61 protein-coding genes (2 of these 61 running past the window's edge) are annotated in these 56,808 nt (G+C 63.9%); 21 read left to right on the top strand and 40 right to left on the bottom strand.

Annotated elements, in window-relative coordinates; genetic code table 11:
- Positions 1-806 carry the final stretch of an ABC transporter ATP-binding protein gene (locus ORS3428_RS06325; protein ID WP_071095586.1) on the top strand. It extends 1,078 nt beyond the left edge of the window, so only the last 806 of its 1,884 coding nucleotides appear in the window; its start codon lies off the left edge, out of view; the stop codon is at positions 804-806.
- Positions 807-815: 9 nt separating this feature from the next.
- Complete coding sequence (locus tag ORS3428_RS06320) at positions 816-1,127, top strand: DUF6665 family protein (protein ID WP_071095584.1); 312 nt, start codon at positions 816-818, stop codon at positions 1,125-1,127.
- Between the two features lie 88 nt (positions 1,128-1,215).
- Here ORS3428_RS06320 and ORS3428_RS06315 read toward each other — a convergent pair whose 3' ends face one another.
- Complete coding sequence (locus ORS3428_RS06315) at positions 1,216-2,463, bottom strand: hydantoinase/carbamoylase family amidase (RefSeq protein ID WP_201788293.1); 1,248 nt, start codon at positions 2,461-2,463, stop codon at positions 1,216-1,218.
- A gap of 473 nt (positions 2,464-2,936) precedes the next feature.
- Here ORS3428_RS06315 and petA point away from each other — a divergent pair, with 473 nt between their 5' ends.
- The 5 genes from petA to ORS3428_RS06290 all read left to right on the top strand — a co-directional run bounded on the left by petA (position 2,937) and on the right by ORS3428_RS06290 (position 7,347).
- Positions 2,937-3,497 carry a ubiquinol-cytochrome c reductase iron-sulfur subunit gene (gene petA, locus ORS3428_RS06310; protein ID WP_071095582.1) on the top strand — a complete coding sequence of 187 codons (561 nt, stop codon included), beginning with the start codon at positions 2,937-2,939 and terminating at the stop codon, positions 3,495-3,497.
- A gap of 16 nt (positions 3,498-3,513) precedes the next feature.
- On the top strand, positions 3,514-4,815 hold the full coding sequence (locus tag ORS3428_RS06305) for a cytochrome b (protein ID WP_071095580.1): 1,302 nt from the start codon (positions 3,514-3,516) through the stop codon (positions 4,813-4,815).
- A 19-nt stretch (positions 4,816-4,834) separates the two neighbouring features.
- Entirely contained in the window at positions 4,835-5,689 is an 855-nt protein-coding gene (locus ORS3428_RS06300) for a cytochrome c1 (protein ID WP_071095578.1), read from the top strand.
- Between the two features lie 139 nt (positions 5,690-5,828).
- A complete protein-coding gene (locus ORS3428_RS06295; RefSeq protein ID WP_071095576.1) occupies positions 5,829-6,524 on the top strand; it encodes an acid phosphatase in 696 nt (231 codons plus the stop codon).
- A 277-nt stretch (positions 6,525-6,801) separates the two neighbouring features.
- Complete coding sequence (locus ORS3428_RS06290; RefSeq protein ID WP_071095574.1) at positions 6,802-7,347, top strand: adenine phosphoribosyltransferase; 546 nt, start codon at positions 6,802-6,804, stop codon at positions 7,345-7,347.
- A 66-nt stretch (positions 7,348-7,413) separates the two neighbouring features.
- Here ORS3428_RS06290 and ORS3428_RS06285 read toward each other — a convergent pair whose 3' ends face one another.
- From ORS3428_RS06285 to ORS3428_RS06255, 7 genes are all read right to left on the bottom strand, one after another.
- Positions 7,414-8,493 (bottom strand): YncE family protein, encoded by a 1,080-nt coding sequence (locus ORS3428_RS06285; protein WP_244507866.1) that lies wholly within the window; start codon positions 8,491-8,493, stop codon positions 7,414-7,416.
- Positions 8,494-8,739: 246 nt separating this feature from the next.
- Positions 8,740-9,210, bottom strand: a complete 471-nt coding sequence (locus ORS3428_RS06280) for a MaoC family dehydratase (protein WP_071095572.1) — start codon at positions 9,208-9,210, stop codon at positions 8,740-8,742.
- The gene (locus ORS3428_RS06275) at positions 9,207-9,668 is read right to left on the bottom strand and encodes a MaoC family dehydratase (RefSeq protein ID WP_071095570.1); all 462 of its coding nucleotides are present in this window, start codon (positions 9,666-9,668) and stop codon (positions 9,207-9,209) included. Before ORS3428_RS06275 ends, ORS3428_RS06280 begins: the two co-directional genes overlap by 4 nt.
- Before the next feature lie 198 nt (positions 9,669-9,866).
- The gene (gene ychF, locus ORS3428_RS06270) at positions 9,867-10,970 is read right to left on the bottom strand and encodes a redox-regulated ATPase YchF (RefSeq protein WP_071095567.1); all 1,104 of its coding nucleotides are present in this window, start codon (positions 10,968-10,970) and stop codon (positions 9,867-9,869) included.
- A 197-nt stretch (positions 10,971-11,167) separates the two neighbouring features.
- Positions 11,168-11,890, bottom strand: a complete 723-nt coding sequence (gene pth, locus ORS3428_RS06265; protein ID WP_071095565.1) for an aminoacyl-tRNA hydrolase — start codon at positions 11,888-11,890, stop codon at positions 11,168-11,170.
- A 20-nt stretch (positions 11,891-11,910) separates the two neighbouring features.
- Positions 11,911-12,555: a 50S ribosomal protein L25/general stress protein Ctc gene (locus tag ORS3428_RS06260; protein WP_071095563.1), complete on the bottom strand. Its 645-nt coding sequence runs from the start codon at positions 12,553-12,555 to the stop codon at positions 11,911-11,913.
- A 233-nt stretch (positions 12,556-12,788) separates the two neighbouring features.
- A complete protein-coding gene (locus ORS3428_RS06255; protein WP_071095561.1) occupies positions 12,789-14,018 on the bottom strand; it encodes an MFS transporter in 1,230 nt (409 codons plus the stop codon).
- A gap of 111 nt (positions 14,019-14,129) precedes the next feature.
- Here ORS3428_RS06255 and ORS3428_RS06250 point away from each other — a divergent pair, with 111 nt between their 5' ends.
- Positions 14,130-15,014: an AraC family transcriptional regulator gene (locus ORS3428_RS06250; RefSeq protein ID WP_071095559.1), complete on the top strand. Its 885-nt coding sequence runs from the start codon at positions 14,130-14,132 to the stop codon at positions 15,012-15,014.
- On the opposite strand, the gene ORS3428_RS06245 is transcribed toward ORS3428_RS06250, so the two are convergent.
- The 8 genes from ORS3428_RS06245 to ORS3428_RS06210 form a co-directional block, all read right to left on the bottom strand.
- A complete protein-coding gene (locus ORS3428_RS06245; protein WP_071095557.1) occupies positions 15,011-15,946 on the bottom strand; it encodes a ribose-phosphate pyrophosphokinase in 936 nt (311 codons plus the stop codon). The genes ORS3428_RS06250 and ORS3428_RS06245 overlap by 4 nt on opposite strands.
- 147 nt (positions 15,947-16,093) lie before the next feature.
- A complete protein-coding gene (locus ORS3428_RS06240) occupies positions 16,094-16,681 on the bottom strand; it encodes a hypothetical protein (RefSeq protein WP_071095556.1) in 588 nt (195 codons plus the stop codon).
- A gap of 54 nt (positions 16,682-16,735) precedes the next feature.
- Complete coding sequence (locus ORS3428_RS06235; protein WP_071095554.1) at positions 16,736-17,887, bottom strand: M24 family metallopeptidase; 1,152 nt, start codon at positions 17,885-17,887, stop codon at positions 16,736-16,738.
- Positions 17,887-18,675: a peptidoglycan editing factor PgeF gene (pgeF, locus tag ORS3428_RS06230; RefSeq protein ID WP_071095552.1), complete on the bottom strand. Its 789-nt coding sequence runs from the start codon at positions 18,673-18,675 to the stop codon at positions 17,887-17,889. The genes ORS3428_RS06235 and pgeF overlap by 1 nt, the downstream gene beginning before the upstream one ends.
- Before the next feature lie 103 nt (positions 18,676-18,778).
- Positions 18,779-19,846 (bottom strand): class I SAM-dependent methyltransferase, encoded by a 1,068-nt coding sequence (locus ORS3428_RS06225; RefSeq protein ID WP_071095549.1) that lies wholly within the window; start codon positions 19,844-19,846, stop codon positions 18,779-18,781.
- The gene (gene lgt, locus ORS3428_RS06220) at positions 19,843-20,697 is read right to left on the bottom strand and encodes a prolipoprotein diacylglyceryl transferase (protein WP_108722987.1); all 855 of its coding nucleotides are present in this window, start codon (positions 20,695-20,697) and stop codon (positions 19,843-19,845) included. Before lgt ends, ORS3428_RS06225 begins: the two co-directional genes overlap by 4 nt.
- 103 nt (positions 20,698-20,800) lie before the next feature.
- Positions 20,801-21,103: a type II toxin-antitoxin system RelE/ParE family toxin gene (locus tag ORS3428_RS06215; protein WP_071095547.1), complete on the bottom strand. Its 303-nt coding sequence runs from the start codon at positions 21,101-21,103 to the stop codon at positions 20,801-20,803.
- Entirely contained in the window at positions 21,100-21,360 is a 261-nt protein-coding gene (locus ORS3428_RS06210) for a type II toxin-antitoxin system ParD family antitoxin (protein WP_071095671.1), read from the bottom strand. Before ORS3428_RS06210 ends, ORS3428_RS06215 begins: the two co-directional genes overlap by 4 nt.
- A 135-nt stretch (positions 21,361-21,495) precedes the next feature.
- Here ORS3428_RS06210 and ORS3428_RS06205 point away from each other — a divergent pair, with 135 nt between their 5' ends.
- From ORS3428_RS06205 to ORS3428_RS06195, 3 genes are all read left to right on the top strand, one after another.
- On the top strand, positions 21,496-21,798 hold the full coding sequence (locus tag ORS3428_RS06205; protein ID WP_071095545.1) for an accessory factor UbiK family protein: 303 nt from the start codon (positions 21,496-21,498) through the stop codon (positions 21,796-21,798).
- A 321-nt stretch (positions 21,799-22,119) separates the two neighbouring features.
- Entirely contained in the window at positions 22,120-22,620 is a 501-nt protein-coding gene (locus tag ORS3428_RS06200; protein ID WP_071095543.1) for a YbjN domain-containing protein, read from the top strand.
- Positions 22,621-22,638: 18 nt separating this feature from the next.
- Positions 22,639-22,998 carry a tRNA-binding protein gene (locus tag ORS3428_RS06195; RefSeq protein WP_071095541.1) on the top strand — a complete coding sequence of 120 codons (360 nt, stop codon included), beginning with the start codon at positions 22,639-22,641 and terminating at the stop codon, positions 22,996-22,998.
- A gap of 203 nt (positions 22,999-23,201) precedes the next feature.
- Here the strand turns inward: ORS3428_RS06195 and ORS3428_RS06190 are convergent, their stop codons facing one another.
- The 4 genes from ORS3428_RS06190 to ORS3428_RS06175 form a co-directional block, all read right to left on the bottom strand.
- On the bottom strand, positions 23,202-24,278 hold the full coding sequence (locus ORS3428_RS06190; RefSeq protein ID WP_071095539.1) for a glycosyltransferase family 4 protein: 1,077 nt from the start codon (positions 24,276-24,278) through the stop codon (positions 23,202-23,204).
- Positions 24,279-24,484: 206 nt separating this feature from the next.
- Complete coding sequence (locus ORS3428_RS06185; protein ID WP_108722986.1) at positions 24,485-25,897, bottom strand: ATP-binding protein; 1,413 nt, start codon at positions 25,895-25,897, stop codon at positions 24,485-24,487.
- A gap of 51 nt (positions 25,898-25,948) precedes the next feature.
- A complete protein-coding gene (locus ORS3428_RS06180; protein WP_071095537.1) occupies positions 25,949-26,668 on the bottom strand; it encodes a response regulator in 720 nt (239 codons plus the stop codon).
- Positions 26,655-27,188: a MarR family winged helix-turn-helix transcriptional regulator gene (locus tag ORS3428_RS06175; RefSeq protein WP_071095535.1), complete on the bottom strand. Its 534-nt coding sequence runs from the start codon at positions 27,186-27,188 to the stop codon at positions 26,655-26,657. Before ORS3428_RS06175 ends, ORS3428_RS06180 begins: the two co-directional genes overlap by 14 nt.
- A 268-nt stretch (positions 27,189-27,456) precedes the next feature.
- Between ORS3428_RS06175 and ORS3428_RS06170 the strand changes: the two genes are divergently transcribed.
- The 3 genes from ORS3428_RS06170 (at position 27,457) to ORS3428_RS06160 (ending at position 29,593) form a co-directional block, all read left to right on the top strand.
- Complete coding sequence (locus ORS3428_RS06170; protein WP_071095533.1) at positions 27,457-28,350, top strand: branched-chain amino acid aminotransferase; 894 nt, start codon at positions 27,457-27,459, stop codon at positions 28,348-28,350.
- A gap of 148 nt (positions 28,351-28,498) precedes the next feature.
- Positions 28,499-28,816 (top strand): hypothetical protein, encoded by a 318-nt coding sequence (locus ORS3428_RS06165; protein ID WP_071095531.1) that lies wholly within the window; start codon positions 28,499-28,501, stop codon positions 28,814-28,816.
- A gap of 135 nt (positions 28,817-28,951) precedes the next feature.
- Complete coding sequence (locus ORS3428_RS06160) at positions 28,952-29,593, top strand: MBL fold metallo-hydrolase (RefSeq protein ID WP_071095529.1); 642 nt, start codon at positions 28,952-28,954, stop codon at positions 29,591-29,593.
- Positions 29,594-29,789: 196 nt separating this feature from the next.
- Here the strand turns inward: ORS3428_RS06160 and ORS3428_RS06155 are convergent, their stop codons facing one another.
- From ORS3428_RS06155 to ORS3428_RS06145, 3 genes are all read right to left on the bottom strand, one after another.
- Positions 29,790-30,194: a BA14K family protein gene (locus ORS3428_RS06155; RefSeq protein WP_071095527.1), complete on the bottom strand. Its 405-nt coding sequence runs from the start codon at positions 30,192-30,194 to the stop codon at positions 29,790-29,792.
- Between the two features lie 194 nt (positions 30,195-30,388).
- Positions 30,389-30,601, bottom strand: a complete 213-nt coding sequence (locus ORS3428_RS06150; protein WP_071095666.1) for a cold-shock protein — start codon at positions 30,599-30,601, stop codon at positions 30,389-30,391.
- Positions 30,602-30,841: 240 nt separating this feature from the next.
- Entirely contained in the window at positions 30,842-31,054 is a 213-nt protein-coding gene (locus ORS3428_RS06145; protein WP_071095525.1) for a cold-shock protein, read from the bottom strand.
- Positions 31,055-31,705: 651 nt separating this feature from the next.
- On the opposite strand from ORS3428_RS06145, the gene ORS3428_RS06140 reads away from it, so the two are divergent.
- Complete coding sequence (locus tag ORS3428_RS06140; RefSeq protein WP_071095523.1) at positions 31,706-33,340, top strand: tetratricopeptide repeat-containing sulfotransferase family protein; 1,635 nt, start codon at positions 31,706-31,708, stop codon at positions 33,338-33,340.
- Positions 33,341-33,626: 286 nt separating this feature from the next.
- On the opposite strand, the gene ORS3428_RS06135 is transcribed toward ORS3428_RS06140, so the two are convergent.
- The 6 genes from ORS3428_RS06135 to ORS3428_RS06110 all read right to left on the bottom strand — a co-directional run bounded on the left by ORS3428_RS06135 (position 33,627) and on the right by ORS3428_RS06110 (position 41,275).
- Positions 33,627-33,980 (bottom strand): DUF1428 domain-containing protein, encoded by a 354-nt coding sequence (locus ORS3428_RS06135; protein ID WP_071095521.1) that lies wholly within the window; start codon positions 33,978-33,980, stop codon positions 33,627-33,629.
- Positions 33,981-34,080: 100 nt separating this feature from the next.
- Positions 34,081-34,497 (bottom strand): VOC family protein, encoded by a 417-nt coding sequence (locus ORS3428_RS06130; protein WP_071095520.1) that lies wholly within the window; start codon positions 34,495-34,497, stop codon positions 34,081-34,083.
- Between the two features lie 163 nt (positions 34,498-34,660).
- Positions 34,661-34,843, bottom strand: coding sequence for a hypothetical protein (locus ORS3428_RS06125; protein ID WP_071095518.1), 183 nt, complete (start codon positions 34,841-34,843; stop codon positions 34,661-34,663).
- 136 nt (positions 34,844-34,979) lie between these two features.
- Positions 34,980-36,506, bottom strand: a complete 1,527-nt coding sequence (locus ORS3428_RS06120; protein ID WP_071095516.1) for an ABC-F family ATP-binding cassette domain-containing protein — start codon at positions 36,504-36,506, stop codon at positions 34,980-34,982.
- A 378-nt stretch (positions 36,507-36,884) separates the two neighbouring features.
- Positions 36,885-39,899, bottom strand: coding sequence for an excinuclease ABC subunit UvrB (gene uvrB, locus ORS3428_RS06115; RefSeq protein WP_071095514.1), 3,015 nt, complete (start codon positions 39,897-39,899; stop codon positions 36,885-36,887).
- A 119-nt stretch (positions 39,900-40,018) separates the two neighbouring features.
- The gene (locus ORS3428_RS06110) at positions 40,019-41,275 is read right to left on the bottom strand and encodes a hypothetical protein (protein WP_071095664.1); all 1,257 of its coding nucleotides are present in this window, start codon (positions 41,273-41,275) and stop codon (positions 40,019-40,021) included.
- Positions 41,276-41,440: 165 nt separating this feature from the next.
- Here ORS3428_RS06110 and ORS3428_RS06105 point away from each other — a divergent pair, with 165 nt between their 5' ends.
- Positions 41,441-42,496, top strand: coding sequence for a CapA family protein (locus ORS3428_RS06105; protein ID WP_071095512.1), 1,056 nt, complete (start codon positions 41,441-41,443; stop codon positions 42,494-42,496).
- A gap of 54 nt (positions 42,497-42,550) precedes the next feature.
- On the opposite strand, the gene ORS3428_RS06100 is transcribed toward ORS3428_RS06105, so the two are convergent.
- Complete coding sequence (locus ORS3428_RS06100; protein WP_338011913.1) at positions 42,551-43,078, bottom strand: YegJ family protein; 528 nt, start codon at positions 43,076-43,078, stop codon at positions 42,551-42,553.
- Between the two features lie 231 nt (positions 43,079-43,309).
- Here ORS3428_RS06100 and ORS3428_RS06095 point away from each other — a divergent pair, with 231 nt between their 5' ends.
- Positions 43,310-43,930, top strand: a complete 621-nt coding sequence (locus ORS3428_RS06095) for a hypothetical protein (protein ID WP_244507865.1) — start codon at positions 43,310-43,312, stop codon at positions 43,928-43,930.
- 102 nt (positions 43,931-44,032) lie between these two features.
- Here the strand turns inward: ORS3428_RS06095 and ORS3428_RS06090 are convergent, their stop codons facing one another.
- Positions 44,033-44,554 (bottom strand): hypothetical protein, encoded by a 522-nt coding sequence (locus tag ORS3428_RS06090; protein ID WP_071095510.1) that lies wholly within the window; start codon positions 44,552-44,554, stop codon positions 44,033-44,035.
- Between the two features lie 242 nt (positions 44,555-44,796).
- On the bottom strand, positions 44,797-44,964 hold the full coding sequence (locus ORS3428_RS33215) for a hypothetical protein (RefSeq protein ID WP_157895933.1): 168 nt from the start codon (positions 44,962-44,964) through the stop codon (positions 44,797-44,799).
- A 442-nt stretch (positions 44,965-45,406) separates the two neighbouring features.
- On the opposite strand from ORS3428_RS33215, the gene ORS3428_RS06085 reads away from it, so the two are divergent.
- Entirely contained in the window at positions 45,407-46,345 is a 939-nt protein-coding gene (locus tag ORS3428_RS06085; protein ID WP_071095508.1) for a diacylglycerol/lipid kinase family protein, read from the top strand.
- Between the two features lie 71 nt (positions 46,346-46,416).
- Here ORS3428_RS06085 and ORS3428_RS06080 read toward each other — a convergent pair whose 3' ends face one another.
- The 3 genes from ORS3428_RS06080 to ORS3428_RS06070 are packed head-to-tail and all read right to left on the bottom strand — an operon-like array spanning position 46,417 to position 50,161.
- Positions 46,417-47,340, bottom strand: coding sequence for an NAD(P)-dependent oxidoreductase (locus ORS3428_RS06080; RefSeq protein ID WP_071095506.1), 924 nt, complete (start codon positions 47,338-47,340; stop codon positions 46,417-46,419).
- Entirely contained in the window at positions 47,337-48,548 is a 1,212-nt protein-coding gene (locus ORS3428_RS06075) for a mandelate racemase/muconate lactonizing enzyme family protein (RefSeq protein WP_071095504.1), read from the bottom strand. The genes ORS3428_RS06080 and ORS3428_RS06075 overlap by 4 nt, the downstream gene beginning before the upstream one ends.
- Positions 48,545-50,161 carry a GMC family oxidoreductase gene (locus ORS3428_RS06070; RefSeq protein ID WP_071095502.1) on the bottom strand — a complete coding sequence of 539 codons (1,617 nt, stop codon included), beginning with the start codon at positions 50,159-50,161 and terminating at the stop codon, positions 48,545-48,547. The genes ORS3428_RS06075 and ORS3428_RS06070 overlap by 4 nt, the downstream gene beginning before the upstream one ends.
- A 188-nt stretch (positions 50,162-50,349) precedes the next feature.
- Here ORS3428_RS06070 and ORS3428_RS06065 point away from each other — a divergent pair, with 188 nt between their 5' ends.
- Entirely contained in the window at positions 50,350-50,745 is a 396-nt protein-coding gene (locus ORS3428_RS06065; protein ID WP_071095659.1) for an acyl-CoA thioesterase, read from the top strand.
- A 488-nt stretch (positions 50,746-51,233) separates the two neighbouring features.
- On the opposite strand, the gene ORS3428_RS06060 is transcribed toward ORS3428_RS06065, so the two are convergent.
- Entirely contained in the window at positions 51,234-51,602 is a 369-nt protein-coding gene (locus ORS3428_RS06060) for a winged helix-turn-helix transcriptional regulator (protein ID WP_071095657.1), read from the bottom strand.
- A 90-nt stretch (positions 51,603-51,692) separates the two neighbouring features.
- On the opposite strand from ORS3428_RS06060, the gene ORS3428_RS06055 reads away from it, so the two are divergent.
- The gene (locus tag ORS3428_RS06055; protein ID WP_071095500.1) at positions 51,693-52,298 is read left to right on the top strand and encodes an NADPH-dependent FMN reductase; all 606 of its coding nucleotides are present in this window, start codon (positions 51,693-51,695) and stop codon (positions 52,296-52,298) included.
- 75 nt (positions 52,299-52,373) lie between these two features.
- On the opposite strand, the gene ORS3428_RS06050 is transcribed toward ORS3428_RS06055, so the two are convergent.
- The gene (locus ORS3428_RS06050; protein ID WP_071095498.1) at positions 52,374-52,766 is read right to left on the bottom strand and encodes a winged helix-turn-helix transcriptional regulator; all 393 of its coding nucleotides are present in this window, start codon (positions 52,764-52,766) and stop codon (positions 52,374-52,376) included.
- Positions 52,767-52,863: 97 nt separating this feature from the next.
- Here ORS3428_RS06050 and ORS3428_RS06045 point away from each other — a divergent pair, with 97 nt between their 5' ends.
- The gene (locus tag ORS3428_RS06045) at positions 52,864-53,841 is read left to right on the top strand and encodes a quinone oxidoreductase family protein (protein WP_071095497.1); all 978 of its coding nucleotides are present in this window, start codon (positions 52,864-52,866) and stop codon (positions 53,839-53,841) included.
- A gap of 333 nt (positions 53,842-54,174) precedes the next feature.
- Here the strand turns inward: ORS3428_RS06045 and ORS3428_RS06040 are convergent, their stop codons facing one another.
- The 3 genes from ORS3428_RS06040 to ORS3428_RS06030 all read right to left on the bottom strand — a co-directional run.
- Positions 54,175-55,488 carry a hemolysin family protein gene (locus ORS3428_RS06040; protein ID WP_071095496.1) on the bottom strand — a complete coding sequence of 438 codons (1,314 nt, stop codon included), beginning with the start codon at positions 55,486-55,488 and terminating at the stop codon, positions 54,175-54,177.
- Between the two features lie 102 nt (positions 55,489-55,590).
- Positions 55,591-56,295: an LssY C-terminal domain-containing protein gene (locus ORS3428_RS06035; protein WP_071095495.1), complete on the bottom strand. Its 705-nt coding sequence runs from the start codon at positions 56,293-56,295 to the stop codon at positions 55,591-55,593.
- Between the two features lie 166 nt (positions 56,296-56,461).
- A protein-coding gene (locus tag ORS3428_RS06030; protein WP_071095494.1) for an extensin-like domain-containing protein crosses the window boundary here: on the bottom strand, positions 56,462-56,808 show its 3' portion. Its footprint extends 478 nt past the window's final position; the window shows 347 of its 825 coding nt (coding positions 479-825); the start codon falls outside the window, past its right edge — the gene reads right to left on this strand; its stop codon occupies positions 56,462-56,464.

Genomic DNA, 56,808 nt, shown 5'->3' with positions numbered 1-56,808 from the left:
AACTAATCGTTGTCGGCGGCCGCATCGACCTCAAAAACGTAACCTTCCACTACGGCAAGGGGGCAGGGGTTCTCGACGGCATCAATCTCGTGGTGCGGCCGGGCGAGAAGGTCGGGCTGGTCGGCCCGTCCGGCGCCGGCAAGACCACGCTCGCCAATCTCATCCTGCGCCTCTACGACCTCGAGGGCGGCAAGATCCTGATCGACGGCCAGGACATCGCTGAGGTGACGCAGAATTCCCTGCGCGCCAATATCGGCGTGGTCAGCCAGGACACGGCGCTCTTCCACCGCCCGCTGCGCGACAACATCAAGCTCGGCATGCCGGACGCGACCGACGCGCAGGTGATCGCCGCGGCACGCAAAGCCGAGGCGCATGACTTCATCATGGGGCTGCGCGACAACCGCGGGCGCGCCGGCTACGAGGCCTATGTGGGAGAGCGCGGCGTCAAGCTCTCCGGCGGCCAGCGGCAGCGTGTGGYGATCGCCCGCCTCTTCCTCAAGGACGCGCCCATCCTCATCCTCGACGAGGCGACCTCGGCGCTCGATTCCGACATCGAGGCGGCCATCCAGAAGAACCTGGCGCGGCTGATGGAAGACAAGACCGTGATTGCCATCGCGCACAGGCTCTCCACCATCGCGGCGCTCGACCGGCTTGTGGTGCTCGACGGCGGCCGCATCGTCGAACAGGGCACCCATGACGAACTGGTGGCGCTCGACGGCCTCTATGCGCGGCTGTGGAAGCGGCAGTCCGGCGGCTTCCTCTTCAACGAGGAAAGCGTGCTGGAAGAGACGCGGCCGGCGGAGTAGAACGCAGCCATGTCGGTCAGAATGCCCTCGAATTTCGGACGGTCCGGCGCGCAGGAAAGCGCGCTCGACTTGCTCGGCCACGAAATCCTCGCCGAGAAGGCGGCAGCCCTTGGCCGCGCCGGCCAGCGCGTCGAGGAAACACTGGCAAAGCTGCGCCAGAACGGCCAAGGCGAGAACCGCGGCCGGCTGCTGAAGGAGGCGGCGGACGCGGTCCACGGCTATTTCATCCAGCGCGAGCTTTGCGGCCTGCGCAAGCACGACGCGGTGATCCGCGAGTACGATATCCCGAGGGCGGTGCTGGTCAGGCTCGGCGCGAGCTAGCAGTCACTTGCGGGCCTTAGAAATATGTACATGGCGGCGGTCATCGGGTCGGGGCGGCCGTGCCGAGGCCCGAGGCAGGCGATGGCTGCTACTTTAGACTCGCGACCGTTTCCCACAACACTTCGGCGCCTAGCGCGAGATCAGCCCGTTCCGTGTCTTCCGCGAAGCTGTGGCTTATGCCGCCTTTCGAGGGAACGAAGAGCATGGCCATCGGCATGCGGTACGAGACGTGGGCCGCGTCGTGAAGGGCGCCCGACGGCATCCGGCGCCAAAGCCCTGGCGCCAGGCGCTCCGCCGCCCTCGCCAACGCTTCGACCAATGCCGCGTCGGACCGGGTCGGCGCAAGCATCTCGCAACCGAAATGCCGCCATTCGAGCCCAAGGTTCTCGGCTGTCTCACGCGCCGCGGCGTAGATGACCTCCATCATCCGGTCGAGGCGCTGGTCGTCTGCGTCCCGCCATTGGATCGTGAAATCCACAAGGCCAGGAACGATCGAGTCGGCATTGGGATGCAGGTCCACCTGCCCGACAGTCCAGACGCTGGCCGGCGTCACCACGTCGGCCAGCCTTCCATTCACCGWCGACACGAAACGGCAAAGACCCTGGAAGGCGTCGCGGCGCAGATGCATCGGCGTGGTGCCCGCATGGTTCTGCTCACCAAGGAAACTCATTCGCTCGGTCCGGATTCCGACGATGTTTTCCACGACCCCGATGCGCTCGCCGGCAGAATCGAGGACCGGTCCTTGCTCGATGTGGATTTCAAGGAATGCCCGGAACCGGCTTGTGGGCACTTCGACGGCGCGGGGCAGGCCGGAACGCTCCAGGCGCGCCTGGCCGAGCCGCAGCCCGGTGGGGTCGCGGCAGCGGTCAGCTTCTTCGATCGACATCAGGCCTGTCCAGACGCGGCTTCCCGTCAGTGTCGAGAAGCGGCCTTCCTCATCCTGGAAGGAAACGCACGCGACGGGTGGGCCGCCCTGCTCAAGGCTTGCGCGGGCGATTTCCAATCCGACGATCACGCCATAGGCGCCATCGAGCCAACCGCCCTCGGGCTGGGTGTCCGAATGCGAGCCGACCAGAATGCATTTGTCGTTTCCTGGGGGAAGRCCGAAGACGTTGCCAATGGCGTCGACCGAAGCCTCCAGACCCGCGGCCTGCATGCGCCCAACAAGCCATGCCCGCGCCAGCCGATCGGCTTCTGAATAGGCTGGGCGCACCACACCRGTTTCCACTGCGCCGATACTGCGCAACTCGTCCAGGTCCGAGAGCATACGCTGCGTGTCGATTTTGATGCCGGCCATCGTCGATCCATCTTCATCGTTGGCAGCCACAGCCGCCATCCGCGCCATCCTGCCCGCTGCGTTCTCGGAGAATCGCCGCACGCCCTATCTGTGTGCTTTACGCAAATTGGTGCGGAAACGGCATCCCGCTTTCCTGGGCGGCTCAATCCGGCCGCCCGATGACGCTTCGGCCCATTTGCCGCAGCGTACGACATGCGCCATGGCCGCAGAATAGGTCGGGTCAGCGACCTCCGCCGGGGCTGGCAGGGCTCTGTTTGGCCGCGGATTTCGCGCTGTTTTGCACTCATGGAGGGCCCGTCAACCAAGGCCCGGCGAGGGCTGTGACAGGCGCCCGCGACAATGTGCCCTTGTGCCCTTGCGCGTCTGGACAAAAACGGCCTTCACGCATAAACCGAACTCCAAATGCCGGAGGAATTCGCTAGCCTGTTCGCCATGCGCTGTCKGGCGGGCGCGATCGAGCGGGGAACAAGGCTCGTCCGCCGGCACTGAAGAGGCGAAAGGATCAGGCACCCGTGAGCGCAACCGACATCCACGATCCCAACCGTCGTGATTTCCTCTACGTCGCCACCGGCATGGCCGCCGTGGTCGGCGCAGGGGTCGTCGCCTGGCCGTTCATCGACCAGATGCGGCCGGACGCCTCGACGCTGGCGCTGGCCTCGGTCGAGGTCGATGTCTCCTCGCTGCAGCCCGGCAGCTCGCTGGTCGTCAAGTGGCGCGGCAAGCCGGTCGTGGTGCGCAACCGCACCGAGAAGGAAATGAAGGACGGCGCCGCGGTCAGCCTCAACGACCTCAAGGATCCGATCGCCCGCAACGCCAACCTGGCGGCCGACGCGCCGGCGACCGACGCCAATCGCAGCACGCCCGGCAAGGAAGCCTGGATGGTGATGGTGCAGGTCTGCACCCATCTCGGCTGCATCCCGCTCGGCCAGGAAGGCGATTTCGGCGGCTGGTTCTGCCCGTGCCACGGCTCGCAGTACGACACCGCCGGCCGCATCCGCAAAGGCCCGGCGCCTGAGAACATGGCGATACCGGTCTACCAGTTCATTTCCGACACCAAGATCCGTATCGGCTGAGGCAGGGGATATTTCTATGAGCGAGGGACATTCCACCTACACGCCGAAGACCGGGATCGGACGCTGGTTCGACGCCCGCATGCCGCTGCCCAGGTTGGTCTATGACAGCTTCGTCGCCTATCCGGTGCCGCGCAACCTCAACTACATGTGGACGTTCGGCGGCATCCTGTCGATCATGCTGGCCGCGCAGATCCTGACCGGCATCGTGCTGGCTATGCACTACACGTCCGACACCAATCTCGCCTTCGACTCGGTCGAGAAGATCATGCGCGACGTGAATTCGGGATGGCTGCTGCGCTATCTCCATTCCAACGGCGCCTCCTTCTTCTTCGTTGCCGTCTACATCCACATCTTCCGCGGGCTCTTCTACGGCTCCTACAAGGCGCCGCGCGAGCTGCTCTGGATCCTCGGCTGCATCATCTACCTGTTGATGATGGCAACCGGCTTCATGGGATACGTGTTGCCCTGGGGTCAGATGAGCTTCTGGGGCGCCACCGTCATCACCGGCTTCTTCAGCGCCATTCCGCTGGTCGGCAACTGGATCCAGGAACTGCTGCTTGGCGGCTTCGCGGTCGATAATCCGACGCTGAACCGCTTCTTTGCGCTGCATTACCTGTTGCCGTTCATGATCGCCGGCGTCGTTGTGCTGCACATCTGGGCGCTGCATGTCGTCGGCCAGTCGAACCCGACCGGCATTGAGGTCAAGTCGAAGACCGACACGGTTCCGTTCACGCCTTACGCCACCATCAAGGACGCGTTCGGCATGCTCGTGTTCCTGTTCTTCTTCGCCTATTTCGTCTTCTACCTGCCGAACTACCTTGGCCATCCGGACAACTACACGGTCGCCAATCCGCTGAAGACRCCGGCCCACATCGTTCCGGAATGGTACTTCCTGCCGTTCTACGCGATCCTGCGCGCCATCACCTTCAACATCGGGCCGATCAATTCCAAGCTCGGCGGCGTGCTGTRCATGTTCGGCGCCATCGCCATGCTGTTCCTTGTGCCGTGGCTCGACACCTCGAAGGTGCGCTCGGCAGTCTACCGGCCGTGGTACAAGCTGTTCTTCTGGCTCTTCGTCGCAGATGCCATCCTCCTCGGATGGCTGGGCTCGCAGCCGGCGGAAGGCAGCTATGWCTTCATGGCGCAGATGGCGACGCTGTTCTACTTCGCCTTCTTCCTGGTCATCATGCCGGTGCTCGGCCTGATCGAGACTCCGCGGCGCCTGCCGAACTCGATCACCGAGGCCGTGCTGGAAAAGAACAAGCGGGCCGGCGGATATCCGGCAGGCGCGGCGGCCGCGCCGGAAACCAAGGGCTGAGAATCTGAGGGGATTTGGCATGAAGAAGATTCTCACCTCGCTGGCGCTGCTTGGCCTGGTGGCCGCGGGCACCGCAGCCATCGCCGCGGAAGAGCATAACCCGGCAGCACCGACGCATTTCCCGATCAACGAGCCGAAGGAAATGAGCTGGAGCTTCGCCGGTCCGTTCGGCACCTACGACAAGGCCCAGCTGCAGCGCGGCCTGAAGGTCTACAAGGAGGTCTGCTCGGCCTGCCACTCGATGAACCTGGTGGCGTTCCGCACGCTGGAGGACCTCGGCTATTCGGAAGCGCAGATCAAGTCGCTGGCCGCCGGATACACCATCCATGATGGCCCGAACGACGCCGGCGAAATGTTCGATCGCCCGGGTAAGCCGTCGGATCACTTCCCGGCGCCGTTCCCTAACACCGAGGCCGCCGCCGCCGCCAATGGCGGTGCCGCCCTGCCCGATATGTCGCTGCTCGCCAAGGCGCGCGGCGTCGAGCGCGGCTTCCCGCGCTTCATCTTCGACATCTTCACCCAGTATGCGCAGGGCGGCCCGGACTACATCCACTCGCTCCTGACCGGCTACGACCAGACGCCGCCGGCCGGCATGGTGATCCCGGAAGGCACGCACTACAATCCGTACTTCCTGTCCGGCGTGTCTCTGAAAATGCCGAAGCCGCTTTCCGACGGCCAGGTGACCTATGACGACGGCTCGCCGCAGACGGTCGATCAGTATGCGCGCGACGTTGCCGCCTTCCTGATGTGGGCCGCGGAGCCGCATCTGGAGGAGCGCAAGAAGACCGGCTTCCGCGTACTGGTGTTCATGCTGCTCTTCGGCGCGCTGGTCTACATGACCAAGCGCAAGGTCTGGGCGGACGTGCCGCACTGAGCCGCGATCGGCAGCAAAGTTCGAAGGGCGCCACAAGGGCGCCCTTTTCTTTATGACCGCGTCAGCGGCCCTGGGCCATGTCATATGGCCGTCACCGCATCCGGCGATCCTGCGTTGCTCTCACCAGAGGATCGCACCCATGAAAAGATTTGCGCCGTTTGCAGCCCTGCTGCTTGTTCTCGTTGCCGGCACCACCGTCCGCGCCGAGGACGCCCAGCCCTTCGTCACCAACAAGGACATCGATCTTACGATGATCCTGYCGCCGCCTCCGGCAAACGACTCGGCCGAGACCAAGGCCGAAATCGCCGAGGTGCTTACGCTGCAGGTGACGCGCACGCCCGAGATGGAAAAGCGCGCCATCGCCGATGCCGAGGAAAATGTCTGGCGCTTCGCCGACGTGATGGGGCCGAAGTTCAACAAGGAGACGCTGCCGAAGTTCGCCGCCTTCTTCGATCGCGTTGCGGCTACCGAAGGCGCGGTCGTCGACCCCGCCAAGGATGTCTGGAAGCGTCCGCGCCCGCATCAGCTCAGCGAACTCGTCAAGCCGATCGTGAAGCTGTCGAATTCCGGTTCCTGGCCGTCAGGCCATGCGACGGTCGGGACCATAATGGGCATCATCCTGTCCGACATGGTGCCGGAAAAGCGCGCCGAGATCATGGCGCGCGCGGCGGAATATGCCCACAACCGCGTGGTCGGCGGCATCCACTATCCGTCCGACATCGAGATGGGCAAGATTTCCGGCAGCGTGATTGYCGCGGTCCTGCTCAGCCGGCCCGATTTCAAGGCCGAGTACGAAGTGGCGCGCTCGGAGCTGCGTTCCGACCTCGGCATGTGATCCTCGCTCCCTCGCGGGCCTATCGGCAAGGGCGCCTGCGGGCGCCCTTTTTCATGTGCCGAAGGCGAGGGGCCGCGTGGGCTTTCGATGCGGCCCTACCGCGGTCGGTGAGACGCTGGGCCGCCGGAGATCGAAGCGCGGGCACGAGACAAGGCAGGCGATCTCAATCTTTGGATGCGCTTGTCTCCGGCGCTGCATCGCGGTAGCCGTTGCTGGTTGCGTCGCGCCGAGATGCGCCGACGCCCTTCGACAGCCCGACACGCGGAGAGCCAGTCTCATGAAATCCTCGCTCGAAGACACGCTGCTTGCCGCGATCCGCACGATCCCCGACTATCCGAAGCCCGGCATCCTGTTTCGTGACATCACCACCCTGCTTGGTGATGCGCGCGCCTTTCGCCGCGCCATCGACGAGCTGGTGCATCCCTATGCCGGGCTGAAGGTCGACAAGATCGCTGGCATCGAGGCGCGCGGCTTCATCCTGGGCGGCGCCGTGGCGCATCAGCTGTCCGCCGGCTTCGTGCCGATCCGCAAGAAGGGCAAGCTGCCTTACGAGACGGTGCGCGTCRCCTACAGCCTCGAATACGGGCTGGACGAGATGGAGATGCACAAGGACGGCGTTTCAGAGGGCGAGAAGGTTATCCTGGTCGACGACCTGATCGCCACTGGCGGCACCGCGGAAGCGGCGGTCAAGCTGCTCAGGCAGATCGGCGCCGACATCGTCGCCGCCTGCTTTGTCATCGACCTGCCGGATCTCGGCGGGCGGCACAAGCTGGAAGCGCTCGGTGTGCCGGTGCGAACTCTGATCGGGTTCGAGGGACATTGATGTAATCCCGCTCCGTTCGGCCATCGCGGCAGCATCGGGTTCAGCGGGCAGCGGCGCCACGGCTTTTCACGGAGACGGCCGAAACACGAGAAGAGCAGCCTGCGAGTTGCGCTCTCCGGCAGGCGCTGCGACAAAGAACCTGTCCAGTTCAGGCACAAAGAGGGATGTTCTGGCTCCGCGGGATGTTTGAACGCGGCCAATCGTTCGGAACTTGTCGGCGTCGCGCCCAACGACGTTGACCGTCCCGTCGCCGCAACTCACATAGAAGCGTTGCCGCTTGCCGTCGAAAAAGACGTTGTCGGCATCGCCGCAGCTTTCGATGCTTTGCTCTACCGATCCCGTCGCGGGATCGAGCAGCACCAGTTTTGGCGGGCTGCGGAAAACAACGGCGAGCGGCCCGCCCGAGCCGGCAAGCGCCATCGGAAAATTGTCGCTGAGGCGAGCGAATTTCCAGGTCGCGACCTGTTCGCCGGATCGAAGATCGACAGCCGCGACCTGATGCCCGTCAGGCACGTTCACGAAGGCCCGGTTCGCCTTCGCGTCGATTTCAAAACCTTCCGGATGTCCGGCCAGTTTGATCTCTCCCACCTTGGATCTGTCGGTYGGGTCGATCATTGCCAGTCCACCAGTGCCGTATCCGATGACCACCCTGCCGGTGGCGGGGTCGGTCTCGACATTGTCGGCGTCGTCGCCCAAGGCAACGGTCCCCAGAGGGGATAGATCTGCAGCTCGAAAGAACCGCACCGTACCGTCTCCGGCACTGGCGACCGCGATCAAATCACCGTCGCGCAGATAGGCGATCCCTTGCGGCTCCTTCAGCTTGTCGATCCTGCGGGAGGCTTTGCCGGCGTTGAGGTCGATGATGTCGACGCTGTCGTTACCAAGTTCGGCAACGAACAAGCGGTTTCCGGCAACATCAACGGCCAGATGGTCGATGCGGCCATGAACGTTTTCGAGCGGAATGGTTTGTATTTTCACCAGGGGGGGTTCCGCCGCTCGGCAGGTGCCGGTTGCCTGGCCGACGATCCCCGCAAGCATGACAGCCAAGATAACCGCGCGCATCGCATCGAAAGTGGTCAGGCCGAGACTCAGGAAGTACCAGWCAACCTTGCTCACGTAGCCACCTGACCCGATGGAGGCCGACATCGATTCGCTTCTGGGTTTCYCGTCCATGTCGCGCGCGCTGTTTCGATCGATTGGGAGATGAACCGCTCTCCTCAACTAGTCGCGGGATGAACCTYGTCGAGTGGCCATCCCGGATGTGCGCGCAGCCGCCGTCATTGGCCCAGAAATGTGAGCGGGGTCCGGGGCAATGGAAACACCGAGGGTAGCGCCAGCGCGGGCACTGCCCCATTTGCCCTTCGGGCACCTTCTCTCGTCTGCGGGGAGGCGCTACTCCACCTTCACAAGCACGGCGCTATCGAACTCGATGACCTTGTCGCCGGTCGAGTCAAAACCYTCCGAGCGCAGTGTGAGCAGGCTCCAGCCGGGACGCCCGGCCAGCGGGCGGTGGGCAAGTGCGGTACGCGTGAAGGTCACCGTCTCGCCGGCATAGACCGGCTTCAGCCATTTCAGATTGCGGAAACCCGGCGAGGGGCCGAATTCGGGCTGCGGGCCGGGGCCGGTCCAGCGCACGCCCTCGGTCTCCATGCGCTTTGCCAGGTTGTATTTCATCCAGGTGGCGGCGGTGTGCCAACCCGACGCACAGAGCCCGCCAAGCACGCTCTTCCTCGCCGCCTCCTCGTCGACATGGAAGATTTGCGGGTCGTATTTGCGGGCGAACGCCTTGATCTCGTCGGGCTCGAATGTGTGCGAGCCGAGCGTGACGGTTTCGCCGATCAGGAAGTACTCGTCGAGCGTCACGCGGCGGCCTCACGCGTCAGGAACATGCCGGTGTTCTCGAGTTCGAAGACGCATTCGCCGCGCTGGTTGAACAGCTCGCTGCGCATGCTGACGAGGCCGAGCTGAGGCCTCGACTTGGACTGGCGCTTGGAAAGCACGGTCACCTTGCCGCTGAGCCGGTCGCCGGCCAGAACCGGCTTCTTCCATTTCACATGCTCGATGCCCGGCGAACCCTGGGAAGTCGAATCGAGCAGGAAGGCGTCGCACAGCATGYGCATGAACATCGCGCAGGTGTGCCAGCCCGAAGCCGAAAGCCCGCCCAGGATGCTCGCTTTGCCGGCCTCCTCGTCGAGATGCATCGGCTGGGCATCGAATTCGCTGGCGAATTCAATGATCTCGGCGGCGCTGACATTCTTGCTGCCGAGGTCGAGCGAGGCGCCCTCGACGAAATCCTCATAGGCCCAGGTCTTTCCGGTCATGTCGGCAATTCCGGTTGACGTATGCGTGATCCCAAGTCGGGCATCCCGGATGCAGGCCCAGGCCGAAATGGTCAAGTCCTTTCTGGTAAGCCAGCCGATCGCCGTCGACGCTCGCCTCCGTCAAGGCCATGGCGATACCGGGAGTATCCCGGCCAGATTACGTCGGGCGAAAGACACCGGACATTTCGCGCCAGGCGGTCAGGTGTTGAACTTGAACAGCATGATGTCGCCGTCCTGGACGACATAGTCCTTGCCTTCGTCGCGCGCCTTGCCGGCCTCCTTGGCGGCCACCTCGCCGCCGAGCGTGACGAAGTCGTTGTAGGAAATCGTCTGGGCGCGGATGAAGCCCYGCTCGAAATCGGTATGGATGACGCCGGCCRCCTGTGGCGCCTTGGCGCCCTTGTGCACCGTCCAGGCGCGCGTCTCCTTCGGCCCGACGGTGAAATAGGTGATGAGCTGCAGCAGTTCGTAGCCGGCGCGGATCACCTTGTTGAGGCCGGGCTCGTCGAGGCCGAGGGTGGCGAGGAACTCCATTTCCTCCTCGTCGGACAACTGGGCGACCTCCGCCTCGATCGCGGCTGAGATCACCACGGTGCGGGCGCCTTGCGCCGCCGCCATCTGCTCGACCGCCCTGGTGTGCTCGTTGCCGGTGGCGGCATCGGCCTCGGCGACGTTGCAGACATAAAGCACCGGGTGCGAGGTGAGCAGGTTGAGCCCCTGCAGGATGCGCAGATCCTCCCCAGCGATGCCGTTGAGCAGGAAGCGGGTCGGCCTGCCGGCCTGCAGCRACTCCAGCGCCGCCTCCATCATCGGCAGCACGGTCATTGCTTCCTTGTCCTTGCCGGCGGCGCGCTTGCGGACCTGGATGATCCGTCGTTCGAGGCTTTCGAGATCGGCGAGCATCAGTTCGGTCTCGACAGTCTCGGCGTCGGCGACCGGATCGATGCGGCCTTCGACATGCGCGATGTCATCATCCTCGAAGCAGCGCAGCACGTGAACGATCGCGTCGACCTCGCGGATGTTGGCGAGGAATTGGTTGCCCAGCCCTTCGCCCTTGGAGGCGCCGCGCACCAGGCCGGCGATGTCGACAAAGGAGATGCGGGTCGGGATGATCTCCTTCGATTTGCCGATCGCCGCGATCTTCTGCAGGCGCGGATCCGRCACTGCCACCTCGCCGGTGTTCGGCTCGATGGTGCAGAAGGGATAGTTGGCGGCCTGCGCGGCCGCCGTCCTTGTCAACGCATTGAACAGCGTCGACTTGCCGACGTTGGGCAAGCCAACGATGCCACATTTGAAACCCATTTTTTCCGGTCCTATCGGGAATTCGAGATTTGCTGAGGGCTATGGGCGAAAGCGCGGACGATCGTCAAGCCCCATGCCCTGATCGTGACGGAGGCTTAAGCGCGTCGCGTTGAAAAGGAGTCAGGCGACGCACTTTAGGTCCTGTTTTGATGCATGTCGTTCTCCCAAAACCGCTGGGCACTTTTGGGCGGCATGCTTCAGTCCTTGCCGAACAGCTTCTTCAACATCGCAGCCATCGGGCCGGTCGCGGGGGGCTTGGTCGCCGGCTTTTGCGGGCGCGCCTGGCGGATATGGCTCTGTTGTTTGGGCGCCTTGGGCGGCGGCCGGTCGTCATCGCCGGTCGGCACGAGCTTGTCGCGCAGAGTGAGCGTGATGCGGTTCATGAAGGAGGAGTCGTCGCCCTTGGCCAGCAGCCCGGCGTCATCGGCGATCGCGTCGAGCAAGACGTCGAGCCACTCGCGGTCGGCCTTGGCAAAGTCACCGAGCACATGGCCGTGCACCATTTCCTTGACGCCGGGATGGCCGACGCCGATGCGCACGCGGCGATAGGCGTTGCCGACGTGCTGATCGAGCGAACGGATGCCGTTGTGGCCGCCCGAACCGCCGCCGACTTTTACCCGGACCTTGCCGGCGGCAAGGTCGATCTCGTCATAGAAGACAGTGAGGGCGGCTGCGTCGAGCTTGTAGAAGCGGAGCGCCTCACCGACCGATTGTCCAGACAGGTTCATGAAGGTCTGCGGCTTGATCAAAAGGGTCTTCTCGCCGCCGAGCGTGCCTTCCGAGACCAACCCCTGGAACTTCTTCGACCAGGGCGAAAAGGAATGGCGGCGGGCAATAGCGTCCGCCGCCATGAAGCCGACATTGTGCCGGTTGTTCTGATATTTCGCGCCCGGATTGCCGAGGCCTGCAAACACAAGCATCGTCGACTCCAGGCAGAAAGTTACTTCTCTTCGGCCTCAGCGGCCTCAGCCTCAGGCGCCTCCGCTTCGGCAGTCTCCTCCGCCTCCGGCTTCATCGCCGCGGAGCCGGCGATGGTCGCGATAGTGAAGTCGCGATCGGAGATCACCGGCTTGACGCCGGCCGGCAGCGTAACCGCCGAGATGTGGATCGAGTCGCCGATTTCGGTGCCGGCGAGATCGACGGTGATGAATTCCGGGATCGCATTGGYCGGGCAGTGGAACTCGACTTCGTGGCGAACGATGTTGAGCACGCCGCCGCGCTTGATGCCGGGYGACTTCTCTTCATTGATGAAGTGGACGGGCACGTCGACATTGACCTCGGTGTCCTTGCCGATGCGCAGGAAGTCGACATGGACCGGGAAGTCCTTGACCGGATCGAGCTGGAAGTCCTTCGGCAGGACCTGGATCTTCTTGCCGTCGACATCGATCGTGGCGATCGTGGTCAGGAACCCGCCGCCGTGGATCTTGTAAAAGATGTCCTTGTAGTTCAGGGCGATCGCCAGGGGGGGCTGCTTGTCGCCGTAAATAACTGCAGGCACTTTACCGTTGCGGCGAACTGCACGGGCGGACCCCTTACCGACCTGTTCGCGCGCTTCGGCCTTGAGCTCGTAAGCCTCGTGGCTCATGGCTTTTCCTTTCGCGTGTTGTGGAGCGCTCGCGGCGGGCGTGGCCCGGCCGCAAACGTCGAAAGCCGTCACGGCCTTGCACAATCTGTCCAAAATGCGTTTTGGGGATCATGCAGGCCTGGCCGGCCTTCCTCCGCGTTGCCTCCAAGGGTGTCTACGCGGGTGGCGGCTCTATAGCGGAAGGCAGCAGCTGGCGCAAGCCGAAGGCCCGCGCCAATTGAATCGCGCCGCGGTTATGCCTTCCGGACTTGCTTCATGTTCGGCAGGAACACCGTCAGTAGGCCGAGGAAGGGCAGGTACGAGCAGATCCGGTAGACGAAATCGATGCCCTTCATGTCGGCGATGACGCCGAGCACGGCGGCGGCGATGCCGCCCATGCCGAAGGCGAAGCCGAAGAAGATGCCGGCGATCATGCCGACGCGGCCGGGAACCAGCTCCTGGGCGAAGACGACGATGTTGGAGAAGGCCGACGACAGGATGAGGCCGATCAGCACGGTGAGCACCATCGTCCATWCCAGATTGGCGTAGGGGAGCGTCAGGGTGAACGGCAGCACGCCGACGATGGAGAACCAGATCATCGCCTTCTGTCCGTAGCGGTCGCCGAACGGGCCGCCGAGCAGGATGCCCAGCGCCGAGGCGCCGAGGAACAGGAACAGCATCACCTGCGAGGTCTGCACCGAAACGCCGAACTTATGGATGGCGTAGAAGGTGTAGTAGCTGGAGAGCGAGGCGATATAGGCGTTCTTGGTCAGCACCAGCAGCGTCAGCACTGCCAACGCACCCATCACCTTCTTGCGCGGGAAGGGCGAGACGTGGCTTGCCTGCTTGCGGGTGGCCATCGAGGCGCGCAGCCGGCTGTACCAGCCGCCGACCTGCCACAGAACGATGATGCCGATCAGCGAGCCGACAGTGAACCAGGAGATGCTGGTCTGGCCGAAAGGCACGACGATGAAAGCGGCGAGCAGCGGCCCCATCGCCTGGCCGAAATTGCCCCCGACCTGGAAAAGCGACTGCGCCAGGCCGAAGCGGCCGCCGGAGGCAAAGCGGGCAATGCGCGAGGATTCCGGATGGAAGACGGCCGAGCCTATGCCGATCAGCGAGGCGCCGATGAGCAGCAGCCAGTAGTGGCCGGCATAGGCGAGCACGACGAGCCCGATCAGCGACGAGGCCATGCCGTACGGCAGCGAATAGGGCATCGGCCGCTTGTCGGTGACCATGCCGATCACCGGCTGCAGCAGCGAGGCCGTCACCTGGAAGGTGAAGGTCAAAAGGCCGATCTGCCAGAATTCGAGACCGTAATTGTCCTTGAGCAGCGGATAGATGGCCGCCAGCAGCGACTGCATGATGTCATTGATGCAGTGGCAGAGGCTCACCGCAAGGATGACGGTGAAGGCCGTCGCTTGCGCCGAKGTGTGGCCTGCCGTCACCGGAGCGGCGACGGAGGCGGCAGTCGTATCGGTCAAGGCAATGCTCCGTGGTCTTTTGAGCGGCGAACCGCAGCAGCCTTATAGGATGCTTGTCAGGCGACTTCTTTCGTGGTTTGGTCCAATAGTTTCGCAAGTGGGCCACTTCCGATGCCRCATGGCCGGGAAATATTCAGGGGCGATGCAGCCGAGCTTGGCCGGCTGCACGAGAGCCGCTGGCAATGGCTGGAACAGGCGGTCGGCCCGGCGGTGGCGCTGCCGACCGAATATCCCGACGGCTATCACGTGCCGCGGCATCGTCACAACCGCAGCCAGTTGCTACATGCGCTGGTYGGCGTCGTGCTGGTGACGACCAAGCATGGTCGCTGGATGGTGCCGCCGGATCATGCGATGTGGATACCGGCCGGTATCGAGCACTCCGTCGAGATGCTTGGCGATGTCAGCATGCGCTCGGTCTATGTGGTGCCGGATGCCATTCCCGGACTGCCGGACGGATTGCGCGTCGTCGGAATCACCGAGCTGATGCACAGCCTGATCGTGGAATCGGAGAAGCTGCCGCAGGGTGGCGAACTCGAAGGGCGCGCCGGGCTGATCATGGGGCTCTTGCTGCATGAGATCCCGAACCTGCCGGAGCGGCCGCTCGGCCTGCCGTTTCCGTCAGATCCGAAACTGGCGGCGCTCTGCCGGCGCTTCGTGGCGGCGCCCTCGCCGCATGCGACGATCGACGAATGGGCGAATGCTGCGGGCATGAGYCGGCGCTCGTTTACCCGCGCCTTCCATCGCCAGACCGGGCTGTCGCTCTCGACCTGGCGCCAGCAGGCCTGCCTGTTCGCGGCGCTACCGAGGCTGGCCGACGGCGAGCCGATCACCAGGGTGGCGCTCGATCTCGGCTATGACAGCGTGCCGGCCTTCATCACCATGTTCAAGCGCATGCTCGGAACCTCGCCGCGCGGCTATATGCGCGGCGCGCGCGAGGCGGGCGAGGGGACAAAGCGGTCAGGCGGTCCAGCTCGTGCCGAGACCGCGCCTGTTTAGTCGAAGAGGCTGGAGACCGATTCCTCGGTCGCYGTGCGCGAGATCGCTTCGCCCAGCAGATCGGCGATGGAAATGACGCGGATGTTGGGCGCGTCGAGCACGGCCTGGCTCGGCTGGATGGAATCGGTGATCACCAGCTCCTGCAGCTTGGAGCCGACGATGCGGGTCACGGCGCCGCCCGAGAGAACGCCATGGGTGATGTAGGCGGTAACGCTGGTCGCGCCGTTGTTGAGCAGAGCTTCCGCCGCGTTGCAGAGCGTGCCGCCGGAATCGACGATATCGTCGATAAGCAGGCAATCCTTGCCGGCGACGGCACCGATGATGTTCATCACTTCGGATTCGCCCGGGCGCTCGCGGCGCTTGTCGACGATGGCGAGTTGCGCGTCGAAGCGCTTGGCCAGCGCGCGCGCCCGCACCACGCCGCCGATGTCGGGCGAGACGAYGACGACATTGCCGAGCTGCTTGTATTTCGCTTTCACGTCGCGGGCCATTACCGGCACCGAGAACAGATTGTCGGTCGGGATGTCGAAGAAGCCCTGGATCTGGCCGGCATGCAGGTCGAGCGTCAGCACGCGGTCGGCGCCGGCGCGGGTGATCATATTGGCGACGAGCTTGGCCGAGATCGGCGTGCRGCCGGAGGCGCGGCGGTCCTGCCTGGCGTAGCCRAAATAGGGGATGACCGCCGTGATGCGCCGGGCCGAGGAGCGCATGAAGGCGTCGATCATGATGAGAAGTTCCATCAGGTGATCGTTGGTCGGATAGGAGGTCGACTGCAGGATGAAGACATCCTCGCCGCGCACGTTTTCCTGGATCTCGACGAAGATCTCCTGATCGGCGAAGCGCCGGACACTGGCCTTCCMCAGCGGGATGTTGAGATAGCGAGCGACCGCTTCGGCCAGCACCCTGTTGGAATTGCCCGCGAAAAGCTTCATGCACCGTTCCTGGTGAAGTATGGAGAGACAGAACAGACTCTCATGAGCCTTTTATGCGGGCTTTTAGCGGCCCGCGCCGGTATTGYAAGCCTCGTAATCGGGAATCCTTCGCCAAGGCRCAACAAAGGTCTGGGCATCGCGGGCCGATTAGCCGGCGCCGCCACTGCCGAGCCAAGCGGTGAACTGGTCGATCGTCTGATCGGCGATCGCTTGCATGGTCGCGGGCGCCACAGTCGGCCAGCCCTCGCCGCTGCCGACGGAAGGCGCCTTCTGCTGGCCATTGATGCGATGCAGGCGGTTGCCCGACGTGTCGTAGATGTCCCAGACGTAAATGACGGTGGTGTCCTYGCCTTCGGACATGGTCGAGAAATAGCCCTTCAACACATGCGTCGCCGTCTGGTCCGCACTGCCGACAAGCGTTACGCCGCRCTGCTTGGCGCGCGCCTGCAGTTCGGCCGTCAGTGGCGCGGCGGCCTCCACCGAGGCGCCGACAATCGGCGCCACCTGCAGCCGGGTTTTGGCGATGGCGGCGGTCTGGGYCGGCGTGGCGGGCGTCGAAGCCGCCGGCGCGGTCGTGGTCGGAGATGCGCCGGCGGATGTGCTCTGGGTAGCGGACTGCGCCGAAGTTGCCGGCGGGGTGATCGCCGAAGGCTCCAGCACGTCCTTGGCATTGGTGCAGGCGGTGAGCGCCAGCGCCGCAAGCAATGACACGGTCGTCACCTGCGATCGTCTCATTTGCCCGAAAACTCCCTGGTCGCGAACGCCCCGCGTGAACCAACCATCATGGATTCACTGTACGATCAAGTCGAGATCATGGCGGGACAGCGGCTTCGGCGCCGATTCCGTTGTAAGGTATGTGCGGCCTAGCGTCATCGCGGTCTCGGTTTCGGAATCCATGATGATCATGTGGGCGAATAGTGTCATGTTGGGGGCGATCGGCTCCGGATTGCCCTGGTAGAACATCGGCATGTCCATCCAGGACGGCGTGAAGCGGGCGCCAACCGAGTAGCCGCAGGCATTCAGCCGGTGCTTGGTCAGGTTGTGCGCCTCGAGCGTGCGGGCATGCGCATCGAAGACGTCGCCGAAGGTGTTGCCGGGCGTCATCGCCTTCTCGACCGCAAGCAGGGCCGCACGCGCAGCGTCGAACAATTCCTGATGGCGCTTCGAGACCTTGCCGGTCAGCACGGTACGCATCATCGGGGCGTGGTAGTGATGGAAGACGCCCGCCCATTCAAGCGTCAGCTGGTCGTTCTTGGTAAGCTTGCGGCGTCCGGCCTTGTAGCGGCACAGCAGGGCATCGGTGCCCGAGCCGATGATGAACTCGTTGGCGGGATAGTCGCCGCCGCCGGCAAAGATCGCCCCTTGCATGGCGGCAAGGATCAGCGCCTCGTCGCCGCCCTGCTTGATCAGCGGCAGCGCGGCATCGAGCGCATCGTCGGAGAGGCTTGCAGCTCTCTCCGCCTTGGTGATCTCGGCCGGGCTCTTGAAAAGGCGCAGGCGGCCAACGATTCCGGAAGCATCGGCGATCTGCCCGAAGGTCTGYAACTGCTCATCCACGCGGCGGCCATTGAAGGCGGTCAGGCCATGCGTGTCGTATTCAACGCCGATGCGGGCGCCGAGCAAGTCGAGGTCGTTGAGCAGGTTGCGCAGGTCGATCGCCGGATTGGAGCCGTCGCGATCCGTCCACAGCACGATGTTTTCGATGATAGAGGTATGGCGCGCCTGTCTCAAATCGGCCGAGCGGGTGAGCAGCACCATCGAGCCGTCGGCCTTCACCACCAGGCACTGGAAGAAGCAGAAGCCGAAGGTGTCGTAGCCGGTCAGCCAATACATGCTCTCCTGCGCGAACAGCAGCACGGCGTCGAGCTTCTTCTCGGCCATCTCGATCAGCAGCCGATCGCGCCGCGCGTCGAATTCCGAACGGTCGAAATGCAGCGCCATTATTCTTTCTCCAGAACGATTGCCGAAACCTGGCGTCCGTAATCCCCTTCCTTGCGGTGGGTGGTGCGCCGGTAGGAATAGAAAAGATCTTCTTCCGCGTAGGTGCAGCGGCCGAGCCCCTCGGCGGTCACGCCGGCGCCCCGCAGCCGGTCGACCGTATATTGGTTGAGGTCGAACATCGAGTGGCCAGAATTCACCGACGGCCTGAAATAGCGTTGATTGTCGGCGTCGGCCTGGACGAAGCGAGCGACGAATTCCGGTCCGACCTCGTAATTGTCGGGACCGATGGAGGGGCCGAGCACCGCGACGATGCGCTCCCGGCGGGCGCCGAGACCTTCCATCGCGGCAATGGTGTTTTCGAGCACGCCGGTGAAGGCGCCTTTCCAGCCGGCATGTGCCGCGCCGATGACGCGGGCCTCGGCGTCGGCGAACAGCACCGGGCCRCAATCGGCCGTCGAGGCGCCGACGGCGATGCCCGGCCGGTCGGTGACGATGGCATCGGCCTTGGGGCGAGGGTTTGAAAAAGGCTCCCTGGCGATGACGACATCGGGGGAATGGACCTGATGCGCGGTCAGCAGATGATCCGCCGGGACGCCCATCCAGTCGGCGACGCGGCGTCGGTTCTCGGCCACCAGCCTCTGATCGTCATTGGAGCCGGTGCCGATGTTGAGACCCTGGTAGATGCCACCGGAGACGCCGCCGATGCGGGTGAAATAGCCGTGGCGTATGCCTTGTGCCTTCTCCAGGAGAGGTGAGCGTACTGGATCGGGTTTGGTCTGACTTAGCATGGATGGGTTTGTTGTCCGCGTGGGCGATTTCGTCAAGGTGATGTTCGGGCGAGTGGGCGACGTTCGGCTTGCCTGGCCAGCTTGCACGGGTTGCCGGCCGATGTCAGCCCGATTTCGCCGCCGGCGTGATCTTCATCACCTTGAAGAGCTTGCCCATTTGATCGGGGCCGGCGAGGCGCTCGACCGCGTCGGAGATAGCCTGCCGCGCGTCGTCATCGGCCTTGGCGCCGAGTGCGCCGGCGCGCTCTATCAGGCCCATGCCGACCAGGAACTCGCCTTGCGTGGTCAGTTCCGCTTCGAGGCCGTGCGTCCGCGCGCTAGCGGCCAGGGCCGCGAAGTCGACATGGGCGGTGAGATCGGCCTCGCCGGGATTGGCCAGCACATCTTCGTGAACGTGCCTGCGCAAGGCCTGCAATGTGTCGCCGATGCCAGGCTGAAGATGGCCATAGTCGATGAAGAGCCCGGCGCCGCCGTGGCCGGCGATGCGCTCGGCGATCGCCGACATCAGCGCCGCGCGGGCCGGCGCGACCTCGGCAATCGCGCCTTGCGGCRCATCTGCCGCGCCGGCCGGTAGCAGCGCCGGGTCGACGGAACCCGCGCCGGCGAAGAAATGGAGATTGTCAGCGTCGTCGAGGCCGACCATGCGCTCGCGCCAGCCGGTGCCGACATGGACGAACTGGCGGATCGGCACCGCGTCGAACAACTCGTTGCCGACGATGAAGAGCGGCTGTTTCGGCAGCGTGTCGATGCTCTGGTGCCAGGTCAGGCTTGCGCTCTGGCCGGCAAATGTCTCTTTCTGGACTTCCGTCAGGCGCGGGCTGGTCTCGATCATGGCAAAGGAAGCGCCGGCGGCGAGTGYCGGATCGAGCCGCGACCAACTGCGCAGCATGTCCTTCATCAATGTGCCGCGCCCGGGACCGATTTCGRCGAAGGTCACGGGGAGGGGCCGGCCGGCGCCCTGCCAGGCCTGGTAAAGCCAGACGGCGACAAGCTCGCCGAACATCTGGCTGATCTCCGGCGCGGTCACGAAATCGCCGGCGGCGCCGAAGGGCTCGCGTGTCGTGTAGTAACCGTCTTCAGGGTCGAACAGGCAGAGCGCCATATATTCGCTGACCGGGATCGGCCCGACGGCGCCGATCAGGCCGATAATGCGCTCCTTCAGCCGGGTCATGTCGCTGGCTTATGCGTCACCGGCTTTGCGGTGGCCATGGCCCAGATGCCGGCGAGCACCATCGGCGAGGACAAGATCATGCCCATGGTCAGCCAACTGGTGCCGAGYAGGTAGCCGAGCTGCTGGTCCGGCTCGYGGAAGAATTCGACGAAGATGCRTGACAGGCCATAGCCGCAGATGAAGGCACCGCCGACGAAGYGGGGCGTCTTTAGCTTCAGCCGCGAATGGGTGAGGAAGCGCAGCACCAGGAATAGCACGAGGCCTTCGAGCAGCGCCTCGTAGATCTGGCTGGGATGYCGGTTAAATGGGCCGCCATTGGGGAATTCGATCGCCCAGGGCACGTTCGTAGGCCTTCCCCAAAGCTCCGAATTGATGAAATTGGCGATGCGCACCAGCCCGAGACCGACCGGCACGCCTGCCGCGACGACGTCGAACAGCGTCCAGGTGTGGATGCCGCGCTTGAGCGAAAACAGGGTCATGGCGAGGATAACGCCGAGCAGTCCGCCGTGGAACGACATGCCGCCTTGCCAGACGGCGAAGATGTCGAGCGGATGCGCGATGTAGCGCGGCAAGTCGTAGAAGAGCACGTAGCCGGTTCGCCCGCCGAGCACCACGCCGATCGCTGCCCAGACGATGAAATCGTCGAGGTCCTCGGGCTTCATCGGCAGATGGCCGTCCGGCCACAGGCGGGGGGTGGTGACAAGCCGCCTGCCGTACCACCAGGCAAAGAGAATGCCGATGATATAGCCGACGCCATACCAATGCACCGCCAGCGGTCCGATATGGAAGATCACCGGATCGATGTTGGGGAAGGGCAGGGAGGCCAGCGGCAGCAGGAAATATTCGCTCAACGGGATCTCCCGGTTGCGGTCGTCTATCGGGCGCGGACCATGCGGCAGGGTTTTGGCGGGGTCAAGGCAAAGCGGCGGGCCACGGGCAAGTGACCTCGCCCTGTCAGGTCCCGGGAAATAGAAGCTGCTCGTAGTCCATCGCTCCGTGCAGGACGTGCAGGATTTCAACTGTATCGGCGCTGGCGCGGAAGAAAATCAGATAGCTGCCGTGGACCCGGCGCCGAATCCCGGAAGATCGATGGYGAGGAATCAAAGGACAACGCTCCGGCATCGTGCGCAGTTCGATGCAAGCGTTGCGTAGTTCCTGAATGAAGGTCACGGCCCGAAGCGGGTTGTCGCTGGCAATGTGGTCTGCGATAGCCTCAAGGTCCGCCTCGGCCTGCGCGGCAAAGACAAGCCGGCTCACCCGTTCCTCTTAGCCATTGCCTTGTATTTGGCTTCCAGACGATCAAGCACATCCTCGGCTGGCTTTATTCGTCCCTCGTCGGCATCGGCCATACCTTTCGCGAGTGCAGCGTCAAGGGCGGCAAGGCGCTTCTCTCGTTCTTCGACAAGGCGAACGCCTTCGCGCAGCACTTCGCTTTTTGAATTGTAGCGGCCGGAATTGACGAGCCGGTTCACGACATCTTCCAGCCGATGGCCCAAATCTGCGCTTATAGCCATGATGTGCTCCTTGAGTTCCACCTCATAATAATAGTTATTGGATTGATGGACCAGTAGGGCGCTATGTCCGCATTGGATGCGCTTGCAATCCGCAGCTCTCGCCACTACGTCAAAATGAGCAAGCGAGGATTTGCCATGTCCACCGGAACGAACCGCATTCTCGACGAATTCGCCAAGCTGATGACGGACGCCGCGGGCGCCGCCCAGGGCGTGCGGCGCGAGATGGAGACAGCTTTCCGCAGCCAGGCCGAGCGCCTGCTCAACTCCATGGATGTGGTGCAGCGCGAGGAGTTCGAGGCCGCGCGCGAGATGGCCGTCAAGGCGCGGGAAGACAACATCCAGCTTGCGGTGCGCGTCGAAGCGCTCGAGGCGAAGCTCGCCGAATTGACCGGACAGACCGCGCCGGCGGGTGCGGCGAAGCCCAGATCAAAAAAATAATCGTAAACTTTTCCACAAAGCGCGATCCGAAAAATCGCTTTGCCGTGAATCGCTTACCGGCATTGCATGAATCTTTTTGACAGCGCCTTTCCACATGCGAATGACGCAGTGCGAAAAATTGGGCTGTTCAGGCGACTCCCGATCAATAGACTGAATTTGTTGCATGATTCGAAGCAGGGTCATGCGCCGGGCGGTGGGGTCCGGTTGGGGTCTTTGCGTTTGGAAAGCCCCGGCCGTCCGAGTTCTAGACAAGATTGTTCGTTGTGCGTGCCATCTCTCGCGGAGCGTGTGGCGGCGCTCTCAGAACGACAGGAAGCATTCATGGAACTCCTCGAACTCGAATTATCCCGCGAAATCCACCCGGTGGATGTTATCGAGCAGGTGGCCCACAACAACGATTGGTCCTTCGAGCGCGCCGGCGACGACGAAATCTCGATTTCGGTGACCGGCAACTGGACCGACTATCATGTCTCATTCTCCTGGATGGAGGATTTCGAGGCGCTGCATCTGGCTTGTGCGTTCGACATCAAGGTGCCGGAAACGCGGGCGCTCGAAGTGATGCGGCTGCTGTCGCTGATCAACGAACAGATGTTGTTCGGCCATTTCGACCTGTGGGAGCAGGAGGGCGCGATCATGTTCCGCCAGTCGCTGTTGCTTGCCGGCGGGGTCGAGCCGTCGAGCCAGCAGGTCGAGGTRCTCCTGTCTTCGGCGCTCGAAGCCTGCGAATGCTATTTCCAGGCCTTCCAGTTCGTCGTCTGGTCGGGTACGTCAGCAAAGGACGCGCTGTCCAGCGTGCTCTTTGAGACCCATGGAACCGCCTGAACGAAGCCGACATCATCGATGAGTTCCAGTAGCGAGCGCAAGCCCGAGATCAGCTTCGCCGATTTCGACCGTGTCGACATCCGTGCCGGTACGATCGTCGAGGCCGAGCCGTTCCCGGAGGCGCGCAAGCCGGCGATCAAGCTGAAGATCGATTTCGGCCCGGTGATCGGGGTGAAGAAATCGTCGGCGCAGATCACCAAATACTATGCGCCGGAAACGCTGATTGGGCGGCAGGTCTTCGCGGTGGTGAACTTCCCGCCGCGCCAGATCGGTCCCTTCATGTCGGAAGTACTGACGCTCGGCTTTCCGGATGAGGAAGGCGCCGTGGTGCTCGGCGCCATCGAGCGCAAGGTGCCGGACGGCGGGCGTCTCTTTTAGCTTTTCGTCATCCACGGGCGGAGCGGGAGTGAAGCGGACGCGCAGACCCGAGGATCCATGCCGTTACGTCGGCCGAAGATTGCTGACGGCCCAGAACGGCGCCTAGCTCCTTGCCTGTTCCATTGAGCATGGTCGCTCCGCCGCCGCCTCGATGGTGCATATTCTCGGCCGCAGCGAATGAATACAGGTCACGGCATGGATCCTCAGGTCTGCGCGCCGGCTTCGCCGCCGCTTCGCCCGTGGATGACGAATGCAGGTGCCAAGCCTGCAGCTTGCGTCCTGCCCAGCGCTTCCTCGACCACGTCGAGGAACATTTCTGCGCAGGCCTTCCAACTGTAGCGCATGGCGCGCTGGCGCGCCTCCGCGCGGTCGATGTGAAGCGCCTTGAGCGCGGCCTCGCCCAGATTCTCGGAAACCGCCCCGCCGACGCCGTCGCCGACGATGTCGATCGGCCCCGTAACCGGATAGGCTGCCACCGGCGTGCCGCTGGCCAATGCCTCGATGATGACGTTGCCGAAGGTATCGGTGCGGCTCGGGAAGACGAAGACGTCGGCCGATGCGTAGATTTCCGCCAGTTCGTCGTTCGGGCGATGGCCGAGGAAATGCGCGCTGGGGTAGCGGGCCCGGAGCTTTGCCAACTCCGGCCCCTCGCCGACGACCACCTTGCTGCCGGGAAGGTCGAGATCGAGGAAGGCGGTCAGGTTCTTTTCGATCGCGACGCGGCCGACGCATAGGAAGACAGGGCGCGGGAAGCTCGTGTCCTTGCGCTTTTCCGGCCGGAAATGATCGATGTCGACGCCGCGCGTCCAGGGCCGCAGCTTGTTGAAGCCGCGCGCGGCGAGGTCGTCCGCCAGTGACTGGGTGGCGACAAGCGTGCCCTGGCCGGAATTGTGGAAGTCGCGCAGCCAGTTGTAGGCCCAGATCTCGGGTACCGGCAGGCGGGCGCTGAGATATTCCGGAAAGCGCGTGTGATAGCTGGTGGTGAAGGGACGGCCGGCCTTGCGGCAATAGCGGCGCGCCATGATGCCCAGTGGGCCTTCGGTGACGATGTGGATATGGTCGGCTTTGCGAGCATCGATCAGCCGGGCGACATGGCGGGGGGTGGTCAACGCCAGGCGGATGTCCGGATAGGTCGGCAACGGCAAGGTGCGGAAGATGTTCGGCGTCAGGAAATCGACGTGGACGTCGAAGGATTTCAAGGTCTCGGTAAGCCGCTCCAGCGTGTGGACCACACCGTTGACCTGCGGCCGCCATGCATCGGTGACCATCAGGATGCGCATGGCGATCCTTGGGCGAGGTTCGCGAGCGCGCCCGCGCAGTGGCGGAACGGCGTCCAGGCAGCAGCTCGCGCTTCGCTCCAGCGCACCCGGGCAGGCACTGGATCGAAGCGGGGCGGCAGGGCCGAATCGATAAAGGTCGCGCGCTTCATGCGCGCTCTTGACCATGGTTTCATGACGGGCGCATGAACCCCGTCCTCTCCCGATTTCTAGGCAGGAACCTGAATCACGGCGCGCAGGCCGCCGAGCGGGCTGTCTTCGAGGCTGATGTCGCCGCCGTGGCTGCGGGCGATGTCGCGGGCGATCGACAGGCCGAGGCCGGTACCGGTGGCATCGAGGTTGCGCGCCTCGTCGAGGCGCAGGAACGGCTTGAACACCTCCTCGCGCTTGTTGGGCGCGATGCCCGGACCGTCGTCATCGATGGTCACGGTCAGCGAGCCGCCGCCATGGTCGGCATGGACCTCGACCGTCTTGGCATAGCGGAAGGCGTTACCGATGACGTTGGACATCAGCCTGGCAAAGGCGTTCGGCCGCACATGGACGGTTGGATCGCCGGTCAGCGCGGTCGACAGCTTGCATTTGCGCAGTCGCGCTTCCTCGCCGAGCTTCTGGAAATAGGCATCGAGATCGAAGCGGCCTGTGTCTTCAGCGGCTTCGCCGCGGGCGAAGGAGAGATAGCCTTCCAGCATCGACTGCATGTCGTCGATGTCCTGGTTGAGCGCGGCCTTGGTCTCGGATTTGCCGCCGGCTAGCGCCAGCTGCAGCTTGAAGCGGGTGAGGATGGTCCTCAGGTCATGGCTGACGCCRGTCAGCATGGCGGTGCGCTGTTCGATCTGACGCTCGATGCGCTCGCGCATCTGGATGAAGGCAAAGCCGGCGCGGCGAACTTCCTCCGCGCCGCGCGGACGAAAATCGCGCGGCATCGGCCGGCCCTTGCCAAAGCTCTCGGCGGCCTCGGCCAGCGTCAGGATCGGCCGGATCTGGTTGCGCAGGAAGGGAATGGCGATCATCAAAAGCACCAGCGAGGTGCCGACCATCCAGATCAGGAAAATATGGGTGTTCGAGGCATAGGCCTGGCTGCGGCGCACGAAGACCCGCAAGACCTTGCCTTCGAGCTGGACGCGGACCTCGACGATATTGGAGTTGCCGACAGTGTCGATCCAGAAGGGACGGTTGATCTGTCTGGTGATCTCCGACGACAGCGCCGTGTCGAGGATGGAGAAGAACGGCTTCGGCCCGGGGGGCGGCAGGGGATCGGGCGGCAGAAGATCCACTTTCAACTGCATGCGGTCCTGGGCGATGCGGATGATGTTGGCGTAGTCGGCGTCGTGCGGATAGGTCTCCATCATGTCGATGATGGCAGCGATGTCGGCAATGGTCGCCTGCGAAAGGCGCTGGGTTACCGTCTGCCAGTGGCGCTCCATGAAGACGAAGGCGACGACCGACTGCAACAGGATCATCGGCGCGATGACGATGATGAGGGAGCGCGCATAAAGCCGCTTCGGCATGTAGAGGGCCACTGTGCGCCAGAACCGGTTCCAGGCGCGCGGCATCGCCTTCAGCGTCCGCATCGCGAGATCGCCGAGGCCGCCGTTTGGCTTTTCCAGTTGCGTGGTCGCCATTCGCCCTTCCGCTCGTCGACGRCCGTTCAGCAAAAGACCGTCGAGAGCATGTTATTCCACGCTGAGCCGATACCCAATACCGCGAACGGTCTGCAGCCATACCGGATTGGACGGATCGCGCTCGATCTTGCGGCGCAGCCGGTTGATCTGGACATCGATCGTACGCTCGCCGACATCCGACTCGTCGCCGACAAGTTCGTGCCGCGGTATGGTTTCGCCAGCGCGCGCCGCGAAGATTGCCAGGATCTCCTGCTCACGGTCGGTCAGCTTCAGCGCCTCGCCGCCACGCTTCAATTCGCGCTTGGCGATCTGGAACGTGTAGGGGCCGAAGACGAGCTGCTCGACCTTGGGCGTTGCCGCCGGCCCGCCGCGGCGCAAGATGTTGTTGATGCGCAGGATCAGCTCACGCGGGTCGAAGGGCTTCGGCAGATAGTCGTCGGCGCCGGCCTCCAGCCCGGTGATGCGGCTGTCGGTTTCCGACAGCGCCGTCAGCATCAGGATCGGCACGTTCTTCTCGGCCCGCAGCGCCTTGGTGAGGTCGACGCCGGTTTCGCCGGGCATCATGACGTCGAGCACGAGCAGGTCGAAGTCGAGCCCCGCAAGCTTGCGCCGGGCCTCGCCGGAATTGCCGGCGACAGTGACGCGAAAGCCGTTTTCGGACAGGTACTGCTTGAGCAGATTGCGGATGCGGGTGTCGTCATCGACCACCAGCAGATGCGGCGCATCATCGTCGGGYGCCGCCGGATGATCAACCTTCTCAGTGGTCTCCATTCTTCTTCCCCRATGTTTGCGCAGGCACAATGTCGATCTGCGCTCTTAGTTCCGGATTGACCATCGCCTCGAGGAATCTTTCAATCGAGGCGCGGTCGGTGGTTCCGGAGTCTTCCAATGCAGCACGGATGCGGCGCGACTGTGGCCGTGCCAGCGCCAACGCCAACGCGCGACCCTTGGCCGTTGGATAGAGTTCGCGCTGGCGGCGGTCGCGCGGGCCTTGCAACTGGACGATATGGTCGGTGTCGATCAGCTGTTTCAGCACCCGCGCCAGGCTCTGCTTGGTGATCTTCAGCACGTCGAGCAGCTCGGCGACCGTCAGGCCGGGCCTGCGGTTGACGAAATGCAGCACGCGATGATGGGCGCGGCCGAAGCCGTAATCGGCTAGGATCTGGTCGGGATCGGAGGTGAAGTCGCGATAAGCGAAGAAAAACAACTCGATGATGGCAAAGTCGATGCCGTCCTCATCGGTGATCGCCGTCCTGATCGGTTTCCCGGCTGCGGTGTTTCGATCCGTCATCGTTTCTCCATGCGAGGCGGGGAGATTATGTCAGCACTGTTGACGTAATTTCCCGGCAATGGTAATTTTTGACAAGCTTTTCGGCGGATTGCGAACGAAAAGGCAAGTGGGAGCGGTTTTTCCGGAACTTCCTGAGTTTGCCAGGGATTGAATATCCGCCTACGCTTTCAAGCACCGGCCGGCGTTTCGGACCCCCCTGTGGCGGGGGCCGAAATGAAAGGCCATATGACATAACGATTTGCGGRGCTAGCACCCGCGGGAGGTTCCCATGGCATCCGTTCCCTTCGATCAACTGGACGGCTTCATCTGGATGAACGGCGAGTTCGTCAAATGGGGCGACGCCAAGATCCACGTGCTGACCCACGGCCTTCACTATGCCAGTGCCGTCTTCGAGGGCGAGCGCGCCTATGGCGGCCAGATCTTCAAGCTGACCGAGCACAATGAGCGCCTGCACGAATCGGCGCGCCTCTTGGGCTTCAAGATTCCCTATTCGGTCGCGGAGATCGACGACGCCTGCCGCGAGCTCCTGAAGAAGCAGGGTTTCCAGGACGCCTATGTGCGCCCGATCGCCTGGCGCGGCAGCGAGCAGATGGGCGTCTCGGCGCAGAACAACCGCATCAACTGCGCCATCGCCATCTGGCAGTGGCCGAGCTATTTCGATCCGGCGCAGAAGCTGAAGGGCATCCGTCTCGACATCGCTGAATGGYGCCGGCCCGACCCGCGCACCGAGCCGTCCAAGTCGAAGGCCGCCGGCCTCTACATGATCTGCACCCTGTCCAAGCATGCCGCTGAGGCCAAGGGCTACGCAGACGCCATGATGCTCGACTGGCGCGGCCAGGTGGCGGAAGCCACCGGCRCCAATATCTTCTTCGTCAAGGACGGCAAGATCCATACGCCGACGCCCGACTGCTTCCTCGACGGCATCACCCGCCGCACGGTGATCGGCTTGGCCAAGGACCGTGGTTTCGAGGTGGTCGAGCGCGCCATCATGCCGGAAGAGCTCGAAGGCTTCGAGCAGTGCTTCCTTACCGRCACGGCGGCCGAAGTCACGCCGGTTTCGGAGATCGGTCCTTACCGATTCGAGGTCGGCGAGATCGCCAAGACTTTGATGAACGACTATTCTGCTGCAGTGCAACCAAAGCACGCCATTGCCGCAGAATAACGATAGTCACAGCTTTTTTGTCCAATAGGGGGCGGTTTTCGAGCCGCCCTTTTTATTTGAGCGCCCGCGCATTTGACTTTCGAACAATTCGGCGTCTCATGATTGGCGTCGGCCCGAGGAGGCTGGCGGCTATAGAGGGACAAGGTACATGGATACGAACACGCTCGTTGCTATCATTGTACAAGTGATTGCGGGTGTTATCGGTGGTCAGGCAGTCGGCGCGGCGCTGAAGCAGGCAGCAATGGGCCAGCTGACCAAAATCCTTGGAGGCGCAATCGGCGGCGTTGGCGGCGCTGCCATTCTGGGTAGCCTGCTCGGCGGCGGCACGCTCGATCCCGCGGCAGCGGCGGCAGCGGCCGGCGGCATGGGAAGTGCGTTCAACCTGCCTAACCTCGCGGGCGGCGTAGGCGGTGGCGCCATCCTGACCGGCATCATCGGCGCGGTCATGAACGCGATGAAAAAATAGGCTCAGCAAATATTTCGGGCGTCCCATGGGCGGCTACGGCCGCCCATTTCATTTTCGTGCTCCATTTGCTCCGGCTGACGGTGGACGCGGTCGGCCATGCTCTCTACATCAGGGCGACACTTCGAAAGGAAAACCATGGGTCAGCTCAATGCCGRCATCGTGCCAGTCACGCCCTTCCAGCAGAACTGMGCCATCCTGTTCGACATGAATGACAGGAACGGCGTCGTCGTCGATCCCGGCGGYGATGTCGACAAGATACTGGCGGCGCTCAAGGACAATGCGATCACGACGGAGGCAATCTGGATCACCCACGGCMATATCGACCATGCCGGCGGCGCGATGGATCTGAAGGATGCGCTGGGTGTCGATATCATTGGCCCGCACGAGGCCGATCGGCCGCTGCTTGCCAATGTCGAGAACCAGGCCAGGCGTTTCGGCCTTGCCGATCCGGTGCGAAATTGCGTGCCGGATCGTTTCCTCCGCGAAGGCGACTCGGTGTCGTTCGGAGAGCAYGTGTTCGAGGTGCTGCATTGTCCGGGGCACGCGCCGGGCCATGTCGTCTACTACAACCGCGCTGCCAAGTTCGCCCATGTCGGCGACGTGCTGTTTCGCGGCTCGATCGGCCGCACGGATCTGCCGGGCGGCGATCACGCCGCGCTTATCGCATCGATCAAGGACAAGCTGCTGCCGCTCGGCGACGATATCGGCTTCATCTGCGGCCACGGTCCCGGCGGCCGCTTCGGCGAAGAACGCCGGACGAACCCGTTCCTGGTCTGAAGCGCGCCGCGCTGGAAAGACTTCAAGCGAAGCGCACTAAAGTGTTTTGATGCCTGTCGTTCCCCCAAAACCGCTGCGCACGTTTGGGCGACATGCATCAAGAATCTCAACACAAGCTCGGCGCCAGCAGTCATACCAAAGCAAACGCGCCGCTGATCAGCGGCGCGTTTGCCTGGGCAGGGAAGCCTAAGTTCTTTTAGTTGGCGACGCAGAAATGCTGCTCGCCGTCACTGCCAATGAAAGTGCCGGTGCGGTAGTTGAAGGTGCGGTAGCGGTCCGAGCAGTACTCGTACCAGGCGCGGGTCCACGGCTCGGCATAGCGATCGGCATAGACGACCCGAGGCTGGACGTAATAGCGGCGCACGGGCGGGTCGACATAATAGCCGTCGTCATAGGTTGGCTCGTAATACGTCGGCCCGGGGTTGCTGAGCGCACTGCCGATCAGGGCGCCTGCAGCGAGGCCGACAACGCCGGCGGCGAGGGCGTCGCCGCGGTGATGATGGCGCCAGCGCCAGTCGTCGGCATTGGCCGCGGAGAAGGTGGCCAAAGTCGTCGCGGCAATGCCCGCGGTCAGGATGGCGGTCTTGAGAATTCGGTTCATTTTCGGTCTCCTTCGCGCCGGCCCGCGTGTTCTTCAGGGATGCGGATCGGCTTTAGCAAAGGTTAATAGAAGACCGTGGCTGAACGGAGGCTGAACGGAATCCGACTCTACGATTTCATTGCCAAAACGAAGCCCTGCACTGGGCGGGAGCGCTCCCCGCCTGCTCGATCTCCGCCCGATCTGACTGAGCCGGCTTAGCCGACTATCAGATTGACGGCCTTCGGCCCCTTGCCGCGCTTGTCCGGCTCGGTGTCGAATGTCACTTTCTGCCCATCCTCAAGACCGGGAAGGCCCGACGCCTGCACGGCCGAAATATGGACGAAGACATCCTTCGCGCCATCGTCGGGCGTGATGAAGCCGAAGCCCTTGGCATGGTTGAAGAATTTGACGGTGCCGGTCTGCGGCATGGGAAACTCCTTTGATCCCATCAAGTCAGTCTCGGGCCGGCAAACTGCCCGAGAGGAAATTTGTCCTTTATTTTAGCGTTATCGGCAAGAGAAAGTTTCGCCTGCCAATGCCGCCATTTGCCGGACAAAAAAGGGCGCAACCGTTCCGTCGCGCCCTCGAAAACTGAAGCTTCACTAGAAGCCTATTCATGAAATCCTGCCACGCCATTCGACAGCAGAGGACAGGTGCGCTCCGCCTGCTCAAGCCGCGCGGAGATTGRCCGCCTTCGGGCCTTTGCCCATACGGTCCGGCTCGACGTCGAAGGTGACCTTCTGGCCATCGACGAGCGTGCGCAGGCCGGAGGCCTCGATCGCGGAGATGTGGACAAACACATCCTTGGCGCCGCCGTCGGGCGTGATGAAGCCGAAGCCTTTGGTGGCGTTGAAGAACTTTACGGTGCCGGTCTGGGCCATGGGGAAACTCCTTCACCCCTATCAGTCTCGTGGGCTTGCCCGCTGCCTGGCGCCTCGGGCTCGTCCCGGTGTTTTCTTCGGCTGTCATGCATTCGCGCACGGTCAAAGCCCCCGCCGAAAAACGGGGCCGTCAGATATTCACACTATCGGGGAAGGGTCGTCCAAAACGTGCCGCTCTCCGGGTCGCAAATGCCCGAACAGCAAATTTATTACACGGAAACGTGATGGTTGCAAGACAGCGTCGCGGGCGGCCCTCGGCGCGTCCGACGCAGGGGCACTCGATAGACTTCGCATCGCCACCGGTCATCGGCCAGCGAAGTGTCAGGCATGGGCCAGTGACAAGGCGCTTTGTCGTTGCCGCCGAAACAATACACAAACCAGGGTTGCCTCTGATGCCGGCATGGCGAGGATGCGTGAGCTGACCAGTCTCGGTGGTCAGAAGGGGCCAAGCGAATTCTTGCGGCAATCGTTTCGCCAACGGCCGTGCTGAACGAGGCAAGCCTCGCGTTCCGCCCCACGCTTGCATCTCCCGCCCGCTTGGCTTAGGTCGGGCAAGCGGACAAACACGGCAGGTTTCCCATTAACAGAGATCAGAGAAGAGCGGCGGGCGCGAGTGGCAAGGCCGGTTCGGCGAGCCCGCTCGATCCCTATGTGCAGCGGGCACTGCAACTGCATCAGGCGGGGCGCCGCCAGGAAGCCGAGTCCATCTACCAGCAGGTGCTGGCGCAGCAGCCGAACCATGCCGCGGCACTRCACTTCCTCGGGCTTCTGCTACATCAGACCGGCCGCAGCGATGAGGGGCTCGACCTCATTGAGCAGTCGGTGACGCTGCAGCCGAGGAACGCCGATTTCCTCAACAATATGGGCACGGTCATGCGCGACCTCGGCCGCGTCGCCGCCGCCGTCGATTTCTTCCGCGGCGCGGTGGACATCCGGCCGGACCAATTGGCAGCGCGCGACAATCTCGGCTCGTCGCTGAAGCAGCTCGGCCAGTTCGAGGGCGCCGAGGAGATCTACCGCGGCACGATCGGCCGCAACCCGTTCCATGTCCGCGCCCGCATCGGCCTTGCCGAAACGCTGCAGGAAGCTGGGCGGCTGGACGAGGCGATTGCGCTTTTCCGCGAGTCGCTGTCGATCCGGCCCAAGGATGCGGAACTGCTCTATGGGCTCGGTGTCGCCATGATGGAGAAGGGCAAGCTCGCCGAGGCGGCCGATCTCGCGCGCCAGGCGGTGGCGATCGCTCCTGCCATGGCGAAGGCCTGGCTTTTGCTGTCGCAGGTCAAGCGCCAGACCGAGCGCGATGGCGAGTTTRCCGGCATGGAGGCCGAGCACGCCAAGGCGCCGCAGGACAGCCTCGCGCGCATGCAGCTTTCCTTCGGCCTCGGTAAGGCCAATGACGATCTGAAGGACTATGGCCGCGCCTTCGACTATTTTGCCGAGGGCAATGCCATCCGCCGCAAGGGCATCGACTACGATCCCGCCAGGACGCGTGACGAGTTCGCTGCGATGAAGGCGGTCTTCGACAAGGCCTTCTTCGAGAGGCACAGGCCGAGCGACATTTCCGACGATACGCCGATCTTCGTCGTCGGCATGCCGCGTTCCGGCACGACGCTGGTCGAGCAGATCATCGCCAGCCATCCTCAAGTCTACGGCGCCGGTGAGCTCAGCATCCTGAAGACGGCGGTCGGCAAGYAGTTTCCCATGAGCATGCCGGGCGGCTTTCCCTGGGGAATTGCCGACATGCCGGACAAGGCCWTTGCCGAGGCGGGGCAGGCCTATCTCGACATGCTGCACGCCCGCTATCCGGGCTTCCGCCATGTCACCGACAAGATGCCGGGCAACTTCCTTCTGGTCGGCTTTCTGCACATGATGCTGCCGAAGGCGAAAATCGTGCATTGCGCGCGCGACGCGGCAGCCACGTGCCTCTCGATCTTCAAGGTGCATTTCCGCGGCGACAGCCACCGCTATGGCTATGATCTCGGCGAGCTCGCCGATTTCCATAATCTCTATACGGACATCATGGCGCATTGGCGCAAGGTGCTGCCGGGCGTCGTGCACGATGTGCACTACGAAGATTTCGTCGCCGACCAGGAAGGGCAGACRAGGGCGCTGATGGCGCATCTCGGCCTGCCCTGGGACGACAAGGTGCTGTCGTTCCATGAATCCGATCGGCCGGTGCGCACGGCATCCGCCGCGCAGGTGCGCCAGCCGATGTATCAAGGCTCGGTCGATCTGTGGAAGCGTTATGGGGACCGGCTGAAGCCGCTGCTCGACAAGCTGAATTAGCGCACCGGTCACCAATTCGCCGAAGCGCCCGAACCTCGTCATCCACGGGCGGAGCGGTAGCGAAGCGGACGCGCAGACCCGAGGATCCATGCCGTAACCTCGCGCGAAGAGCAAACACGGCGCAGAACAGAGGTTGTTCTGCACCGCAGTGGCGCCTTCAGGTAACGGCATCGATCCTATGGTCTGCGCCGCGTCGCTTCGCTCCTTGCTCCGCCACAGGATGACGACCTAACGTGCGTTTCGGCCAATCGCAAAGGTAGCAATCTGCCAACCCTGCGCCAGCTCCTCAAAGCTGGATGAACGGCTGGAAGCCGCCGAAGATCATGCGCTTGCCGTCGAACGGCATGRCGGACCAGTCCATCTTGAGACGCTCATCGGCCATCACCTTGGCCATGACCGCGTCGCGGCTCTGCCTCGACTCGTAGACGACCCAGGAGAAGATAACGACCTCATCGTCCTTCGCCTGGACGGCGCGCGGGAACGAGGTCAGCTCGCCATAGGGCACGTCGTCGCCGACGCATTCGACATAGGCGAGCGCGCCATGCTCCATCCAGACGGCGCCGCCGTTCTCAGCCATTTTCTTATATGCATCGAGATTTGCCTTTGGCACGGCAAGCACGAAACCATCGACATAAGACATCGTGAACTCCTTTGCTGAAAAACGAGCGCCGGGTCGGCGGGGATACGACCCGGCGCGGGTGAGCGCGTCATCCGTCGGACGACGCTGCTCGCTAGCGAATTCACTTCACCGGCGCGTTCATCGCCCAGGCGACGCCGAACGGGTCCTTCACCTGGCCCCAGCGGTCGCCCCAGAACATCACCTGCAGCGGCGTGACGACCTCGCAGCCGGCATCCACCGCGCGCTGCCACCAGGCGTCGACGTCGTCGCTGCCGAGATGGAGCTGCAGCGTGTAGCCCTGCGCCGGTTGATGCGGATGGCCGTGCTCGGGATAGGCGTCGCCCAGCATCAGCGTCGAGCCATTGACATAGAGATGGATATGCATGGTGCGGCCTTTGTCGTCCGGCGGGTAGGCAAAGACCTCCTCGGCCCCGAAAGCCTTCTTGTAGAATTCGGCGGCCTTGATGGCGCCGTCGACCTGCAGGTAGGGGGTCAGTCCGCCAAGCACTTTGGCCCGGGGTGGGGTCTGGTCGGTCATTTGCGTGTTCCTCTTCACGGGGTTGATTTGCCCTTGCGATCAAAAAGACGGACGAGGCGACGGCAATCCTACACGGTCGCAGAATTTTTTAGAGCGCCAGACCCGGAAAGCCCCGGGCAACAGGCGGCGATCGATAACAGTCGCCGTGATCGGCTGGCCATTTTCAAATGAGCTTGCTCGAGAAGGTGGYCGTGCGGCGGCCGTTCCGCGTGTCGAGTATTTCCGGAAAGCCGATGTCCTTGCGCAGTTCGGCCGGCAGCGAAAGCAGGATGCGCTCGCTGCGGTAGCGATCGCGCGCCGCCGCGTATTGCGTGGCGATGCGGCCGATGGATGACAGTATCGACATGATGAACTCTCCCTGGTTGATGCCGGCATCATCGTCGGCATCCCAAGGACGGGAGGTGCTGCGGCGACCCGACAGATCGCCGCAATWTTTTCGCGTCCAGACAGCGGGCCTGTAAAGGACCGCCTCTGCAGTGCTCTCAACGCTCCGTTTCGGCCACCGAGCGGAAGAACGCTTCCGGACCGTCGATTTCTGTCAAGCGGCGTTTCTCGACCAGCCAGAAACGGTTGCCGATCGCGCGGATGAAGGAGCGGTCGTGCGAGGCGAGCAGGCAGCTTGCTTGATGCTTCAACAACTCGTCCTCCAGCGCCTCCTGGCCTTCGATGTCGAGATGGTTGGTCGGCTCGTCGAGCAGGTAGAAGTTGGGATTGGCGAGTCTGAGCGCCAGCATCATCAGCCGCGCCTTCTGTCCGCCGGAGAGCGCGCCGATCCTTTTCTCCTGCATCTCGATGGCAACGCCGGCRCCGGCAAGCAGCGAACGCGCCCGCTGTTCCGCGACCTCGAAGCGGCGTGACACCATCGCCAACGGCGTATCGTCGCCGCTGATGCCCGAGAGCGCCTGGTCGCTGTGCCCGAGCACGGTCGACGGCGTCACCTTGACGTTCTCTACCGTCCCGGGCTCGACGATGGCGGTGCGGATCATCGAAATGAAGCGCGACTTGCCGACGCCGTTGCGGCCGAGCAGCACGATGCGGTCGCCCTGGCAGATATGGCGCTTGCCAGTCCTGAACAGCAGCGTTCCGTCGGGCGTTTCGACCGCCGCGTCGTCGAGCGTGATCAGCACCTTGGCATGGGTGCCGCGGTTGGCCAGCCTGATCGCGCCGGCCGAGCGCTCGCGATGCGCGGGCACCGCCGCGTCCTCCAGCTTTTCCGCACGCTCCTTGAGCTGCCTGGTCTTCACCGTCAGCAGGTCGCTGCCGGAGTTGACGCCGATATTGTTGAGCTTGCCGGCCTGCCTGCGCAATTGCTGCGCGACCTTCATGTCGCGCTCGAACCTGCGCGCCGTCGCGGCGTCGACCTCATCGAGCGCCTGCTTGGCGCGCGAGTACGGCAGCGCGAACACCGGCGATTCTTCCGGGCGCAGGAACAGCGTGCGGTTCGTGGTGGCGTCGAGGAAGGCGCGGTCGTGGCTGGCAACGATCACCGGTACTTCACGCGGCAGTGCGTTGAGCCAGGTTTCGAGCTGGCTGATCTTGGCGAGGTCGAGATGGTTGGTCGGCTCGTCGAGCAGAAGCACGTCCGGATCGGTCACCCAGACGCGGGCGATCAGCGCCAGGCGCTGCCAGCCGCCGCTCAAGGCTCGCATCGGCCGGGTGCGCATCTCTTCGGGCACATCGAGCGAGTCGAGAACAACGTCGACGCGCCAGAGCTCGCTGTCGAGCTGCTCTGGCGGCAAGGCGTCGGCAACGACCTGATGGAAGCTGCGATCGCGCAGCGCGTCGGGGACGGATTGCTCGACATGGCCGACGCGCAGGTCGCGCGACAGGGTGATGTCGCCGGTCGTGGCATCCAGTTCGCCGGCCAGGCATTTGAGCAAGGTGGAATTGCCACGGCCGTTGGCGGCGACGATGCCCAGCCGGTCGCCGGCGCCGATGGTGAGGTCAAGCTTGGAGAAGAGCGGCGCACTCATGGTGACGCCGAGGGATTTGAGGCTGATTAACGCCATATCGATATCTCTGGTCTGCCCGGAGGAACTCCGGTTGATGCACTTTGACGGCGCGCCGGCAGGCCATCAGGCCAAACTCAGCGGCACCACGAAGGGCAGACCAAAAATCGAAGCGGGGAAATTCCCGGACCGTCCTGGTCAGCCCTGCAAGCAAGCTCGCAGGGCAAAGACAGGGCCGCGCTGACGGTGGTGACGGAAATACACGCAGCCCTCCTTTCCAGACGTTCGAGTTAGGAAAGTTGGCTACAACACAGATGAGGGAGTGGCAAGGGGCGGGCGACGCTGAAGCTGCCAATCTCCCCCTGTGTGGGGGAGATGTCCGTCAGGACAGAGGGGGGCGCTGTCCTGCCGGACATCTCGAAAGCTGCGGTGAAAGGGCTAATGCCCCGGTCGCCCAGTCTTGCTCGGCCGGCGCTTCTGGCGGCGCTCATCGGCAGGGTCCTCGTAGGAGCCGATGCCGGTGCGTTGACGAACGACTGGTTTGTCATCGCGTTCCTTCGCGCCCCCCTCTGTCCTGCCGGACATCTCCCCCACTTGGGGGGAGATCGGCTGTGGCTTTGCCGGCTTTTTTCCTTCGACGGGCTTTTCCGTTCTCCGCACCGTCATCTCGTCGAGCGAGTTCTTCCTGAACAGGGACTTGGTGCGGTCGCCGGGGATGCCGAAATCGGAGCCATGCGCTTCCTGAGCACTCTGCTTCTTGAACAGCGAGCGCGAGACGGCGCCAGCGGGCGTCGCCATGTCGGTGCCCGGCCCCATGGCGTCGAGCGACGGCTTGGCGAACAGGCCCTTGCGGTCGTCATCGACCGTGCGGTGGGCCACACGGCCCTTGTTGTGCCTACCCTTCTCGCGACCGGAGACCGGGCTTTCCATCTCGGCATAGCGGGCCAGCGGATCGTCGGAAATGGTGAGCTCCATCTCGCGCAGCCGTTTGATCTCGTCGCGGATGCGGGCCGCCTTCTCGAAGTCGAGATTGGCGGCGGCATCGCGCATCTGCTTGTCCAGCGCTTCGAGATGCGTCTTGAGATTGTTGCCGATCATCGCGCCCGCATCCTCGGTGAATTGYGAGATGTCGGCGCGCACGTGATCCTTCTCGTAGACCGAGTCGAGGATGTCGGCGATGCGCGACTTGACCGATTCCGGCGTGATGCCGTTGGCCGCATTCCATTCCATCTGCTTCTCGCGGCGCCGRTTGGTCTCGGCCATCGCCCGCTCCATCGAGCCGGTGATCTGATCGGYATAGAGGATGACCTTGCCGTCGACGTTGCGCGCGGCGCGGCCGATGGTCTGGATCAGCGAGGTTTCCGAGCGAAGGAAACCTTCCTTGTCGGCATCGAGGATGGCGACGAAGCCGCATTCGGGAATGTCGAGGCCCTCGCGCAGCAGGTTGATGCCGACCAGCACGTCGAAGGCGCCGAGGCGCAGGTCACGCAGAATCTCGATGCGCTCCAGCGTGTCGATGTCGGAGTGCATATAGCGGACGCGGATGCCGTTCTCATGCAGATATTCGGTCAGGTCCTCGGCCATGCGCTTGGTCAGAACCGTGACGAGCGTGCGATAGCCCAGCCTTGTCGTCTCGCGGATCTCGCCGACAACATCGTCGACTTGGCTCTTGGCCGGACGTACCTCGACCGGCGGGTCGATCAGGCCGGTCGGGCGGATGACCTGCTCGGCGAAGACGCCGCCGGACTGGTCAAGCTCCCAGCCGCCCGGCGTCGCCGAGACGGCGATCGAGAGCGGACGCATGGCGTCCCATTCCTCGAAGCGCAGCGGGCGGTTGTCCATGCAGGAGGGCAGGCGGAAGCCGTATTCGGCAAGCGTCGCCTTGCGGCGGAAGTCGCCGCGATACATGCCGCCGATCTGCGGCACGGTGACGTGGCTTTCGTCGATGAAGATCAGCGCATTGTCCGGCACATATTCGAACAGCGTCGGCGGCGGCTCGCCCGGCTGGCGGCCGGTGAGATAGCGCGAATAGTTCTCGATGCCGGCGCAGGAGCCGGTCGCCTCGAGCATCTCGAGGTCGAAACGGGTGCGCTGCTCCAGCCGCTGYGCCTCCAGCAGACGGCCAGCCTTTTCAAGCTCTTGCAGGCGGTATTTCAGCTCTTCCCTGATCGACTTGATGGCCTGATTCAAGGTCGGGCGCGGCGTCACATAGTGCGAGTTGGCGTAGATCTTGAYGCTCTTCAGCTCGCCCGTCTTCTGGCCGGTGAGCGGATCGAATTCGGTGATCGCCTCGATCTCGTCGCCGAACATCGAGATGCGCCAGGCGCGGTCCTCGAGGTGGGCCGGGAAGATCTCGATCGTGTCCCCGCGCACGCGGAAGGAGCCGCGCACGAAGTTGACATCCTGGCGCTTGTACTGCTGGGCGACGAGGTCGGCGAGCAGAGCGCGCTGATCGAGCCGGTCGCCGACCTGCATCTGGAAGGTCATGGCCGTGTAGGTCTCGACCGAGCCGATACCGTAGATGCAGGAGACCGAGGCGACGATGATGACGTCGTCGCGCTCCAGCAGCGAGCGCGTCGCCGAGTGGCGCATGCGGTCGATCTGCTCGTTGATCGAGGATTCCTTCTCGATATAGGTGTCGGTGCGCGGGACGTAGGCTTCCGGCTGGTAATAGTCGTAGTAGGAGACGAAATACTCGACCGCGTTGTCCGGGAAGAACTTCTTGAACTCGGCATAAAGCTGCGCGGCCAGTGTCTTGTTGGGCGCCAGGATCAGGGCAGGGCGCTGCGTCTCCTCGATCACCTTGGCCATGGTGAAGGTCTTGCCCGAGCCGGTGACGCCGAGCAGCACCTGGGTGCGGTCGTTCTGGCCGATACCCTCGACGAGGTCCTTGATCGCAGTCGGCTGGTCGCCGGCCGGCTGGAAATCCGACACCATCTTGATGGCGATGCCGCCTTCCGACTTTTCGGGACGGGCCGGGCGATGCGGCGTCCAAAGCTGGCCGTCCTTGTGCAGCGGATTGCCGGATTCGATCAGCTTCGACAGCGCGGCGACCGTGGCGGTGACACCGCTCGAGGAAACCGACTCGGCATCCTCCAGGCTGATATTCAGGCCGGGCACCGGATTGAGGCCGGCGGCGGCGCGTTCCTTTGCCGAGGCCRCACCGCCCATCGAGGTGCCGCGCGCCGTGCGCCCGGGTGCTGCGGAACGCTCGGGGATTTTCTTGGGTGCTTTCGCCTTTGGCTGCTTTTGCGCCTCGCGCTCGATCTGCCCGGCCCAATCGGAGATCGAGCCGGTCAGCGGCGCGCCGGAGAATTCGCTCTGCGGTGCTTCGGAAAAGCCCCCCGGCTTCAAAGGCTCGGYGGCGTCGAGGAAATCCGTCAGCGGGCTACGTCGCTTCGGCGCGCCCTCTTGCGCCTGCGAGGGCGTTTTCTTGTCGGAACGTTTGGCCATGGCCCGAATATGGGAGGACTCGCCCGAAATGGAAAGGGCGGAGTGAAAGGGCGGATGCCGCGTGCCGCGGCTGCTGACAGAAGGCTGTCAGGAGCCGCGTCACACTTGGGTCCTCGATCTCAATTGAACCACAGCGCAAAAGTCAAAARGCCGGCGCCGCCGAACTCGCGCTGGATCTGGTCGAAGTCCTCGCGGGTGAGGATCTTGCCGGTTTCAAGATAGGGCGCGATCGCCGGTCCGGTGATCGACAGGACGAGGTCGAAGGGTTTCGGCTCGTCGAAGAAACGCTTCATGTTGATGCCTTTGCCGACGATGCGGAAATGCGGCAGCAGCACGCGACCTTCGAGAAGATCCTCGGCCATGGTCAGGGCGGCCAGCCACGCCTGCACCTGCTCTTCGCTGACTTCGAGGCGGGTGAGCGGATTGACGCCCTTCTGCTGCGGCCCCGGCAGCCATTCGCGGTCATTGTCGGTCTCGGCGCGGATCGCTTTCCAATCCTCGCGGGAGAGYCGGATCATTTCCAGGAGGTGGCGGCGCGCGGCTCGCCGGCGCTCCGGCTCGACCACCGGCCAGTTGACGAGATGCACCATCGAGATGAGGTCGGCGATGCGCCATTCCGAGGAAAGGATGTTGCCGCTCATGCCGCCGTCCGGCGGCACGAGCGTGTCCTGCAGCGGCAGTTTCGCGCGAGGGAAGAGCATATGGAAGGAGCCCTCGAACGTATTGCGGAAATCATGCGCCAGCCAGAAATCGGTCTGGGCCATCAGGAACTCGGCGTAGCCCTGCAGCCAGTAGCCGTCGGCGCGGTCGAAGCGGAAGGTGAGCGAGGATGAGGCATCGCTGGTGTCGACGGCGCCGCGTGAGAGCGATGCCATGATCGCCGCGATGCTTTCGTCCGGCGTGATGTTGCCATCCTCGTTGAGATCGATGCCGACACCGGTGAGGTCGACCACCATGCCGATGTCGGCATCGGCCGGCACGGAGCCGAGCGTGGCGGCGGATTTCTCCAGCCGGTCGCGGAAGGCGACCAGAATGGCGCGGAATTCTTCATAGGTCAGCGGCTGTGGGTTTGGATTGTCCGGCACGGGCAGCCGCATCAGCGGCAGCATGAAGGATTGCGGGCTTTCGAAACCGTGGCGGTGAAGGCCACTCGCAAGGACTTCCAGAGCGGTGAAGAACTCGCCGGCGCCGGCGGCGTAGGCCGACGCCGGATCGCCTGGTGCCGCTGCCTCCAACGCGGACAGGGCGGTGTTCCGCTCGGAAACGGTCTGCGCCTCGAACAGGGTTTTTGCGGCGGTCGGCATTTCCGCGGCGGCCCCGGAAATCGGCAGCGAAAGAAACAAGGCGGCAGCCACCAGGCCCGCTATGCGCGTCATCGTCATCCTCCACTCACAGTGCAGCAACCATACACCTGTTCGGTCGATCGTGCCCCCTGGCCCGGGTTGCTTTGCGCCTGGCGGCCGACCGGCCGCCGGCCCACGGGACCGGCTTCAACCCGTCCACGGAACCGTTTACACACAGGGCAAACGATTGGGCATGGCGTGTCGAACTATCCGCTCTCCTACAAACTGTCATGGCTGCCGCGTTTCCTGAAGCCGTCGCTCGGCGGCGACAGTCGAGGCTTCGCGGCGCCGGCGGCGACGCTGATCGATCGGCCCCCGGCGCAGGCCGTGCGGCTTGCCTTCATCGGCGACATTTCGGCAGTCGCCAATCGCGCGRCGCCCGAATGCGACCCGGCGATCGCGGCGCTGCTTCGCTCAGCCGATCTCGTGGTCGGCAATTGCGAAAGTCCGATCGTCGAGCGGCGGAGCGCGGTGATGGGCACGAGGCTCGGCACGCATCACGCGATGACCGGACGTTTCCTGGCCGACGCGCTGGCGGCTGTCGGCATTGCCCGCGAGAAGCTGGTGCTGTCGCTCGCCAACAATCATATCCTCGACCAGGGCGTTGCCGGCTTCGAGGAAACGGTCGCGGCGCTCAGGCGACTCGGCATTCGCACAATCGGCACGGCCACCGGCGGGCCGGTCCAGCGCCATGCCGCCGGGCCGCTGATGATCGGCTTCGCCGCCTTCACGCTTTGGCGCAATGCCGATGCCGCGGACTTCGAGGAGCGCGTCTCGATGCTTGATGATCAGGCCAAATGGTCGCGCGAAGCCATCGCGGATGTCGACCTGCTCTGCGCCGTTCCGCATTGGGACTGGGAGTTCCGGCATTTTCCGAGGCCGGCGACGCGGGCGCTGGCGACGCGGCTGGCGAACCACGGCGTCCGACTGATCGCTGGCCACCATGCCCATGTCGTGCAGCCTGTCGAGCGCATCGGCGACAGTATCGTCGCGTACGGCCTCGGCGATTTCCTCGGCACGGCCTTTTCCAGGCAGCCATGGCCGGGGCGCATCGGTTCGATCCTTGTCGTCGATGTCAGCGCCGACGCCGAGACGCGCGGCATGATTACCGCCTACCGTCTGCATTTCTTCATGCGGCTCGCCAAAGGCGGCCATGAGCGCCTGGTGCCGGTGAAGGCGCTGGAGGAATCTTTGAGGCGAAATGTTGCGAGGCGCCTGGACGCGATCTTTCCCGGCTGGGGCTCCCACTGCTGACACCCGCCTGCGGAGAACTCGCCGCAAAGGCGCCTGTCCTGCGATGCATGCTGTTCAACAGTCGAAGCCGTACTGGGTGCGCATGTAGTCAGCTTCTTCCTTCGGCATTTTCTTGAACATCACGCAGACGGTGAAGCTGCCGACCTGATGTCCGTCCCTGGTGTATCCCCAGTCGGAAATATCATCCCTGGTGAATTCGATGTTCTGGCCGAGGACGACGTTGCGAACGCGTTCCGGCTCATTCGCCAATATGCCGACAAAGCCGGTGGCGGTCCGCTTGAAAGGGATGACCCAGAAATGCTCCGTCACATTTCCGTCGACGATCATGACCTTCAGCTTGAACCTATCGGTTCCGGGCGGCGGAGCTTCGGACAAAGCCAGGAAGTCATCCAGGCTCGATCGCGCCTGCGCTATCGCCGCCGCCATCTCGGCATCGTCAGGAGCTACCATCACAGTCTTGTCGTCGCCGCCCTGATCGGTGTCTTGYGCTCGAACCCGCAAGGGAATGAATGCCAGCAGCAGGCATAGCGCGATGCGAACGGCAAAGGTCATGAAGCCCCCCAACTCCAGATAGGCCGCCATCTTCCAGCAACCTGCCGGCATTATCAATCGGGGCAGCGTCGAGATTTCTCGCTATTTCGGGCGCCGCTCGACCAGTATCAGGCTCGTCGGCCGCGCTCCGACCCATGGTTTTTGCCGAGTGGTCACGTTATCGGTCACAAGTGGATGGTACGGGAAACGCAAGCGTTTCAGGTTGCAATGGGGACGCGCGTCAAAAGCATCGAACACCGCTCGGAGAGGAATGACATGCGAATGAGATTTGCCGTTGCKGCGTTCGCCACGATCTTGCTTTGCGTTGGCGTGACCCGCGCGGAAGACCTGAAAGCCTTCAAGCTGACGATCGACGGCGTGGCCGTCGACATCGACCCGGGCGACGATGCGAATGTGCGCTTGCCCGGCGGCAAGACGGCCAAGGTCAGGCTCGAGCGCAACGATTTCGCCACCTTCTCCGGCGGCACTTTTTCGTTCGTTCATCCGAGCGGTATCTCCGTCACCAAGACCGATCTCGGCGACAGCATCACGCAGTATCTGGCGGCCTCGGCCCTCGGCACGATCGTCGTGGTTCAGGAATACGGCAAGATGAACCCGGTGTCGCTCGACCAGCTGATGCTGCAGGAGATGACGAAGGAGTCTGTTCAGGCGGGCGGGACGCTGACGCAGCAGCCGACGGCCCGCAAGCTCGCCGACGGCAGGCAACTGACCGGCATCAAGGCCACCGTGAAGACACGGACCGACAGCGCCGATTTCGAGATCGTCGGCTTCGGCCTTGCCGATCAGGGGCTGCTGTTCATCACGCGCATCGGCGACCAGGACGCGGCAACGGAGCAGCCGATGATCGACAAGTTTTGGGAGACCCTGAAGGTCAAGCTGTGAGGCGTGCTGAGATTCAGGTGATGCCGGCCTGCAAATGTCGGCTTCCTGCGCTTCCGCCTTCGCTGGCCGAAGCATCTGAATCTCAACACGCCTTAAACAGGATTACAGCCCGCTCGGTACCAGTCCCGCGAGCCAGTTTGCCGACCGCTTCGCCATGTCCACGGTCGCGGTGGCCGCGCGGCCGAGATCGGTCTTGACCACGGCATAGCCGGCCTTGGTGCGGTAAAGCACGGCGCTGCCGCCGTCGACCGCAGCCTCGAAGGCGACGGGCCGCGCGGCTTCCGTCTCGCTGGCCGTCACCGTCGCACCGACCGGGACGCTCGGGCGATGGTTGAGCTCGGGCGGCAATGGCGCGATGGTTTCAACGACGCGGTTCATCGGTTTCAGCTCCGGTCCGGAGGCTTTCGCGGCGAGTTCCGCAGTCGATGCCGAGCCTTTGGTGCGGCAGATGCCGGACACCAGCGGATAGTTGAAGTTGCGCTGGTGCAGCATCTGGCTCTTCATGGCCGCTTCGCAATCGGCGATCGTCGCCCATTTGGCGGGCGTCTCGCCGATATATTCGCAGAGCTTGGCGTCGCAGTCACAGCCGACGATGGTCATGGCGACAAGGGCGGTCTTGATCACTGTCTTGTCCCTCCGGATTCGTTCCCGAGCTGATCAATCACCGGGGAACAAGGCGGGATTTGGCCGCGATTGTGAATTGCGCGTGACGGCGCGTTACAGAAGATCGCTTGGCTTTCGACTGTGGCGGGAAAGCATCAGTGGCGGGCGCCGAGGGAGATCTCAAGGGCGCTAGGGCGAAAGGGGTTGTGGAGCAGCCAAAAGACAGTCGGCGCTGGGATCTCTCCCAGCGCCTCCCTGTCAGATCAGGAACCGGTCACGGCAGCAACTTCCGTAAGTCGTCGCGCCAGGCCGGCCTTGATTTTGACGGTCCTGCCAGTCGCCACCCGATGGGGAGCGCCGTTCCAGACCACGCCGATCTCCACCCTTGCGGGCTTCGCCGGCGCGCCATCGAAGGTTTCACCCGCCTTCATGGCAGCATCGGTCCGCCGTCGGCGTTCGCACGCTTTCCGCGGCCCCGTCGACATCCGTCCCTCCAACAGGCGAACCTGCTCTCGTTTCGGGCCGTACGGGCCTCAGGAAATCCGCCTTGCGCTTTGCCTTTCGGCGAGGCGTTCGGTAGCCGCCTGAGATGGGTTCAATGTACGCCGGGTAAGGGCTTTGCGGAATGCCCGCCGAGCTGTGGATAGCGGGATTATCGGGGAACGGTGTGACAAGCCTCGGAATTTGTCGGCCAAACTCCTTACACAGCCGCCCCCCCGCATTTCTGTGGCCCTTGAAAACTGGAGCCTTGCCCCGCCAGTCGGCGCGCGTTTCAATGCCGGCAAAGGACTGCGGGGCTGTCCCGGGCTCTTTCGGCGGTACATGTCACTCGGTCGCCGTGCACTCTAGGCAGCATGCCTTGGGGAGGTCAGATTGAAGGTCGGGGTCGTTCTCAATCCGATTGCAGGGGGCGGCAAGCTCAAGCGGCATTGGCCCGAGATCGCCGCGTTGCTCAAGAAGCATTTCGGCGATTTCGATCTGCGCGAGACGCAGACCAGCGGCGATGCCGAGCGGCTGGCGATCGACCTGGCGGTCGATGGCTGCGACTTGGTGATCGCCGCCGGCGGCGACGGCACAACAAGCGAGGTGGCGGACGGGCTGCTGCAGGCAGAGCATGAGAACGGGCGGACGAGCGAACTCGGGCTCCTGCCATGCGGTACCGGCATCGATTTCGCGCGCGGATTGGGACTGCCGGATGAAATCGAGAAAGCCCTGGCGCGCATCGCCGGCGCAAGACCGCGCAGGGTCGACGCCGGACGCGTCTCCTACATCGACGACCACGGCGCGCTGGCCAGCCGCCACTTCATCAACATCGCCAGCCTCGGCCTTTCAGGTGCCACGGATCGCGCCATCAATTCCAACAAGCGCAAGGGCCAGGTCTCGGTCAAGGCGCTGTTCTTCTGGCGCACGGTGCTGGAGTTTCTCCGCTACCGCTTCCAGGACGTCAGTATCACCATAGACGACGGCGAGCCGGTCGAGGCGCGCATGGCGCTGGTGGCGGTCGCCAACGGGAAGTTCTTCGGCGGCGGCATGATGATCGCGCCCGATGCCGAGCTCTCCGACGGGCAGTTCGACATCGTCATCGTGCGGGCGGCGAACAAGCTCGGGCTGATCCGGGACCTCCGGCTCCTCTATGGCGGGCGTCACCGCAACCATCCGGCGATCACCATCCTGCGCGGCCGCAAGGTACTGGTCGAGCCGCTGGGCGACGCCGAGAAGAACGGAGCGCTGGTCGATATCGACGGCGAATCCMCGGGCCGGATTCCGGCGACTTTCGAAATCCTGCCAGGCGCACTGACGCTCAGGTGTTGAATCAACGGCCTCGCAGGCAGATTCCGGCGATGCGGCCAGGCTTTTGAAATAGCTGGCAAAAAATTCGCCGGCTACATCTCCTGCCTGGCCGGGAAGCCTGGCGCGCGAAGCTCCGTGCCGACCGCGTCCTCGAGCAGCTTGACGATCCGCGTCGACGAGGCGTCGCCGCCATAGGCGCGCTTGCCCTCCTCGAAGATCGCGCTGACCCGCGACGCCAGATCGAGCGGTACGCCGAAATCCCTGCCCATGGYGAGCGCGAAGCCGAGATCCTTCAGCGCCAGGTCCATGGTGAAGCCGATGTCGTAGGAGCCGTTCAGCACCAGCTGGCTTTCGGTCTCGTGCACGAAGCTGTTGCCGGAGGAAGCGACGATGGCGTGGTAGGCCTGGGCGAGGTCGAGCCCGCCCCGCTTGGCGAGCATCAAGGCCTCGCCGGCCGCGACCAGATGAATGAAGGCCAGCATGTTGGTGATGACCTTGATCACCGCCGCCGAGCCGACCGGCCCCATCAGGAAGGACTTCGCGCACATCGCCTCGATGGCCGGGCGGTGCCGTTCGTAGAGCGCGGCGTCGCCRCCGACCAGCGCGGTGATTTTTCCAACTGCCGCCAGATGYACGCCGCCGGTGACCGGACATTCCAGCGTCTCGATGCCCTTCGCCGAGGCAAGCGCCGCGAGYCGGAGGATCTGGTCGCGGCCATTGGTCGACATCTCAATCCAGGCGCTTCCCGCCGGCAGACCGTCGAGCAATCCGCCAGGACCGGCGAGCACCGCTTCGCTGACTGTCGGGGAGGGCAGGCAGGTGATCRCATTGCCGGCGCGGGCCGCGGCTTCGGCAGGACTCGCCGCCGCGGTGGCGCCGAGCGCGACAAGGCGCTCGACTGCCGCCGGATCGCGGTCGAAGACGGTGACGGCAAAGCCGTTGCGCAGCAGGCTGGCGGCGAGCTTGCCGCCAAGGTGGCCGAGGCCGACAAAGGCGTAGGCGAGGCCCGCGCTCACGGCATCAGCGGCGTCTGCATCATCTGAAGATGCAGGTCCTTGCCGCTATAGGGATGTGCGTCGCAGACCTCCTCATTGAGCTCGACGCCGAGGCCGGGTTCCTTTGAGGGGATGACCTTGCCGTCCTGCCACTCGATCTTCTTCTTGAGCAGCGTGGCGTGGAAACCGTCCCACTGCTTCAGTGATTCCAGGATGAGGAAGTTGGGCAGCGTCACCGCAAGCTGGATGTTGGCGGCGCCGACGATCGGCCCGCAATAGCAATGCGGCGCCACCTGGATGTGGTAGGCCTCGGCCATCGCGGCGATCTTCTTGGTCTCCAATATGCCGCCGGAGCGGCCGAGATCGGGCTGCAGGATGGTCGCCGCGCGGTTCTCGATGACGCGGGCGAATTCGGATTTCGTCGTCAGGCGCTCGCCGGTTGCGATCGGAATGGAGGTTCCGCGAGCAACCTGCGCCATCACCTCCGGCATATCCGGTGGCACCGGCTCCTCGAACCACAGCGGATCATAAGGCTCGATGGCGCGCGCCATGCGCAGCGCGCCCGAAGCGGTGAACTGGCCGTGCGTGCCGAACAGGATGTCGGCCCTGGTGCCTACCGCCTCGCGGATCGCCTTGATCATGCGCGCCGAAAGGTCGATGTCGATGAGGCGCGGCTGGTGGCCGTCATAGGCGGTGTAGGGGCCGGCAGGGTCGAGCTTTACGGCATTGAAGCCCTGCTCGACATAGTCCAGCGCGCAGGCGGCTGCCATGTCCGGGTCGTTGTAGACGTTCCTGCCGCGGGCATCCTCTGAATGGACGCTGCCGCTGCTCGGATAGAGATAGGTGTAGGAGCGCAGCGTCTCATGGACCTGGCCGCCGAGCAGCTTGTAGACCGGCTTGTTCGCCTCCTTGCCGATGATGTCCCAGCAGGCCATTTCGAGCGCCGAGAAGCAGCCCATGCCGGACACGTCGGGGCGCTGCGTGAAGCCGGACGAATAGGYGCGGCGGAAGAAGTTCTCGACGTCGTGCGGATCGCGGCCGATCRGGTAACGCTCGGCCATGTCTTCGATCATCCTGGCCGTGACATGGGCCGAGAAGGTCGCGTTGTAGGCTTCGCCGTAGCCCACCACGCCGCCATCCGTGGTGAGCCTGACGAAGATGAAATACTTGCCGCCGATGCCTGGCGGCGGGTTGCCGACAACCCAGGTCTTGACGTCGGTGACTTTCATTCCTGATCCTCCAGAACCAGCTCGGCGCCTTTCCATCCGGTGAGGATCGAGGCGGCGTTGGTGTTGCCTGTGATGTTGTCGGGAAAGATCGACGCGTCGATGACGCGCAGGCCGCTCAGCCCGTGCACCTTGAGCCGTGGATCGACGACGGCACGCGAGGCATCCGGACCCATGCGGCAGGTCGAGACGGGATGATAGACAGTGCCCGAGCGCTTCCTGAAATCCTGAATCAGGTCGGCATCGGAAGTGATTGACGGACCAGGCAAAACCTCTTCCTCGATGATCTCCGCCATCGCCGGCATCGAGGCGATCCTGCGCACGAACTTCACCGCCGCCAGCATCTCGTCGACATCGGCGTTGGTGGAATAGGCGTTGGCCGTGATCCTCGGATAGTCGTGCGGGTTCCGCGAGCGGATCATGATCTCGCCGCGGCTCGACGGGCGACAGTTGGAAAGGCCGATGGAGAAGCCTGGCCACGGATCGGGCGTCAGGATCGGGCGCTCGCCGCTCTTCGGGATGACCGTCGAGAAGGCCTGGAAATAGAGCTGCATGTTCGGCCGCGCCATCGACGGGTCGGTGCGGAAGAAGCCACCTGCATTGTTCATCGACAGTGACAGCGGGCCTGAACGCAGCAGGATGTATTGCATGCCGACCAGGAGCTTGCCCCACCAGGGGCGCAGGATCTGGTTGAGCGTCGGCAGCTTGCCCCTGAAGGTGTAGTTGATGCCGACATGGTCCTGCAGGTTCGCGCCGACATTGTCGTTGGCGTGGACGACCGGAATGTCGAGGCCTGTGAGCAGCGACGCGGGGCCGACGCCGGAAAGCTGCAGCAGTTGCGGCGAGTTGATCGAGCCGCCGGAAAGGATGACCTCGCGCCCGGCGCGCGCGGTCCTGGTCTCGCCGTTCTGCTGGTACTCGACGCCGACGGCGCGCTTGCCTTCGAACAGGATTTTCGTCGCCAGTGCGTTGGTCTCGACGCGAACGTTGTCGCGCTTCATCGCCGGGCGCAGGAAGGCACGGGCGGCGGACATGCGGCGACCGTTCCGGGTGGTGATCTGGTAGACACCGACGCCCTCCTGCGTGGCGCCGTTGAAGTCCGGATTGAGCGGCAGGCCGGCTTGCTGCGCAGCGGCCAGATAGCGCTTCGTCAGCGGATGGACCGCATTCGAGCAATCGGTGATGTGCAACGGACCGCCGACGCCGCGCCATTGGTCGGCGCCAGCCTCGTTGTGCTCAAGCGCTTTGAAGGCAGGCAGCAGCTCATCATAGCTCCAGCCCGGATTGCCGGCGGCCGCCCAGGCGTCGAAATCCTCGCGCGCGCCGCGGATGAAGACCATCGCGTTGATCGAGCTCGAGCCGCCGAGCAGCTTGCCGCGCGGCCAGTGGTCGGCATTGTTGCTGAGACCAGGATCGGGCTCGGCCTTGTAGTTCCAGTTGACGGCCGGATCGAAGAAGGTCTTGCCGTAGCCGAGCGGCATCTGGACATAGAACCTTCGATCGGTCCCGCCCGCCTCCAGCACAAGCACCGAAAAGCGGCCTGAGGCCGAGAGCCTTTCCGCAACAACCGAGCCGGCGGAGCCGGACCCGACGATAATGAAATCATAAGTCTGCATGATGCGCGGGCCGGCTCCGAAATCCGAAGCTTACCCTAGACGTGCCCGGCTCGCGGCGTCGCCGGGGCTTCCGGCATGCCTTGTGAAAAAAGCGACCGAGCAGCGGCGGGCTTCGCTTCGACGGAGCTTGCGACATGGCAACCGCATTGCTACCGGTTCAGGGAGAGCGTTGGTTGAAGGACCTCCTCATGGTGCACTACCCGGACGGAAAGCCGCTCGGCGATCTGACATTGAGAACACTCGCCATGCCRTCCGACGCTAATGCCGCCGGCGACATCTTCGGCGGCTGGGTCATGGCGCAGATGGACCTTGCCTGCGGCATCCGCGCGGCCGAGCGCGCCAAGGGCCGCGTGGTGACGGCGGCGGTAAAGGAGATGTCCTTCGCCAAGCCGATGAAGATCGGCGACACGCTCTGCATCTATACCCATGTCGAGCGCGTCGGCCGCACCTCGATGACGTTGAAGGTCGAAGCCTGGGCGCAGCGCTACCTTTCCGACCTGATGGAGAAGGTCACCCATGCCGATTTCGTCATGGTGGCGCTCGATGGCGAGGGCAAGCCGAAGCCGGTTCCGGCCGAAAGCTGACGGAAGACGATTCTCCCACCGCCAGGCTTTGTAACATTGTCCGCGCGAAACATGCGCTTCGCGACATCCTGTGGTTGCCTTCACGCTGAATTYTGCGGGCGTTGGAGGAAAGACAATGCGTCAACACCTGCTGAACGGCTGGCTCGTGGCAGCCCTTCTCGCACTGGTCTGCCTGCTTGGCATAACGGCCTATGTTGAGGTCAGGAACAAACTGCCTCATGCCGCTTGTGTGCACGTCAGTGGGGGTGTCAAGGCGCCRGTCGCGAGGTGTGAACGCTGCGACCCGACTCTATGCGCTCACGTCGCGCAAAGGGCTTGAATGGGTGGTCGGAACACGACTGTCGTCGTCGGATCCGATCAGGCTTTCCGACGTATTGCCCTGGATCAAGACAGGTCGGAGAACVCTCTCTGGCTAAACGGGGACCTTGACTTGAAAGAGGCGGCGCCTTCCGCCGCGCAACTTCCCAACCCCTTGCGTCGCAGGGGTTTCAGGCATGCTGGCTGTCGAATTTCGCGCGCGCTGCCTTGACCCGTTCGGTGTTCTTTCGGGCCCATGCGCCGAGCGCGCCGACCGGCACGAGCAGCTCGTGACCGAGCTCGGTAAGGTCGTAGTCGACACGCGGCGGAATGGTCGGGAACACCTTGCGCGTGACAAAGCCGTCACGCTCCAAACCCCGCAAGGTTGTGGTCAGCATCTTCTGCGAAATGCCGCCGACGGCCGCGCGCAATTCGTTGAAGCGCATCGGTCCGCCGCCCAGCTTGCCGACCACGARCACCGTCCATTTGTCGCCGACCCGTTGCAGGATTTCCGACACGGCGCGGCAGTCCTCGGTGTTATGCGGGTGCCTCAGTAACAAAAATGTGCCTCCTTGCATCCGGCATTGTCWGTATCACATATAGCGCCGGTATCCAAACGATACCAGAAATTCCCGCAAGGAGAGCCCCATATGTCCAAGCCTAAAATCGCCATCGTCGTCGGTTCGACGCGCGCCGCCCGTTTCGCCGACGTGCCGACGCAGTGGATCGCCAAGATTGCCAAGGCRCATGCCGATATCGACGTCGAAGTGGTCGATCTGCGCGACTTCCCGCTGCCCTTCTTCGACGAGGTCGCTTCCTCCGCCTGGGCGCCGTCGCAGAACGAGGTGGCGCAGCGCTGGCAGAAGAAGGTGGCCGAGTTCGACGGCTTCATCTTCACCGCTGCCGAATACAATCACGGCCCGACCGCCGTTCTGAAGAACGCGATCGACTACGCCGCCAATGAATGGAACAAGAAGCCGGCTGGTTTCGTCGGCTACGGCAGCGTCGGCGGCTCGCGCGCTGTGGAACAGCTCCGGCTGCATGCCGTCGAGCTGCAGATGGCGCCGGTCAAGTCGGCCGTCCACATTGCCTGGGGCGATTTCCTGGCCGTCCGTCAGGGCGACAAGAAGCTCGAGGACATCGAACACCTGAACCAAGCTGGCGCAGCGCTTGTCAACGACGTTGCCTGGTGGGCCAAGGTGCTCAAGGCGGCTCGTGCGGCCGACGCGATTGACGCGGAAGCCAAGGCCGCCTGATCGGCCGCAGCAGGATCATCCTCCCAATCATCCTCTTAAGATTGTGTTCCAAGGGCGGCGCTTGCGCCGCCCTTTTCAATTCGCGGGAGCCTCAGCCGCTGGCCTCGGCCTGATGATGCAGTCGGCAAGCCGGTCCCGCTCGTTCAACTCGTCGGCGTGATGCTGACCCCATTGGCAAAGCGCCAAAAGAATCGGTTCGAGGCTGAGGCCGAGAGGCGTTGCGGAATATTCGACGCGTGCCGGGATCTCGGCAAAGATCTCGCGGCTGACCAGACCGTGCTCTTCCATCTCGCGCAGCTGATCGATCAGCACTTTCTGGGCGATGCCGGGCATCAGCGCCTTGAGCGCCGAGAGCCGGCGAGGGCGATCGAAAAGATAGTAAAGGATCACCGCTTTCCAGCGGYCGGAGATCACCTTCAGGGCGCGCTCCGCCGGCAGCATCGGCAGCCTCTTGATTGTTCGGGCCATGGTCACCTCCTGGTGAGCAGCGGACAAATCCGTGTGTAGCGGCGATAGGCCAGATAGTGGCAAAGCGCGGCCGATGCCATAGCGATCGGAGCCTGCCATGAGAGCCGTTCAATTCACCCGCTTCGGCGGTCCGGAGGTGCTGGAAGTCGTCGACACCCCAACACCCGTCGCGGGCGCGGGCGAAGTCCTGATTAAGGTCGGCGCGGCCGGCATCAACTTCTTCGAAGTGCTGATGCGGGCCGATCGCTACGCGGTCACGCCGGGCCTGCCGATGTTCCCCGGCGTCGAGGCTGCCGGCACCATCGAGGCGGTCGGCGAGGGCGTGGACCCTCGACTGCTGGCGAGCCGCGTTGCGGCGCCGCTGTTTGTCTCCGACCGGCCTTTCGGCGGCTATGCGGAGYATGTGGCGATCGACGCCAACCTTGCGGTGCCGCTGCCTGAGGCGCTTTCCTTCGAAGAGGCGACCGCCCTGATGGTGCAGGGGCTGACGGCCCTGCATCTGCTTCGCCAAAGCCCTCCGGAGAGCAAGTCCTTGCTGGTGCCGGCTGCCGCGGGCGGTGTCGGCTCGCTGCTTGTGCAGTTGGCGAAAGGGCAGGGCGCGCATCGCGTCATCGCGCTGGCCGGCGGCAAGGCCAAGCGCGATCTCGTCCTGTCGCTCGGCGCCGATGCCGCCGTCGATCATCGGTCACCGAACTGGGGCGCCGAGGTCAAAGACGTTGCGAAGAGCGGCGTGGATAGGATCTACGACACGCTCGGCGGTGCGATGACCAGCGACTTTCTGGACATCCTTTCACCCGGCGGCGAGTTGGTGTTCGCGGCGCTCGGTCGGTTTGCACTTGGCGTCGGCGAGTTGGAAGCGATGATCGACCGCAACCAGTCGCTCAAGGGCTTCGCGCTGCTGCCGCTTCTGTCCGCCGACGTGCTGAAGGCGAGCCTGGCCGAACTCTTCGATCTGGCGGCGAGCGGGCGGCTGAGGGTGACAATCGGCGGCCGTTTCCCGCTCGATCAGGCCGCGGAGGCGCACCGGTTGCTGGAGGAGCGCCGTTCGACCGGCAAGGTCGTGCTGGTGCCCTAGCCGGATCTCGATGCCCGCAAGCGTCTGCTGGAACGGACGCCACCTCTCGAAAGCCATCGTCGGACGAGCGCAGACAGCGGTTCAACTGAATGTGCGCTTCGATGGCGCGAGGCAGGATCGCGGCGGCTTTCAGCCGTTTAGACTCTTTGATTTGGGATCAGGCGATATCGAGCGCAGGTTAATGGCGCCCGGTCCCAAAATCCCGGTGCATGGCCCGGCTTGCGAACCCTGTGTCTTTAAACGGAGCAAGTCGGGCTATTGCGGTGAGGAGCCGTACCGCGATAGCGGGGGGATTCCCATCGTTCCCAACGCAGCACTTTTGCGAGACATGGACTAGCGGCGTGCCATCTGGCGGTGGCCGTCCGGCAGGCGGGATGCGATCAGCTTATCGATGCGGCGGCCGTCGAGGTCGACCACTTCAAAGCGCCAGCCCTGCGCGTCGACGCATTCGCCGGTCGTGGGAAGGTGGTGCAGATGCGACAGCACGTAGCCGGCCACCGTCTCGTAGTCGCGGTTTTCCGGCAGGTCGATGCCCAGCACTTCCGCCATCTCGTCGGCCTGCATGTAGCCGGCGAGCAGCCATGAGCCGTCCTCCCGCTTGACGGCGTTCTCTGCCTCGCCGGCCTCGAGGTCCGAGCGGAAGACGCCGGTGATCGCCTCCAGGATGTCCGCCGGGGTTACGATGCCTTCGAAATGGCCGTACTCGTCATGGACGAGCGCCATCGGCACATCCGATTCCTTTAGCTTCGCCAGTACGTCGAGCGCATCGGCCTGGTCGTGCACGATCGGCGCGGCGCGCACGTGCTGGCGCGGCTCCAGCACCTTGCCGCCGAGGATCGCCGACAGTACGTCGCGCGTTTGGACGACGCCGACCATGGCGTCGACATTGCCGTCGCCGGCGGGCAGGCGCGAATGCTGCGTCTCCATCAACAGCCGCCTGATGGCCGCCTCGTCGGATTGCAGGTTGATCCAGTCGACTTCGGTGCGCGGCGTCATCACGGCGCGCACGGCGCGGTCGCCAAGCCGCATGACGCCGGCGATCATGCGCCGCTCGTCGGATTCGATCGTGCCGTGATGCTCGGCCTCGGCGACCAGCATCTTGATCTCTTCGTCGGTGACCTTCTCTTCCGCCTCGCCGGACTGGCCGAGCAGCCAGAGAACGGCACGGCCTGAAACGTCAAGCAGCAAGACGAGCGGCGCCGAGACGGTGGCGAGGATGGTCATCGCGGGGGCCGCCCTCACTGCGACGCGCTCCGGATCCCGTAGCGCGATCTGCTTCGGCACGAGTTCGCCGACGATCAGCGAGGCATAGGTGATGACCGCGACGACGATGCCGACGCCGACGGGGTCGGCAATGTTCTCGCGGATGCCGGCCGAGGCCAGATATTGCGCCAGTCGCTCGCCGAGCGTGGCGCCTGAAAAGGCGCCGGASAGGACGCCGACCAGGGTGATGCCGATTTGCACGGACGACAGGAACTTGCCGGGATTGGAGCCCAGCGCCAGCGCGCGGCCTGCGCCCCTGACCTTGCGGTCGATCATCGCCTTGAGGCGGGCAGGCCGCGACGAGACGATGGCGAGCTCCGACATGGCCAAAAGGCCGTTCACCAAGATGAGGGCGGCCACCACGGCGATTTCAACATAAAGCATGTGCGTCAATAGCATTGCTGCAGTGCATTCGAAAATAGTCCGCCGTTATTTTTGGAGCATGACAATTTGAGCCATCATACGGCTTGATTTGCAACGGCTTCGTCATGGCGTCTTCAAAACGCCGACCAGGGCCATGCCGTCGGTGAAATACGGATCGCCGCCGCCATTCCTGCCGTCTTTCGTCGCGCCGATTCCCGGTATTTCGCTGGTCGAGACCAGCATGCCGGCCGCGCTGAGGTCGCCGATCAGGAAATTGCGCTCGGCGTCGATGTCCGGGCCGATATGGTGGGTGATCGCGCCGGTATCGTGGCTCAGGCCGACGCCGCGGTCGAAGCTGGCGGCGCCGAGCCAGAGCGGCCGCCCGTCGTCGCCAACCGTGTTCGTCTGCCAGAAGCGGACATGGTGGCGCCGGTCCGCGCTGTCGCCGACCGGCTTCTCGAAAGCGAGGTCCTGGGCGCGGCCCTCGAACAGCAGGCGGCTCATCGGGGCGTCGGGGTAGGGGCGGGAGAACAAGACGCTTTCGCCGATGTCGATCGCCGTCCGTAGCGTGACGGCATCGGCCGTGTCCCAGCCGGCGACGGCAAAGGCATGGACGACCTCCTTCTTGGTGCCGACAAGGCCGACATTGATCGGATCGCCAGGAATGCCCTGCGGCGTATGTGTGATCATCTCGAAGCGCTGCGTGCGGAAGCCGCGCTCCCGCCAGGTCCAGAATTCCGGCGCGGCGAGATAGGCAAATGCCAGATAGAAGGCGCAGAAGGCCGCCAGCCAGAGGGCCGCGCGCCGCCGAAGGCTTCGCTTACCCACGAAAGACCACTCCGAGGCCCATGCGCGACCACTCTACGCGGTCTTGCTCGGATTGGGCAGGGGATGCCCGCGCGGTTCAGCGATCGGCAATCGCTGAACCGCTCTACCTATTTGGTCTTGCGCAGTTCCGGACGGGAAAACCGCCGCGCACTTTTGGGATCATGCTCTAACGGCAGGCACGATAGCCGTTCCGGCGGTTCTTAATGTCGAAATGGAAGTGGWTGCGGTGGTCGTAATTGTAGCCGGGGCCGAGCACGGTGGTGAAATACTCGCAACCGTCGGCGCGCACATTGTTGAGGAAGCCGCGGGTGCGGAAAGCGAACAGGCCGGGCTTGCGGACGTCGATATCGTCGCCATTGTTGAGCTCGATGCTCATGACGTCGAGGGCGTTGCCCTTGCCGTGTTCCGACAGGACACCTTCGCCGGCGATGTTGCGGCAGGAATAGCTCGAGCCTTGGTGGATTGCCTTGACGCCCGAGAAATAGCGCCAGCGGGCGGCGGGCACGAGCTCGT

It is taken from the genome of Mesorhizobium sp. ORS 3428 (genome assembly GCF_001854785.1).
In the GTDB taxonomy this organism is placed as follows: Bacteria; Pseudomonadota; Alphaproteobacteria; order Rhizobiales; family Rhizobiaceae; genus Mesorhizobium.
The sequence above is the reverse complement of the archived record's forward strand: the minus strand, read 5'-3'. Positions and strand labels throughout refer to the sequence as shown.

Excerpts from the sequence above, each read along its gene's own strand:
- pth (WP_071095565.1), bottom strand. The coding sequence starts at position 11,890 with ATGCTTGTGTTTGCAGGCCTCGGCAATCCGGGCGCGAAATATCAGAAC.
- ORS3428_RS06190 (WP_071095539.1), bottom strand. The coding sequence starts at position 24,278 with ATGCGCATCCTGATGGTCACCGATGCATGGCGGCCGCAGGTCAACGGT.
- ORS3428_RS06150 (WP_071095666.1), bottom strand. The coding sequence starts at position 30,601 with ATGCCGCAGACCGGCACCGTCAAATTCTTCAACCATGCCAAGGGCTTC.
- ORS3428_RS33215 (WP_157895933.1), bottom strand. The coding sequence starts at position 44,964 with ATGAAGGCGGGTGAAACCTTCGATGGCGCGCCGGCGAAGCCCGCAAGG.
- ORS3428_RS06210 (WP_071095671.1), bottom strand. The coding sequence starts at position 21,360 with ATGGCTATAAGCGCAGATTTGGGCCATCGGCTGGAAGATGTCGTGAAC.
- ORS3428_RS06070 (WP_071095502.1), bottom strand. The coding sequence starts at position 50,161 with ATGCAGACTTATGATTTCATTATCGTCGGGTCCGGCTCCGCCGGCTCG.
- ORS3428_RS06165 (WP_071095531.1), top strand. The coding sequence starts at position 28,499 with ATGGATACGAACACGCTCGTTGCTATCATTGTACAAGTGATTGCGGGT.
- ORS3428_RS06130 (WP_071095520.1), bottom strand. The coding sequence starts at position 34,497 with ATGACCGACCAGACCCCACCCCGGGCCAAAGTGCTTGGCGGACTGACC.
- ORS3428_RS06320 (WP_071095584.1), top strand. The coding sequence starts at position 816 with ATGTCGGTCAGAATGCCCTCGAATTTCGGACGGTCCGGCGCGCAGGAA.
- ORS3428_RS06155 (WP_071095527.1), bottom strand. The coding sequence starts at position 30,194 with ATGAACCGAATTCTCAAGACCGCCATCCTGACCGCGGGCATTGCCGCG.
- ORS3428_RS06195 (WP_071095541.1), top strand. The coding sequence starts at position 22,639 with ATGAGTTCCAGTAGCGAGCGCAAGCCCGAGATCAGCTTCGCCGATTTC.
- ORS3428_RS06300 (WP_071095578.1), top strand. The coding sequence starts at position 4,835 with ATGAAGAAGATTCTCACCTCGCTGGCGCTGCTTGGCCTGGTGGCCGCG.
- ORS3428_RS06205 (WP_071095545.1), top strand. The coding sequence starts at position 21,496 with ATGTCCACCGGAACGAACCGCATTCTCGACGAATTCGCCAAGCTGATG.